The sequence below is a fragment of the Streptomyces sp. WMMB 714 genome (genome assembly GCF_900090125.1).
In the GTDB taxonomy this organism is placed as follows: Bacteria; Actinomycetota; Actinomycetes; order Streptomycetales; family Streptomycetaceae; genus Streptomyces; species Streptomyces daqingensis.
Genome location: NZ_FMHJ01000016.1, coordinates 112,244 through 169,914, shown reverse-complemented (window position 1 = coordinate 169,914; position 57,671 = coordinate 112,244). Strand labels below are relative to the sequence as shown.

At 71.6% G+C, this 57,671-nt stretch carries 40 protein-coding genes and 2 pseudogenes (2 of these 42 running past the window's edge); 21 read left to right on the top strand and 21 right to left on the bottom strand.

All coding sequences use genetic code 11. From position 1 onward, the window contains the following. The 6 genes and pseudogenes from H181DRAFT_RS25455 to iolC all read right to left on the bottom strand — a co-directional run. Positions 1–407: the 5' portion of a class I SAM-dependent DNA methyltransferase gene (locus H181DRAFT_RS25455; protein ID WP_045866760.1), read on the bottom strand. Its footprint begins 244 nt before the window's first position; 407 of the gene's 651 nt are visible here — the first part of the coding sequence; its start codon is at positions 405–407; its stop codon lies beyond the left edge, outside the window. 106 nt (positions 408–513) lie between these two features. Beyond that, positions 514–2,019, bottom strand: a pseudogene (locus H181DRAFT_RS25450) (CoA-acylating methylmalonate-semialdehyde dehydrogenase); the annotation flags it as partial. 88 nt (positions 2,020–2,107) lie between these two features. Beyond that, on the bottom strand, positions 2,108–4,027 hold the full coding sequence (iolD, locus tag H181DRAFT_RS25445) for a 3D-(3,5/4)-trihydroxycyclohexane-1,2-dione acylhydrolase (decyclizing) (protein ID WP_045866758.1): 1,920 nt from the start codon (positions 4,025–4,027) through the stop codon (positions 2,108–2,110). Further along, a complete protein-coding gene (gene iolB, locus H181DRAFT_RS25440; RefSeq protein ID WP_045866801.1) occupies positions 4,024–4,974 on the bottom strand; it encodes a 5-deoxy-glucuronate isomerase in 951 nt (316 codons plus the stop codon). Before iolB ends, iolD begins: the two co-directional genes overlap by 4 nt. A 114-nt stretch (positions 4,975–5,088) precedes the next feature. Further along, the gene (locus tag H181DRAFT_RS25435) at positions 5,089–5,970 is read right to left on the bottom strand and encodes a Cgl0159 family (beta/alpha)8-fold protein (RefSeq protein WP_045866757.1); all 882 of its coding nucleotides are present in this window, start codon (positions 5,968–5,970) and stop codon (positions 5,089–5,091) included. A 121-nt stretch (positions 5,971–6,091) separates the two neighbouring features. Then, entirely contained in the window at positions 6,092–7,114 is a 1,023-nt protein-coding gene (iolC, locus tag H181DRAFT_RS25430) for a 5-dehydro-2-deoxygluconokinase (RefSeq protein WP_045866800.1), read from the bottom strand. A gap of 295 nt (positions 7,115–7,409) precedes the next feature. On the opposite strand from iolC, the gene H181DRAFT_RS25425 reads away from it, so the two are divergent. From H181DRAFT_RS25425 to H181DRAFT_RS25410, 4 genes are all read left to right on the top strand, one after another. Then, positions 7,410–8,321 (top strand): sugar phosphate isomerase/epimerase family protein, encoded by a 912-nt coding sequence (locus H181DRAFT_RS25425; RefSeq protein WP_107068847.1) that lies wholly within the window; start codon positions 7,410–7,412, stop codon positions 8,319–8,321. Between the two features lie 223 nt (positions 8,322–8,544). Further along, the gene (locus tag H181DRAFT_RS25420; protein ID WP_028431906.1) at positions 8,545–8,739 is read left to right on the top strand and encodes a helix-turn-helix transcriptional regulator; all 195 of its coding nucleotides are present in this window, start codon (positions 8,545–8,547) and stop codon (positions 8,737–8,739) included. 238 nt (positions 8,740–8,977) lie between these two features. Further along, a complete protein-coding gene (locus tag H181DRAFT_RS25415; RefSeq protein WP_078895963.1) occupies positions 8,978–9,193 on the top strand; it encodes a heavy-metal-associated domain-containing protein in 216 nt (71 codons plus the stop codon). A gap of 19 nt (positions 9,194–9,212) precedes the next feature. Continuing rightward, positions 9,213–11,642, top strand: a complete 2,430-nt coding sequence (locus H181DRAFT_RS25410) for a heavy metal translocating P-type ATPase (protein WP_045866754.1) — start codon at positions 9,213–9,215, stop codon at positions 11,640–11,642. A 567-nt stretch (positions 11,643–12,209) separates the two neighbouring features. On the opposite strand, the gene H181DRAFT_RS25405 is transcribed toward H181DRAFT_RS25410, so the two are convergent. Beyond that, positions 12,210–13,499, bottom strand: coding sequence for a citrate synthase (locus tag H181DRAFT_RS25405; protein WP_045866753.1), 1,290 nt, complete (start codon positions 13,497–13,499; stop codon positions 12,210–12,212). A gap of 132 nt (positions 13,500–13,631) precedes the next feature. Then, positions 13,632–15,905, bottom strand: a complete 2,274-nt coding sequence (locus H181DRAFT_RS25400) for an SF1B family DNA helicase RecD2 (protein ID WP_107068846.1) — start codon at positions 15,903–15,905, stop codon at positions 13,632–13,634. Between the two features lie 244 nt (positions 15,906–16,149). On the opposite strand from H181DRAFT_RS25400, the gene H181DRAFT_RS25395 reads away from it, so the two are divergent. The 6 genes and pseudogenes from H181DRAFT_RS25395 (at position 16,150) to H181DRAFT_RS25365 (ending at position 26,766) form a co-directional block, all read left to right on the top strand. Beyond that, the gene (locus H181DRAFT_RS25395) at positions 16,150–17,157 is read left to right on the top strand and encodes a LacI family DNA-binding transcriptional regulator (RefSeq protein WP_045866751.1); all 1,008 of its coding nucleotides are present in this window, start codon (positions 16,150–16,152) and stop codon (positions 17,155–17,157) included. A gap of 38 nt (positions 17,158–17,195) precedes the next feature. Further along, on the top strand, positions 17,196–18,821 hold the full coding sequence (locus H181DRAFT_RS25390) for a sugar ABC transporter ATP-binding protein (RefSeq protein ID WP_045866799.1): 1,626 nt from the start codon (positions 17,196–17,198) through the stop codon (positions 18,819–18,821). Positions 18,822–18,921: 100 nt separating this feature from the next. Further along, positions 18,922–20,855 (top strand): annotated as a pseudogene (locus tag H181DRAFT_RS30085) (substrate-binding domain-containing protein). Between the two features lie 239 nt (positions 20,856–21,094). Next, positions 21,095–21,493, top strand: a complete 399-nt coding sequence (rbsD, locus tag H181DRAFT_RS25375; RefSeq protein WP_045866749.1) for a D-ribose pyranase — start codon at positions 21,095–21,097, stop codon at positions 21,491–21,493. Between the two features lie 456 nt (positions 21,494–21,949). Continuing rightward, positions 21,950–26,275, top strand: a complete 4,326-nt coding sequence (locus H181DRAFT_RS25370; RefSeq protein ID WP_052708728.1) for a DUF6531 domain-containing protein — start codon at positions 21,950–21,952, stop codon at positions 26,273–26,275. Then, complete coding sequence (locus tag H181DRAFT_RS25365; RefSeq protein WP_045866748.1) at positions 26,275–26,766, top strand: hypothetical protein; 492 nt, start codon at positions 26,275–26,277, stop codon at positions 26,764–26,766. Before H181DRAFT_RS25370 ends, H181DRAFT_RS25365 begins: the two co-directional genes overlap by 1 nt. Positions 26,767–26,896: 130 nt before the next feature. Here the strand turns inward: H181DRAFT_RS25365 and H181DRAFT_RS25360 are convergent, their stop codons facing one another. The 4 genes from H181DRAFT_RS25360 to H181DRAFT_RS25345 form a co-directional block, all read right to left on the bottom strand. Beyond that, a complete protein-coding gene (locus H181DRAFT_RS25360; RefSeq protein WP_045866747.1) occupies positions 26,897–27,325 on the bottom strand; it encodes a hypothetical protein in 429 nt (142 codons plus the stop codon). A 580-nt stretch (positions 27,326–27,905) separates the two neighbouring features. Beyond that, a complete protein-coding gene (locus tag H181DRAFT_RS25355) occupies positions 27,906–28,775 on the bottom strand; it encodes a sugar phosphate isomerase/epimerase family protein (RefSeq protein ID WP_045866746.1) in 870 nt (289 codons plus the stop codon). Next, entirely contained in the window at positions 28,772–29,935 is a 1,164-nt protein-coding gene (locus tag H181DRAFT_RS25350; protein WP_254666965.1) for a dihydrodipicolinate synthase family protein, read from the bottom strand. Before H181DRAFT_RS25350 ends, H181DRAFT_RS25355 begins: the two co-directional genes overlap by 4 nt. A gap of 69 nt (positions 29,936–30,004) precedes the next feature. Further along, complete coding sequence (locus H181DRAFT_RS25345) at positions 30,005–31,156, bottom strand: Gfo/Idh/MocA family protein (RefSeq protein ID WP_045866744.1); 1,152 nt, start codon at positions 31,154–31,156, stop codon at positions 30,005–30,007. An 836-nt stretch (positions 31,157–31,992) separates the two neighbouring features. On the opposite strand from H181DRAFT_RS25345, the gene H181DRAFT_RS25340 reads away from it, so the two are divergent. Continuing rightward, positions 31,993–33,126: a LacI family DNA-binding transcriptional regulator gene (locus tag H181DRAFT_RS25340; protein ID WP_045866743.1), complete on the top strand. Its 1,134-nt coding sequence runs from the start codon at positions 31,993–31,995 to the stop codon at positions 33,124–33,126. 269 nt (positions 33,127–33,395) lie between these two features. After that, on the top strand, positions 33,396–34,256 hold the full coding sequence (locus H181DRAFT_RS25335) for a sugar phosphate isomerase/epimerase family protein (protein ID WP_045866797.1): 861 nt from the start codon (positions 33,396–33,398) through the stop codon (positions 34,254–34,256). Between the two features lie 125 nt (positions 34,257–34,381). On the opposite strand, the gene H181DRAFT_RS25330 is transcribed toward H181DRAFT_RS25335, so the two are convergent. Then, positions 34,382–35,788 (bottom strand): S28 family serine protease, encoded by a 1,407-nt coding sequence (locus tag H181DRAFT_RS25330; RefSeq protein WP_045866742.1) that lies wholly within the window; start codon positions 35,786–35,788, stop codon positions 34,382–34,384. A gap of 235 nt (positions 35,789–36,023) precedes the next feature. Here H181DRAFT_RS25330 and H181DRAFT_RS25325 point away from each other — a divergent pair, with 235 nt between their 5' ends. Next, positions 36,024–36,533 carry an NUDIX hydrolase gene (locus tag H181DRAFT_RS25325; protein WP_052708726.1) on the top strand — a complete coding sequence of 170 codons (510 nt, stop codon included), beginning with the start codon at positions 36,024–36,026 and terminating at the stop codon, positions 36,531–36,533. 58 nt (positions 36,534–36,591) lie between these two features. Here the strand turns inward: H181DRAFT_RS25325 and H181DRAFT_RS25320 are convergent, their stop codons facing one another. The 3 genes from H181DRAFT_RS25320 to speB form a co-directional block, all read right to left on the bottom strand. Next, positions 36,592–36,909: a hypothetical protein gene (locus H181DRAFT_RS25320; RefSeq protein ID WP_199810847.1), complete on the bottom strand. Its 318-nt coding sequence runs from the start codon at positions 36,907–36,909 to the stop codon at positions 36,592–36,594. A 103-nt stretch (positions 36,910–37,012) separates the two neighbouring features. Next, entirely contained in the window at positions 37,013–41,020 is a 4,008-nt protein-coding gene (locus tag H181DRAFT_RS25315) for an ABC transporter ATP-binding protein (RefSeq protein ID WP_045866741.1), read from the bottom strand. Between the two features lie 639 nt (positions 41,021–41,659). Continuing rightward, entirely contained in the window at positions 41,660–42,688 is a 1,029-nt protein-coding gene (gene speB, locus H181DRAFT_RS25310; protein WP_045866740.1) for an agmatinase, read from the bottom strand. 154 nt (positions 42,689–42,842) lie between these two features. On the opposite strand from speB, the gene H181DRAFT_RS25305 reads away from it, so the two are divergent. The 3 genes from H181DRAFT_RS25305 (at position 42,843) to erm (ending at position 45,046) form a co-directional block, all read left to right on the top strand. After that, complete coding sequence (locus H181DRAFT_RS25305) at positions 42,843–43,643, top strand: phosphatase (RefSeq protein ID WP_045866739.1); 801 nt, start codon at positions 42,843–42,845, stop codon at positions 43,641–43,643. A 100-nt stretch (positions 43,644–43,743) separates the two neighbouring features. Next, complete coding sequence (locus tag H181DRAFT_RS29570; protein WP_158715465.1) at positions 43,744–43,920, top strand: hypothetical protein; 177 nt, start codon at positions 43,744–43,746, stop codon at positions 43,918–43,920. A gap of 361 nt (positions 43,921–44,281) precedes the next feature. Continuing rightward, a complete protein-coding gene (gene erm / locus H181DRAFT_RS25300; RefSeq protein WP_045866738.1) occupies positions 44,282–45,046 on the top strand; it encodes an ErmE/ErmH/ErmO/ErmR family 23S rRNA (adenine(2058)-N(6))-methyltransferase in 765 nt (254 codons plus the stop codon). Here erm and tesB read toward each other — a convergent pair. The 4 genes from tesB to H181DRAFT_RS25280 form a co-directional block, all read right to left on the bottom strand. Beyond that, positions 45,010–45,924, bottom strand: a complete 915-nt coding sequence (gene tesB, locus H181DRAFT_RS25295; protein WP_045866737.1) for an acyl-CoA thioesterase II — start codon at positions 45,922–45,924, stop codon at positions 45,010–45,012. The two genes, erm and tesB, sit on opposite strands and share 37 nt — an antisense overlap. 123 nt (positions 45,925–46,047) lie before the next feature. After that, positions 46,048–47,205 carry an acyl-CoA dehydrogenase family protein gene (locus H181DRAFT_RS25290; RefSeq protein ID WP_045866736.1) on the bottom strand — a complete coding sequence of 386 codons (1,158 nt, stop codon included), beginning with the start codon at positions 47,203–47,205 and terminating at the stop codon, positions 46,048–46,050. 290 nt (positions 47,206–47,495) lie between these two features. Further along, positions 47,496–48,455, bottom strand: a complete 960-nt coding sequence (locus H181DRAFT_RS25285) for an endonuclease/exonuclease/phosphatase family protein (protein ID WP_045866735.1) — start codon at positions 48,453–48,455, stop codon at positions 47,496–47,498. 495 nt (positions 48,456–48,950) lie between these two features. Then, positions 48,951–49,568: an SACE_7040 family transcriptional regulator gene (locus H181DRAFT_RS25280; RefSeq protein ID WP_045866734.1), complete on the bottom strand. Its 618-nt coding sequence runs from the start codon at positions 49,566–49,568 to the stop codon at positions 48,951–48,953. Positions 49,569–49,803: 235 nt separating this feature from the next. On the opposite strand from H181DRAFT_RS25280, the gene H181DRAFT_RS25270 reads away from it, so the two are divergent. The 5 genes from H181DRAFT_RS25270 to H181DRAFT_RS25250 are packed head-to-tail and all read left to right on the top strand — an operon-like array spanning position 49,804 to position 56,728. After that, positions 49,804–51,438, top strand: coding sequence for a carboxyl transferase domain-containing protein (locus H181DRAFT_RS25270; RefSeq protein ID WP_045866732.1), 1,635 nt, complete (start codon positions 49,804–49,806; stop codon positions 51,436–51,438). A gap of 32 nt (positions 51,439–51,470) precedes the next feature. Further along, positions 51,471–53,651, top strand: a complete 2,181-nt coding sequence (locus H181DRAFT_RS25265) for an acetyl/propionyl/methylcrotonyl-CoA carboxylase subunit alpha (protein ID WP_045866794.1) — start codon at positions 51,471–51,473, stop codon at positions 53,649–53,651. After that, a complete protein-coding gene (locus tag H181DRAFT_RS25260; RefSeq protein ID WP_045866731.1) occupies positions 53,648–54,628 on the top strand; it encodes a hydroxymethylglutaryl-CoA lyase in 981 nt (326 codons plus the stop codon). The genes H181DRAFT_RS25265 and H181DRAFT_RS25260 overlap by 4 nt, the downstream gene beginning before the upstream one ends. Before the next feature lie 5 nt (positions 54,629–54,633). Then, on the top strand, positions 54,634–55,797 hold the full coding sequence (locus H181DRAFT_RS25255; RefSeq protein ID WP_045866793.1) for an acyl-CoA dehydrogenase family protein: 1,164 nt from the start codon (positions 54,634–54,636) through the stop codon (positions 55,795–55,797). Positions 55,798–55,804: 7 nt separating this feature from the next. Continuing rightward, on the top strand, positions 55,805–56,728 hold the full coding sequence (locus H181DRAFT_RS25250) for a DUF4429 domain-containing protein (protein ID WP_045866730.1): 924 nt from the start codon (positions 55,805–55,807) through the stop codon (positions 56,726–56,728). Positions 56,729–56,813: 85 nt separating this feature from the next. On the opposite strand, the gene H181DRAFT_RS25245 is transcribed toward H181DRAFT_RS25250, so the two are convergent. Next, positions 56,814–57,671, bottom strand: partial view of a beta-N-acetylhexosaminidase gene (locus H181DRAFT_RS25245; RefSeq protein ID WP_045866729.1) — the 3' end only. Its footprint extends 873 nt past the window's final position; 858 of the gene's 1,731 nt are visible here — the last part of the coding sequence; the start codon falls outside the window, past its right edge — the gene reads right to left on this strand; the stop codon is at positions 56,814–56,816.

The window sequence follows — 57,671 nt, the reverse complement described above, 5'->3', positions numbered from 1 at the left end:
AACTCGGCGAAGAGCTCCGGCAGCAGCTCGTCCGGGGTGTGGATGATCGAGTGCCAGGTCACTATCCCGCCGAGCGTGCCGTCCGCCCGGTCCAGGTCCGTCATGGTGCCCTCCTCGAACCGGAGGCCGGGGTGCGTCCGCCGGGCCAGCGCGACCATCTCCGGCGACAGGTCGACCCCGTGCGTGCTCAGCCCGAGTCCGTGCAGGTGGGCGGTGACCCGGCCGGGACCGCAGCCGAGGTCGGCGACGGGGCCGCCGCCCGCGTTCCGCACGAGTTCCGCGAAGGCGGCGAGCATGGAGCGGTCCAGCGGCTTCGCGTCGAGTTCGTCGTGGAAGCGCGCGGCGTAGTCGACGGCCACGGCGTCGTAGAACGCCCGTATGCCGCTCAGGTGATCGGGCTGGGTCACAGCGGGGAAGATAACAGTCCCAACAGCTCTTCGTGCGCTCCGAGTTGAGCACAACGAGGCCCCGTCCGGACGATTCCGGACGGGGCCTCGCCCAGCGGCGTCCGGTCTACGACGAGGTCGGGAAGCCCAGGTTGATGCCGCCGCTCTCCGCCGGGTCCGGCCAGCGGGTCGTGATCACCTTCCCGCGCGTGTAGAAGGCGATGCCGTCGTTGCCGTAGATGTGCAGGTCCCCGAAGAGGGAGTCCTTCCAGCCGCCGAACGAGTGGTGGCCGACGGGCACCGGAATGGGCACGTTGACGCCCACCATCCCGGCCTCGACCTCCAGCTGGAAGCGGCGGGCGGCGCCGCCGTCGCGGGTGAAGATCGCGGTCCCGTTGCCCCAGCGGCTGCTGTTGATGAGGCGGAGGCCCTCCTCGTAGGTGTCCGCGCGGACGACGCACAGCACCGGGCCGAAGATCTCGTCCCGGTAGGCGTCCATGTCCGGGGAGACCTTGTCGAGGAGCGATACGCCGAGGAAGAAGCCGTCCGCGCACTCGGGGCGGCCTTCGACGGTGTAGCCGGTGCCGTCGACGACGACCTCGGCGCCCTGTCCGCGGGCCCCGTCCACGTAGGAGGCGACCTTGTCGCGGTGCTCGCGGGTGATCAGCGGGCCCATCTCGGAGGACGGGTCGTCGCCGGGGCCGATGCGCAGCTTCTTCGCACGGTCGGCGATCTTCGCCACGAGTTCGTCGCCCGTGTCGCCGACGGCGACCACGACGGACACGGCCATGCAGCGCTCCCCCGCGGAGCCGTACGCGGCGTTGATGGCGTTGTCGGCGGCGAAGTCCAGGTCGGCGTCGGGGAGTACGAGCATGTGGTTCTTGGCGCCGCCGAGCGCCTGCACCCGCTTGCCGTGCGCCACCGCCTCCGACTGGATGTACTTCGCGATCGGCGTCGAGCCGACGAAGCTGACGGCCGCGACGTCGGGGTGAGACAGCAGGCGGTCCACAGCGACCTTGTCGCCGTTGACGACGTTGAGGACGCCGTCGGGAAGCCCTGCCTCCGCGGCGAGTTCGGCCAGCCGGTACGGCGCGGACGGGTCCTTCTCGCTGGGCTTGAGCACGAAGGTGTTACCGCAGGCGATGGCGAGCGGGAACATCCACATCGGCACCATGGCGGGGAAGTTGAACGGCGTGATGCCCGCGACCACACCGACCGGCTGGCGGATGGACGCGACGTCCACGCGCGTGGAGACCTGCGTGGACAGCTCGCCCTTGAGCTTCTCCGGGATGCCGCAGGCCAGTTCGAGGATCTCCATGCCGCGCGCGACCTCGCCCAGCGCGTCGGAGTGCACCTTGCCGTGCTCGGACGTGATCAGCGCTGCGATCTCGTCGCGGTGCGCGTCGAGCAGTTCGCGGTACCTGAAGAGGAACGCGGTGCGCTTCGCCAGCGAGCTCTGCGACCATTCCCCGTACGCCCGCCGGGCGGCGTCCACGGCGGAGTCGACCTCCTCGGCGGAGGCGAGGGCCACGTGCGTGGGCTGGGTGCCGGTCGCCGGGTTGTAGACGGGGCCGACGTTGCCGGAGACGGACTCGACGCTCTTGCCGCCGATCCAGTGTCCGAGGGTCTTCATGGAGTGGGGCCTTTCTTCAGGGAGTTGCGAGTCTGCGGGGGTATGGGTGCGGGGCCGCGCGAGGACGGCGCCCGGGTGCCGCGGGCGTTCACAGGTGGCGGCGCCTCGCCGAGGCATGGCGTTCGTACTCCTCACGCGCCCTGCGCGCCGCCGGACGCCCGGAGGTCTCGGCGACGACGACGTCCCACCATGCCGTGGGTCCCGGGGCCGCCGGCGCGGCCGGGCCGGTCTCCGTCTCGACGTACACGCACGTCGGCCGGCTGGACGCCCGCGCCTGTGCGAGCCCGGTGCGCAGCTCGCCGAGGTTCTCCGCGCGGATGACGTCCATGCCCAGCGAGGCGGCGTTGGCGGCGAGATCGACGGGCAGCGGCTCGCCCGTGTAGCCGCCGTCCGCGGCGCGGTGGCGGTAGGCGGTGCCGAAGCGTTCGGCGCCCGTCTGCTCGGACAGGCCGCCGATCGACGCGTAGCCGTGGTTCTGCAGCAGCACCACGTTGATGTCGACGCCTTCCTGGACGGCCGTGACCAGCTCCGTCGGCAGCATCAGGTACGTCCCGTCGCCGACGAGGGCCCACACGGGCGCCTCCGGGGCGGCGAGCCGCACGCCGATGGAGCCGGGGATCTCGTAGCCCATGCAGGAGTAGCCGTACTCCAGGTGGTACTGCCGGGGGGAGCGGGCCCGCCACAGCTTGTGCAGGTCGCCGGGGAGGGAGCCCGCGGCGTTCACGACGACGTCGTCGTCGCCCACCACCGAGTCCAGGGCGCCCAGCACCTGCGCCTGCGTCGGCCGCACGCCCTCGTCCTTCGCTGCGTAAGCCGAGTCCACGACGCGCTCCCAGTCCGCCTTGGCCCGCGCGTACTCCTCCTCGTAGGCGGTGGCGACGCGGTGGCCGAGCAGCGCACCCGTCAGCGCCTCCAGTCCGGCCCGTGCGTCGGCGACGAGGGTCTGCCCCGCCATCTTGTGCGCGTCGAACGCGGCGACGTTGACGTTGAGGAAGCGGACGCCGGGTTCGGCGAAGAGCGTGTGGGAGGCGGTCGTGAAGTCGCTGTACCGGGTGCCGGCTCCGATGACGAGGTCGGCGGTGCGGGCCAGCTCGTTCGCGGCGGCCGTGCCGGTGTGGCCGACTCCGCCCACGTCGGCGGGGTGGTCGTGACGCAGGGAGCCCTTGCCCGCCTGGGTGCTGGCAACAGGGATGCCGGTGGCGTCCGCCAGCGCGCGCAGCGCGTCCTCGGCCTCGCTGTGGTGCACGCCGCCGCCGGCGATGATCAGCGGCCGCCGCGCGGCACGCACGGCCTCGGCGGCGGCGGCGACCTCGGCGGCCTCCGGGACATGGCGGCGTACGCGCCAGACGCGCTCGGCGAAGAACTCCGCAGGCCAGTCGTACGCCTCGGCCTGCACGTCCTGCGGCAGCGCGAGCGTGACGGCGCCGGTCTCCACCGGGTCGGACAGGACGCGCATCGCCTGGAGCGCCGCCGGGATCAGCGCCTCCGGACGGTGCACGCGGTCGAAGTAGCGGGAGACGGGACGCAGGGAGTCGTTGACGGACACGTCGCCCGCCCAGGGCACTTCGAGCTGCTGGAGCACGGGGTCGGCGGGGCGGGTGGCGAAGGTGTCGCCGGGCAGCAGCAGCACCGGGATGCGGTTGACGGTGGCGAGGGCCGCGCCGGTGACGAGGTTGGTGGCGCCGGGACCGATCGAGGTGGTGACGGCGTGTGCCGAGAGGCGGTTGCGCTGGCGGGCGTACCCGACCGCCGCGTGCACCATGGCCTGCTCGTTGCGGCCCTGGAGGAAGCGGAGCGGCGCGCCGTCCCCCTGGCCGCTCTCCACGAGCGCCTGCCCGAGGCCCGCGACGTTGCCGTGCCCGAAGATGCCCCAGCAGGCGTCGACGAGACGGTGCCGCTGCCCGTCGCGTTCCGTGTACTGCGCGGACAGGAAGCGGACGAGGGCCTGGGCGACGGTCAGCCGCAGCGTCGCGTCCCTGGCGCCGGTCCTGGTCTCCGCTGAGCTCACTTGCCGCCCTCCCCTTCCACTGTCGGCGCCTCGTAGAGCGGAAGCCTTGGATCGACAGGCTGGTGCTCCCAGCTGCCTCGGATCCAGGCGTGGTCTGGATGGTCGCAGATAAGCCACGCACGCTCCAGCCCCGGACCGGCCATCACGTTCAGGTAGTACATGTCGTGGCCCGGGGCGGCCATCGACGGCCCGTGCCAGCCGTCCGGGATCAGGACGGCGTCGCCGTGGCGCACCTCTGCGAGCACGTCCGTCGAGCTGCCCGGGCCGGAGGGCGAGACGCGCTGGTAGCCGAGGCCGGGAACCGCCTCCTCGCCGGTGCGGTGGGGGGCGATCTCGAAGTAGTAGATCTCCTCCAGTTCGCTCTCCACGCCCGGCCGGTGCTCGTCGTGCTTGTGCGGCGGGTACGAGGACCAGTTGCCGCCCGGCGTGAGCACCTCCACGGCGATGAGCTGGTCCGCCTCGAACACCCCGGCCGCGGCGAAGTTGTTGACCTGCCGGGAGCAGGTGCCGCTGCCGCGCAGCTCCACGGGCACGCCGGACGCCGGGCCGTACCGCGCGGGCAGGCGCCGGGTGCAGCGGGCGCCGGTGAGCGCGAAACGGCCGCCGGCCTCGCTCGTGACGGTGGCTCTCGCGTCACGCGGCACGTAGGCGAAGTCGCTGACGCCGTCGAAGACGCTGCGGCGTCCGTGCAGGGAGAACGCGGCCCCCTCGGTGGTGACGGCGCAGCCGCCGCTCAGCGGGAGGACGATCCATTCGCTGTCCCCGGCGTCGAACTCGTGCGAGCCGCCGGGTTCCAGCTCCAGCACGCGCAGCGAGGAGTACCCCCAGCCGGCGCGTGCGGGGTCCACGTCCAGGGCGTACGGCCCGGCGGCGGCGCTGCCCGCCCGCAGGTGCAGTCCGCCGCCCGTCCCCGGCGTCGCGGGCGTTCCTTCAGTGCTCCCAGTCATGTTCGTCATCCTCGACTCTCTGCCGCTCCGGAAACATCGGGTCGTGGCCGCCCGAGGGGCCGCGCAGCCTCGCGGGAGGCCGTCCGTCCCGCGGCGGGCACGCCGGGCCGCCGCTCAGAGGAGCCCCACGGCGGTGTCCACGGCGGCGGCCACGTCGCCGTCCGCGGGGTAGAGCAGGGACCGTCCGGCGACCAGCCCCCGGACCGTCGGCAGGCGCAGCGCCGTGCGCCACTTCTCGTACGCGCCGTCCTGGTCACCGTTCGTCTCGCCGCCGAGGAGGACGACCGGCAGCGTGGAGGTCTCGGCGACCCAGGCCATGTCGTCGGGGTTCTCGGCCACCGGCAGCTTCAGCCAGGTGTACGCGGACGTGCCTCCGAGCCCGGAGGCGATGGCGATGGAACGGGTGACGGCCTCGGCGCTCAGGTCGTTGGTCACGGCTCCGCCCACGCGGCGCGAGATGAAGGGCTCGACGAAGACGGGCAGCCGGTGGCCGGCCATCTCGTCGACCGCCCGTGCGGTGGCGACCATCGTGGACAGCGAGCCGGGGTCGTCGTAGTCGATGCGCAGCAGCGCCTTGCCCGCGTCGAAGCGGAGCCGCGCTATGTCCTGGGCCCGGTATCCCGTGAACCTGTCGTCCAGCTCGAAGCGTGCGCCGTAGAGGCCGCCGCGGTTCATGGAGCCCATGACGATCTTGTTCTCGAGGGCGCCGAGCAGCAGCAGGTCCTCCAGGATGTCGGCGGTCGCCAGCACGCCGTCCACGCCGGGCCGGGAGAGCGCCAGCGTCAGCCGCTCCAGCAGGCCGGCCCTGTTGGCCATGGCGAGCGGGCTGCCGCCCGTGCCGAGGGCGCCGCGCGCCGGATGGTCCGCGGCGACGATCATCAACCGGCCGGTGCCGCCCACCAGGGGGCGCCGGGCGCGTCTGGCGGCAGCCTCCGCGATCGCCTCCGGGTGGCCGGCCCGTACGGCGGAGAGGTCACGGATGCTGATGCTGCTCAAGGGGACTCACTTTCGTGGCCGGGTGTGCACGCGGGGGACGGCCGGGGCGTTCCGCCACGGGACGGGCCTCGGCGGGCGGCGAACCGGAGGGGCGGCAAGCCGGAGGGCGGACGGGCGGGGTTCAGCCGCGCATCAGGGCCTCGACCTCCGGGGCGGTGGGCATCGCGGTGGAGCAGGCGAGCCGCGAGGCGACGAGGGCACCGGCGGCGTTGGCGTAGCGCATGGCGTACTCGAGGTCCCAGCCGGAGAGCAGCGCGTGGCACAGCGAACCGCCGAAGGCGTCCCCCGCGCCCAGCCCGTTGACGACCTCGACCGGGTGGGGCGGCGCCTCGGCCCGGGTGCCGTCCCGGTGCGCCGCGAGCACCCCCTTCGGGCCCTGCTTGACGACGGCCAGCTCGACCCCGGCTTCCAGCAGGGCGTCGGCGCATGCCTGCGGTTCACGGGTGCCGGTGGCGACTTCGCACTCGTCGAGATTGCCGACGGCGACGGTGGCGTGGGCCAGCGCCTGGCGGTAGTACGGGCGGGCCTCGGCCATCGCCTCACCGGGCTCGCCGGCGTCCGCGTCCCCTTCCGCGCGGCCCCAGAACATGGGGCGCCAGTCCATGTCGAAGACCGTTGCGGTGCGCCGGTCTTCAGGGCCGGCGGCCTCCAGGCTCTCCGCCCGCGTCTCGAGCGCCGCCAGGGTGGTGGTGCGGCTGGGTTCGGCGCACAGGCCGGTGCCGGTCACCCAGAAGATGCCGGAGTTCTCGACGGCGTCCCTGTCCAGGTCCTCCGTGCGCAGTTCGAGGTCGGGCGCCTTGGGCTCGCGGTAGAAGTAGAGCGGGAAGTCGTCGGGCGGGAAGATCTCGCAGAAGGTGACGGGCGTCGGGTAGCGCTTCACCGGCGTCACCCAGCGGTCGTCGACGCCGAAGCCGCGCAGCGCCTGGTGGCAGTACTCGCCGAAGGGGTCGTCGCCGGTGCGGCTGATGACGGCGCTGGAGCGGCCGAGCCGTGCCGCGGCGACGGCCACGTTGGTGGCGGAGCCGCCGAGGAACTTCCCGAACGTCTCGACCTGCGGCAGCGGCACGCCCGTCTGCAGCGGGTAGATGTCGACGCCGATGCGGCCCATCGTGACGACGTCGTGCGGCTGTGCCGTGGCTGCCATGAACGCCCCTTCCCGTTCGGTCTTCCTCGCGCTCGGCGCTTCCCGGTCCGGTTCCTCATCGTCAGTGCTGCCCTCGACACCTGTCAATAGTTTGTCCTTACATACTGACGTCCTGCCCGGAGACGGCCACTACGGTGACCAGCGGGACCACCCGGCAGCCGTACGTCCGTATGAAACGTTGTCCTAACAAACTCTTGACAGTGCCGCCGCGCACCGAGTTGGCTCGCCCCCGTGCCCCGGACCCGCCCGGGGCCTGGCCCGCAGGCTCACCCGCACGTACCCGAGGAGCCCTTCCGTGAGTTCCGTGAATCCCTCCCTCGACCGCATCCGGGTCGGCTCGGCCCCCGACTCGTGGGGCGTCTGGTTCCCGGAGGACCCCCAGCAGGTGCCGTGGCAGCGCTTCCTCGACGAGGTCGCGCAAGCCGGCTACGAATGGATCGAACTGGGCCCCTACGGCTACCTCCCCACGGACCCGGCCCGCCTCGGCGACGAGGTCGCGTCACGGAACCTGAAGGTCTCCGCCGGCACCGTCTTCACCTCGCTGCACCGCGGACCCGAGGTGTGGGACGCCACGTGGGAGCACGTCAGCCAAGTCGCGGCCCTCACGCAGGCGATGGGCGCGGAGAACCTCGTCGTCATCCCCTCCTTCTGGCGCGACGACAAGACGGCCGAGCTCATCGAGGACAGCGAACTGACCCCCGAGCAGTGGCGGCACCTCGCGAGCGGCACGGAGCGGCTGGCCCGCGAAGTCCGGGAACGGTACGGGCTGGGGATCATGGTCCACCCCCACGCCGACACCCACATCGACACCGAGGAGCACGTCGAGCGCTTCCTCGACGCGACCGACCGCGACCTGGTCAACCTCTGCCTCGACACCGGTCATTACGCGTACTGCGGCGGTGACAGCGTCAAGCTGATCGAGACGTACGGGGAGCGGATCGGCTACCTGCACCTGAAGCAGGTCGACCCCCGGATCCTCGAGGACGTCGTCCGGAAGGGCACCCCCTTCGGGCCGGCCGTGCGGCAGGGCGTGATGTGCGAACCGCCGCTGGGCGTCCCCGCGATGGAGCCGGTGCTCACCGCCGCCCAGGGCCTCGGGGTGGACCTCTTCGCCATCGTCGAGCAGGACATGTACCCCTGCCCGCCCGACCAGCCGTTCCCGATCGCCGAGCGGACCCGCCGCTTCCTGCGGGGCTGCGGAGCCTGACTCCGCGGCGCCTCCGGGCAGTTGACGGCGGCCGCGGCCGCCGGACCGGCCGCTCCGTGACGCGCGCGATCCGCCGTGCCGCGCGCGTCACGGACGTCACCATTGCACGGGCGGTACGTCACAGATCCTCAACAGGCCCTCCCCGCTTGTCACTCAGTGTCGTTCACCGGACACAGCCTGACGATCGACAGCCACGACCGTGGCTCGTGTGGGAGGTGCCGAGTTGCCCGATCGACGACTCTGGTCGTACAAGGACATCGCCGCGCACATCGGAGTCCAGACGGACACGGTGCGCTCGTACCGCAAGCACGGCCTGCTGCCACCGCCCGATCTCGTCGAGCGGGGCAAGCCGTTCTGGTACGCGGACACCGTCCGGGCCTGGGTCGCTCGCCGCCCCGGCCACCGAGGAGGGCGCTGACGGCGGACCGCGGCCTGTCCGCACCGTTTCCAGAGGGCCCCGTGCGGCGTTCTCCCGGAGCAGTTCCGGGGGAACGCCGCACGGGGCCTCTCTCATGCCCTGCCGCACGCCGGAGCGGGCCCCGCGCACGCGCCGGGGACCCGCGCCGTGCAGGCTTCCGCCGACTCCGGGAATACCTAGGGGGGGTATAGTGTTGACCGGAAGGCCAAGGCCCGGAGACAAGGAACTGGAGCGAGGGATGAGCACTGTCACCACATACAAGGTCACCGGCATGACCTGCGGTCACTGCGAGGGAGCGGTCGTCGAGGAGCTCTCCGCGATCGAGGGGGTGACCTCGGTGAAGGCCACCGCCTCCACCGGCGAGGTGACCGTCACCTCCGCCGCCGAACTGGACGAGGAGACCGTCCGCGCCGCCGTGGACGAAGCGGGCTACGAACTGGCGGGACGCGCCTGACGGCGCGAAGGAGGCCACGATGACCAGCGTTACGGCACAGGGGGCCCCGGTCCCGCCTCCCGGCGGCAGCCGGGAGGACGTGGACGGGGCGGCGGCCACCCGGCGGGTGGAGCTGTCGATCGGCGGCATGACGTGCGCCTCGTGCGCGGCACGCGTCGAGAAGAAGCTGAACCGCATGGACGGCGTCAGCGCCAGCGTCAACTACGCGACGGAGAAGGCCAGGATCTCCTACGCGGACGCGGTCTCCGTCGACGACCTCGTCGCCACGGTCGAGCGCACCGGCTACACCGCCGAGGCGCCTCCCCCGCAGCCGCCCGCCGCCAAGGCGGAGGCGGAGGCGGAAGCGCGGGGCGCGGCCGGCGACGCCGGGACGGGCCGCGTGGCCCCCGGGGAGAACGGCGAGGAGGATGCCGCGGCCGGCGAACTGCGTGCGCTGCGGCAGCGGTTCCTCACCGCGCTCGCCCTGTCCCTTCCCGTCGTGCTGCTGGCGATGGTGCCCCCGCTGCAGTTCGACAACTGGCAATGGCTCTCGCTCACCCTCGCCGCCCCCGTCGTCGTGTGGGGCGGACTGCCGTTCCACCGCGCCGCCTGGACGAACCTGCGGCACGGCGCGGCCACCATGGACACCTTGATCAGCGTCGGCACGCTGGCCGCTTTCGGCTGGTCCCTGTGGGCGCTGTTCTTCGGGGACGCCGGAATGCCGGGGATGCGGCACGGCTTCGACTTCACGCTCTCCCGGCAGGGTGCGGAGGGAGCGTCGGCCCTCTACCTCGAAGTCGCCGCCGGCGTCACGACATTCCTCCTCCTGGGCCGCTACCTCGAAGCCCGCGCCAAGCGGAAGGCGGGCGCGGCCCTGCGGGCGCTGATGCGCCTCGGCGCCAGGGACGTCGGCGTACTGCGTAACGGCGTGGAGACGAGGGTCCCGGTCGCCGAACTCGCCGTGGGGGACCGCTTCGTCGTACGTCCCGGCGAGACCGTTGCCACGGACGGCACGGTCGAGGAGGGGAGTTCGGCCGTCGACGCCTCGATGCTGACGGGCGAGTCGGTACCCGTGGACGTCACGGCCGGGGACGCCGTCACCGGCGCCACGGTCAACGTCTCGGGACGGCTGGTCGTCACCGCCTCGCGGGTCGGCGCCGACACCCAGCTCGCGCGCATGGCCCGGAGGGTGGAGGAGGCGCAGAGCGGCAAGGCGGCCGTGCAGCGGCTCGCGGACCGGGTCTCGGCGGTCTTCGTCCCCGTGGTCCTCGTCCTCGCCCTGGCCACGCTCGCCGGCTGGCTGCTGGCCTCCGGCGACGTCACGGCCGCCTTCACGGCCGCCGTCGCGGTGCTCATCATCGCCTGCCCCTGCGCGCTGGGGCTGGCGACCCCGACGGCCCTGATGGTCGGCACCGGACGCGGGGCCCAGCTCGGCATCCTCATCCGCGGGCCGGAGGTCCTGGAGTCGACGCGGCGCGTCGACACCGTCGTCCTGGACAAGACGGGGACGGTCACGACGGGGCGCATGGCGCTGCGGGACGTGGTGCCCGGCGAGGGCGTCAGCGAGGCCGGACTCCTGAGGGTCGCGGGCGCACTGGAGGACGCCTCCGAACACCCCATCGCGCGGGCGATCGCGCAGGGCGCGCGGGAGCGCGCCGCGGAGGACGCGCCGCCGCTTCCGGTGCCGGAGGACTTCGAGAACCTCGCGGGCGTCGGCGTACAGGGCACGGTCGAGGGGCGGCACGTCCGCATCGGACGCCCCCCGTCCGGCCCGGCGGAGGGCCGGGACGGCGCCGGCGGCGGCCCCGCGGCCGAACGGGCCGTACTGCCGGACGGGTTGGCCCGCGCCAAGGCCGAGGCGGAGGCTGCGGGGCGTACCGCCGTGGCCGTCAGCTGGGACGGCGCCGTGCGGGGCGTGCTCACCGTCTCCGACACCGTGAAGGCGAGCAGCGCGCAGGCGGTCCGTGAACTCAGGCAGCTCGGGCTCACCCCGGTGCTGCTCACGGGCGACAACCGGACCGTGGCCGAGGCCGTCGCCCGCGAGGTCGGCATCGAGGGCGAGGGCGGCGTGATCGCGGAGGTGCTGCCGGAGGACAAGGCCGAGCAGGTGCGACGGCTGCAGTCCGAGGGGCGCACGGTGGCCATGGTCGGGGACGGCGTCAACGACGCGGCGGCCCTGGCGAGCGCGGACCTCGGCCTCGCGATGGGCACGGGGACCGACGCCGCCATCGAAGCCGGCGATCTCACCCTCGTGCGGGGGGATCTGCGGGTGGCGGCGGACGCGATCAGGCTGGCCCGCAGGACGCTGGGCACCATCAAGGGCAACCTGTGGTGGGCCTTCGGCTACAACGTCGCGGCACTGCCGCTCGCGGCCGCCGGGCTGCTCAACCCGATGATCGCCGGAGCCGCCATGGCCTTCTCGTCGGTCTTCGTCGTCACCAACAGCCTCCGGCTGCGCCGGTTCCGCTGACGGACCGGGCCGCGCGCTCTCGCGGCCACGCGGCCACAGGGCGTGAGGGAAACGTGAAGATGCTGTGACCGCCGGCCGTCAGCTCCCGGCACACCGCGACTCTTACGGAAGTCACCCGGAACATCCGACTCCGCAAGCTTTGGGAGGAGATTCCGGCCCGTCGCGGGACGAACGAAAAGCGCCCCGCCGAGCAGGTCCCCCCACGGGCCTGTCGACGGGGCGCTCCCGTTTCCCGGTCACGGATTCCCCCCACGGGATCCTGGCCGGGTGCTTACTGGCTGCACGTACGGACGGGAGGGCCGCTCAAGCTCCCCGGGCACGCTTGCCGATGGTGCCATCCGTGCGCGTCCCCCAAAGACGCACCCGGTGGGTGGCGGCGACTCCGCCGGGGGCCGCTGCCACCCGGTTAGACGTCCGACCCCGGGCAATGGTTACCCCCCAATTTCTGTGACCTACGTCTCGTCCGGGATCTGCACATGCGGAAGGCCCCAATCCGCCTGGATGGGGCCTTCCTTGAGCACTCCCCTGGGCGGTGTCACGGAGTGTACAGCCAGGGTCACCCGCGGGTCAGCGGGATTCGATGGGAACGTACTCGCGCTCGACGACACCGGTGTAGATCTGGCGCGGGCGGCCGATGCGGGAACCCGGCTCCTTGATCATCTCGTGCCACTGGGCGATCCAGCCGGGCAGCCGGCCCAGCGCGAACAGCACCGTGAACATGCTGGTCGGGAAGCCCATGGCCCGGTAGATCAGACCCGTGTAGAAGTCCACGTTGGGGTAGAGCTTCCGCGAGACGAAGTAGTCGTCGCTCAGGGCCCGTTCCTCGAGTTTCAGTGCGATGTCGAGGAGTTCGTCGCTCTTGCCCAGCGCGGAGAGGACGTCGTGCGCCGCGGCCTTGATGATCTGCGCCCGGGGGTCGAAGTTCTTGTAGACGCGGTGGCCGAAGCCCATCAGCTTTACGCCGTCCTCCTTGTCCTTCACCTTGCGGATGAAGGAATCAACATCGGAGCCGGACGCCTTGATGCCCTGCAGCATCTCCAGGACGCTCTGGTTCGCGCCGCCGTGCAGCGGCCCCCACAGCGCGTTGATGCCCGCCGAGATGGAGGCGAACATGTTCGCCTGCGAGGAGCCCACCAGCCGGACGGTGGAGGTCGAGCAGTTCTGCTCGTGGTCCGCGTGCAGGATCAGCAGCTTGTCCAGGGCGTTCACCACGACCGGGTCCAGCTCGTACTCCGCCGCGGGCACGGAGAAGGTCATGCGCAGGAAGTTCTCGACGTAGCCGAGGTCGTTGCGCGGGTAGACCACGGGGTGGCCGATGGCCTTCTTGTAGGCGTAGGCCGCGATCGTGGGCAGCTTGGCCAGCAGCCTTATGGTCGACAGGTGCCGCTGCTCCTGGTCGAACGGGTTGTGGCTGTCCTGGTAGAACGTCGACAGCGCGCTGACCACCGACGACAGCATCGCCATCGGGTGTGCGTCACGCGGGAACCCGTCGTAGAAACGCTTGACGTCCTCGTGCAGCAGGGTGTGGCGGGTGACCTCGTCCTTGAACGCGGCCTGCTGGTCGACGGTCGGCAACTCGCCGTTGATCAGCAGGTAGGCCGTCTCCAGGAACGTGCCCCGCTCCGCCAGCTGCTCGATCGGATATCCGCGGTAGCGCAGGATGCCCTGCTCACCGTCGAGATACGTGATGGCGGACTTGTACGCGGCGGTGTTGCCGTAGCCCGAATCCAGGGTCACCAGACCGGTCTCGGCGCGCAGCTTTCCGATGTCGAACCCACGGTCACCGACCGTGCTGTCGACGACGGGAAAGCTGTGTTCATCGTCCCCGTACCGAAGTACTACAGAGTTGTCGCTCACGTCTTCCCTCACCGACGTAGTGCCTCTTCTTCGAGGTGCCCTGACCAGTTCACTGTCCCCCACTCCGTGCGGTGCGGTGCACTCGGGGTCGGCCAATGGGCTCTGTGGTGGCACGCAGTGCCGTGGTCTTTCTCAACATCCTGCACCCTCGACACGGCGCCGGTCACCCCCCGGAACCGCTTGCTCTCCATCGCTCTGCACGGAACGGCCGAGCAGACGGTGGTCCAGTGCGGTGCAGCGCCGACCAGCCGAGACCGTGCGCACTGCCTGGCCGATCGCCCTGCGCGACCCCACCAGCACCACCAGTCGCTTTGCCCTGGTCACCGCCGTATAGAGCAAATTGCGCTGCAGCATCATCCAGGCACCCGTCGTGACGGGAATCACCACAGCCGGGTACTCGCTGCCCTGCGAGCGGTGGATGGTGACGGCGTACGCGTGGGCCAGTTCGTCCAGCTCGTCGAACTCGTAGTCCACCTCCTCGTCCTCGTCGGTGCGTACGGTCAGGCGCTGATCGTCGGGATGCAGGGCCGTGACCACACCGACCGTGCCGTTGAAGACGCCGCACGCACCCTTCTCGTAGTTGTTACGAATCTGGGTGACCTTGTCGCCCACGCGGAAAACCCTTCCGCCGAAACGCTTTTCCGCGAGGTCGGGACGGCCCGGGGTCAGCGCTTGCTGCAGCAGCCCGTTCAGCGCCCCCGCCCCGGCCGGGCCCCGGTGCATGGGGGCGAGGACCTGCACGTCCCGGCGGGGATCCAGTCCGAACTTCGCGGGGATGCGGCGGGCGACCACGTCGACGGTGAGCCGCCCGGCCTCCTCCGTGTCGTCCTCGGCGAAGAGGAAGAAATCACTCAATCCGTGGGTGACGGGCTGCACCCCCGAGTTGATGCGGTGTGCATTGGTCACCACACCGGACTGCTGGGCCTGGCGGAAGATCCGCTTCAGCCGCACCGCCGGCACGGGCCCCTCCTCGGCGAGCAGGTCCCGCAGCACCTCGCCGGCCCCCACGGACGGCAGCTGGTCCACGTCTCCGACCAGCAGCAGATGCGCACCCGGCGGCACGGCCTTGATCAGCTTGTTGGCGAGCAGCAGGTCGAGCATCGACGCCTCGTCCACGACGACGAGGTCGGCGTCCAGCGGACGCTCCCTGTCGTACGCCGCGTCGCCGCCGGGCTTCAGCTCCAGCAGCCGGTGCACCGTGGACGCCTCCGCCCCCGTCAGCTCGGCCAGGCGCTTCGCGGCGCGGCCCGTGGGCGCCGCCAGCACCACCTTCGCCCGCTTCGCCCGCGCGAGCTCCACGACGGAGCGGACCGTGAACGACTTGCCGCACCCCGGCCCGCCGGTCAGCACGGCGACCTTCTCGCTCAGCGCGAGCCGCACCGCCTGCCGCTGCTCGGGGGCCAGCTCCGCTCCGGTACGGGCGGCGAGCCAGGCCAGCGCCGCGTCCCAGTCGACGTCCCGGAACGCGGGAAGGCGGTCCTCGGACGCGCGCAGCAGGCGGTGCAGCTGCGAGGCCAGCGAGATCTCCGCCCTGTGGAAGGGCACCAGGTAGACCGCCGTGACGGGGCGGCCGTCCTCCCCCGGCACGCTCTCCCTGACGACTCCCTCCTCCTCGGCCGCCAGTTGGCCCAGGCAGTCGATGACGAGGCCGGTGTCGACCTGCAGGAGCTTCACGGCGTCCGAGATCAGCCGCTCCTCCGGCAGGTAGCAGTGGCCCTGGTCCGTGGACTGGGACAGCGCGTACTGGAGGCCGGCCTTGACCCGCTCGGGGCTGTCGTGCGGGATGCCGACGGACTGCGCGATGCGGTCGGCGGTGAGGAAGCCGATGCCCCACACGTCCGCGGCGAGGCGGTAGGGCTCGTTCCGCACCACGGAGATCGAGGCGTCGCCGTACTTCTTGTAGATGCGCACCGCGATCGACGTGGAGACGCCGACCCCCTGGAGGAAGATCATCACCTCCTTGATCGCCTTCTGCTCCTCCCAGGCCGCGGCGATCTTCTTCGTGCGCTTCGGGCCGAGTCCGGGCACCTCGATCAGCTTGCCGGGGTCGGCCTCGATCACCTCCAGCGTCGCCGTGCCGAAGTGGTCCACGATGCGCTCGGCGGTGCGGGGGCCGACGCCCTTGATCAGGCCGGAGCCGAGGTAGCGCCTGATGCCCTGCACCGTGGCGGGCAGGACCGTGGTGTAGTTCTCGACGGTGAACTGGCGGCCGTACTGCGGGTGGGAGCCCCAACTGCCCTCCATCCGCAGCGACTCGCCCACCTGCGCGCCGAGCAGCGAACCGACGACGGTGAGCAGTTCGCCGCCGCGGCCCGCGTCGACACGGGCCACCGTGTACCCGTTCTCCTCGTTGGCGTAAGTGATGCGCTCGAGCACGCCTTCGAGCACGGCGTTCCGGAAGGCCATGTGACAGACCGTAGCGCCGCCCGCCGACATCGCGGGGCGGACCGGTCACAGGACCGGCCGCAGGGCCCGGCACGCTCACCGGGCCGCGCCCTGCGGACAGTTGCCGGACTGCCGCCGGACGGCCGGACGGCGGCGGGGCAACGTCACGATCGCGCGCGAACCCCTTGCGCGAGGGCGGTGGAGTCCCGTTCCATGTCGCATGTAATCGTTACCATGTGACCGACTCCGAGAACGGGTCAGGAAGTTGACCAGCATCAAGGACGTGGCCTTCGCCGCGGGCGTCTCCGTCGCCACGGTCTCCCGGGTCCTCAACGACCACCCGGCCGTGCGCCCCGACACGCGCACGCGTGTGCTCTCCGCGGTCACCGACCTCGGCTACCGGCCCAACGCCGTCGCACGGTCCCTGAGGACCCATCAGACGCGCACGCTGGGCCTCGTCATCAGCGACGTCCTCAACCCGTTCTTCACGGAGCTGGCGCGCGCCGTCGAGGACGCCGCCCGCGGACACGGCTACAGCGTCGTCATCGGCAACGCCGACGAACGCGCCGCCCTGCAGGAGCACCACGTGCGCACCCTCCTGGAGCGGCGCATCGACGGCCTGCTGGTCTCGCCCACGGACGGCGGCACCTCGATGATCAGGGACGCCGTCGCGGCCGGCACCCCCATGGTCTTCGTCGACCGGTGGATACCGGGCCTGGACGTGCCCGTCGTCCACGCCGACGGCAGGCCCGCCGTCCACGACCTCGTCGCACACCTGCACGCGCTCGGCCACCGGCGCCTCGCCATCATCGGCGGGCCCAGCGAGACGACGACGGGCAACGAGCGCGTCGAGGCCTTCCGTGAGGCGCTGGAATCGCACGGCCTGCCCCTCCCCCACCGGTACATCGGCGAAGGCGACTTCCAGACCGAGAGCGGCAGGCGCGCGACCGAGGCGTTCCTCGACCTCGCCGAGCCGCCCGACGCCGTCTTCGCCACCGACAACCTGATGGCGCTCGGCGCGATGGACGAGCTGCGCCGCCGCGGCCTGCGGGTTCCACAGGACATGGCGCTCGCCGCCTTCGACGACATCCCGTGGTTCCTGCACACCGATCCCCCGATCACGGCCATCGCCCAGCCGACGGCCGAGCTGGGCCACCGCGCCGTCGGAGCGCTGATCGACCTCGTCGAGGGGCGGACGGCCTCGTCCGTCACCCTCACCGCCCGCCTTGTCACGCGCCGCTCCTGCGGCGAGAGCGAAGGGAGCCGCAGTTGAGCACCCCCGACCCCCCGCACACGCCTCGGCCGGGGGACCTGCCGCCGGAGCGGCGGCAGCCGCCGGCACGGGAGCTGCTGCGGACCCAGGGCATCCGCAAGACCTTCCCCAACGTCGTCGCCCTGGACGGCGTCGACTTCGAGCTCCGCTCGGGCGAAGTCCACGTGCTCCTGGGTGAGAACGGCGCCGGCAAGAGCACCTTGATCAAGATCCTCTCCGGTGTCCACAGGGCGGACGCCGGGCAGGTGTTCCGCGACGGCGGGCCGGCGCGCATCCACAGCGCCAACGACGCCGAGCGGTACGGAATCGCCACGATGCACCAGGAGTTCAACCTCGTGCCGCACCTCAGCGTGGCCGAGAACATCTTCCTGGGACGCCAGCCGCGGCGCTTCGGGCTGCTGGACCGCAAGCGCATGGAGTCGGACGCCGCCGAACTCCTGGCCCGCGTCGGCGTGGACATCTCCCCCCGGACGCCCGTGCACCGGCTGGGAATCGCCCGCTCGCAGATGGTCGAGATCGCCAAGGCCCTCAGCCTCGACGCCCGCATCCTCATCATGGACGAGCCGACGGCGGCCCTCACCGCGGACGAGGTGGAGAAGCTCTTCGCCCTCGTGCGCCGGCTGCGCGACGAGGGCGTCGGCATCGTCTTCATCACCCATCACCTGGAGGAGATCGCCGAGTTGGGCGACCGCGTCACCGTCCTGCGGGACGGGCGCAGCGTCGGGCAGGCGCCCGCCGGCACCCCGCGCGACGAGCTCGTCCGCATGATGGTCGGGCGCAGCATCGAGCAGCAGTACCCGCGTCAGGTGGGCCGCACCGGCGAGGCGACGCGGACGGCGCCGGGCACCGGCACGCCCCTGCTGAGGGTCTCCGGCCTGAGCCGGGCGGGCGCCTTCAGCGACATCGGATTCGAGCTGCGGGCGGGTGAAGTCGTGGGCCTCGCGGGGCTGGTGGGCGCCGGCCGTACGGAGGTGGCCCGCGCCGTCTTCGGGGCCGACCCGTACGACACGGGCACGGTGGAAGTGCAGGGCAGGAGGCTGCGCCGGCACGACATCAACGCCTCCCTGGCCGCGGGCGTCGGACTCGTCCCCGAGGACCGCAAGGGCCAGGGGCTGCTGCTGGACTCGTCCGTGCAGGACAACCTCGGCCTGGTCACGCTCGGCCGCGCGTCACGCGGCGGGATCGTCGACCTGGCGGGGCAGCAGGAGTCCGCCGCCCGGATCGCCGAGCGGCTGGGGGTGCGGATGGCCGGGCTGGGCCAGCGCATGGGCACGCTCTCCGGCGGCAACCAGCAGAAGGTCGTCATCGGCAAGTGGCTGCTGGCGCAGAGCCGGGTGCTGATCCTCGACGAGCCGACGCGCGGCATCGACGTCGGCGCGAAGGTCGAGATCTACGAGCTGATCAACGAGTTGACGGCCTCGGGCCACGCGGTGCTCATGATCTCCAGCGACCTTCCCGAGGTACTGGGCATGAGCGACCGCGTTCTCGTGATGGCCCAGGGCCGTATCGCGGGCGAACTCCCCGCGGGTGACGCCACGCAGGACGCCGTGATGGCGCTGGCCGTCGGCACCGCCCACCGGGACGGCGGGCCCGCGGCCGCCGGTCACGCCGCGACCGCGCCCGTGCACATGACGAAGAACAGGGAGGGCCTCCGTGGCCACTGACATCCACAACGGCAGCGGTACGGGGCACGGACAGGGGCACCGGCTGGGCAAAGGGCCTTCGGGAGGACGAGGGCCCGGGGGGTCGGGGGGCGCTCGGCCGGTGCTCCGCAAAGTGCTGCTGGAGAACGGCGCGCTGAGCGCGCTGGTCGTCCTCGTCGTGGCGATGACCGTCATGTCGACGGACTTCCTGAGCACGCAGAACCTGCTCAACGTCGGTGTCCAGGCGGCCGTCACGGCGATCCTCGCGTTCGGAGTCACCTTCGTCATCGTGGCGGGCGGCATCGACCTGTCGGTCGGTTCCGTCGCCGCGTTCTCCGCGATCATGCTCGGCTACCTGTCGACGACGGGCGGCCTCCCCGTCTGGCTGGCCGTCCTGCTCGCTCTCGGCACGGGACTGGCCTGCGGTCTCGTCAGCGGCGGCCTCGTCGCGTACGGGAAGCTCCCGCCGTTCATCGCCACCCTCGCGATGCTCTCGGTGGGACGGGGCCTCTCCCTCGTCTTCTCGGACGGCACCCCGATCGCGCTCCCGTCCTCCGTCGCCACGCTCGGCGAGACGCTCGGCGGCTGGCTCCCGGTGCCGCTGCTGGTGCTGCTGGCGATGGGCGGGATCACCTCGCTCGTACTGGCGCGCACCTACAGCGGGCGCTCGATGTACGCGATCGGGGGCAACGAGGAGGCCGCACGCCTGTCGGGCATCCGGGTGCGGAGGCAGAAGCTCGTCATCTACGCGCTCTCCGGGACGTTCGCCGCGGTCGCCGGGATCGTGCTGGCCTCACGCCTGGCGTCGGCCCAGCCCCAGGCGGCCATGGGGTACGAACTGGACGCCATCGCCGCGGTGGTCATCGGCGGGGCCAGCCTCTCGGGAGGTGTGGGCAAGGCGTCCGGGACTCTCATCGGGGCATTGATCCTGGCGGTGCTGCGCAACGGGCTCAATCTGCTCCAGGTCTCGATTTTCTGGCAGCAGGTGGTCATCGGGGCGGTGATCGCTCTGGCGGTACTGCTCGATACACTCCGTCGTCGCGCGTGAATTCCGCGCGTCGGAGGGCTGTTGCCGTCTGTGGTTACATCTGCTGTCGACTGCAAGGAAATGCAGCAATGAGCAAGAGAAAGAGCACATGCGCGGTACTCGCCGCAGTGGCGCTGATAGGCACCGTCACGGGATGCGGCAGCGACTCGGGGAAAGCGGGAGACAAGGGGTCCGTCAAACTCGGGCTCGCCCTCTCCACGCTGAACAATCCGTTCTTCGTCGAGATGAAAAAGGGCGCGGAAGCCGAAGCCAAATCCGCCGGCGCCGAGCTGAGCGTCCAGGACGCCCAGGACGACGCCTCCCAGCAGGCAAATCAGATCCAGAACTTCACCAGCCAGAACATGAAGTCGATCATCATCAATCCGGTCGACTCGGACGCCGCGGGCCCCTCCGTGAAGGCAGCGAACAACGCGGGGATCCCGGTCGTCGCCGTCGACCGTACGGTCAACAAGGCCGAGGTCGCGACGACTGTCGCCTCCGACAACGTCTCCGGCGGGCAGAAGGCCGCCCAGGCCCTCGCGAAGGAACTCGGCGAGCAGGGCAGCATCCTCGTGCTGCGCGGGCAGCCCGGCACCTCGGCCTCGCGCGAGCGCGGCAAGGGCTTCATGTCGGCCATCAAGAAGTACCCGGGCATCAAGATCGTCGGTAAGCAGGCCGCGAACTTCGACCGGGCCAAGGGCCTCGACGTGACCACCAACCTGCTCCAGTCCCACCCCGGCGTCACCGGCGTCTTCGCCGAGAACGACGAGATGGCGCTCGGCGCCATCAAGGCACTGGGCGGCAGGGCCGGCAAGGACGTCAAGGTCGTCGGCTTCGACGGCACGCCCGACGGCTTCAAGGCCGTCAAGAAGGGCACGATGCACACGTCGATCGCCCAGCAGCCAGCCGCCCTCGGCAAGATGGCCGTACGCAACGCGCTCCGCAAGGTCGAGGGTTCGGACCCGGAGGCGCAGATCAAGGTGCCGGTGGTGCCCGTCAACGCGCGGAACGTCGAGAAGTACTCCTGAGGCCGGGCACGGCCCGACGGCGAGCGGGGCGGCGGCCCTCCGGCCGCCGCCCGGCGCCCGTCCCGGCCCGGGGGCCGAAAGGGCGTCCGGCCCGGGCCCCGAGGGCTTCCGGCCCGGAGGGCGTGCCCACCGCGGGGGGCCGACGGGCCGCGGGTGAAGCAGGAGACCAGCAGAGGCGGCAGGCGCCGAGGTGAGGACGCCGACGCGTGGACGCCGAGGCGAGAAGGAGCTGTGCCGGAGTGAAGAAGACGGGCATCCTCAACCGTCATCTCGCGGGCGCCCTGGCGCGGTTGGGCCACACCGACCGGGTCGTCGTCTGCGACGCGGGACTCCCCGTACCCGAAGGACCCCACGGGCCTCACGTGGTCGACCTGGCGTTCCGCGCGGGCGTGCCCCGCTTCTCCGAGGTCCTCGACGGCCTGCTCGGCGAGCTGGAGATCGAAGGCGCCACGGCCGCCGCAGAGGTCAAGGACCGCAATCCCGAGACGTCCACCCTCCTGGAAGGGCTCTTCCCCGGACTCGTGCTCGTCCCCCACGAGGAGCTGAAGACCCTCACCCGCGAGGCCCGGCTCGTCGTCCGCACAGGCGAGGTCCGCCCGTACGCGAACGTCATCCTGCACTGCGGAGTGCCGTTCTGACGGCTACGCCCGGACCCCGTCGGCAGACCCCCGTCGACCTGCGGCCACGCTCCTCACCGCGGCCGAACTCACCCCGATGCGCGGGCTGTTGACGTTCATTATCCTGTGAAGTGATCACGAGTGAACGGCACGCGTCGCGGGGCGGCGTAGAGCGACGGGGGGGGGCGGGGATGGGCTACGTTCTGCCGGGCTGGCTCGATGAGATTCTGGATTTCATCGGCATCAACTGGCCCAACGTGGACGAGGACGACTACCGCGAAATGGCCGACGCCATGCGGGAGTTCGCTGACAAGTTCGAGGGTCACGGCGGAGATGCCCACGCTGCGGTGAACCGCATTCTGGCCTCCAGCGAGGGGTACGCGGTCGACGCGCTGAAAGGCCACTGGGGGAAGGTCAAGGGCTCACATCTCGACGAAGTACCAAAAGTGGCGCGCCTGTTCGCGAAGGCGGTGCGACGTGGTCGCGGACGTCATCTACGGCATGAAAGTCAAGGCCGAGATCGAACTCGGCGCGATGGCGGCCTCCGCGGGCATCGCGATCGGTGCCGCCATCTTCACCGGCGGCCTGTCCGCCCTGCTGGGCGCCGCCCAGGTGACCGCGATGCGGGAGCTGATCCGCCGCATCATCAAGGAGGCGCAGGAAGAGATTGTCGAACGGCTCCTGGCGGAGGTGACCGAGCCGGTCACGGCCAAGCTGGAGAAGATGACCGAGGACATGATCCTCGACCTCGCCGACGACGCGATCAGCCTCCCGCCCGGCGAGGGCGGCGGCGACAGCGCTGGCGGCGACTCCGGCGGCGGCCACGACGGCAAGGGAGGGATGAACCTCAACTCCGCGGGCGGAAACGGAGGTTCGAGCGGTGGGAGCGGCCAAGGGGGCGGCCGCGTGCGGATCGACCCGGACGAGTTCGACAACGGAGCGGCGAAGCTCTCCCGCCACGCCTCGGACATGCGGACCAACTCCCTTGCCCCGCTCGGCAGGGCGAAAGGCGCCTTCGGCCGCACCAAGGGACGCGATCCCTTCACGCAAGCCTTCGACAGCGTCCTCGACGGCGCGCTCAGCGGCTCCGAGAAAACCCTGAAGAAGGTCGCCAAGCACATCGGCGAAGGCGTCCCCGGCGGGGTGCGCTCGATGGCCAAGCGCCACCGCGACAACGAGAGTTCGGTCGCGGACTCGATGAAGGCCATCAACTCGCGAGGCGACGGCAAGGGCCCCGGCGGGCTGCCGGGCGGCCCGAACCCGGCGGGCAAGAACAACCCCGGCGGCAAGGGCAAGCCGCCCTCGCCGGAGCTGTCGGCCAAGGGACGCAACGCGAACGACAAATGCCTGGGCGGCGACCCCATCGACATGGCTACGGGCGAGGTCTTCCAGCACCAGACCGACCTCACCCTGCCGGGCGTCCTGCCTCTCGTGATCGAGCGCACCCACATATCCGGCTACCGCGACGGCCGCTTCTACGGCCCGTCCTGGGCCTCCACCCTGGACGAACGGCTCGAAGTCGCGGAAGGCACCACCGAGTTGTGGTGGCACCGGGTGGACGGCTCCTCGCTGCGCTACCACCACGCCCCCGACATGATCGGTGAGGCCGTCCACCCGTACGAAGGCAACCGCATCCCTCTGACGTGCGTGCAGGGCTCCAGTGGCTGGGACATGGCCGTCACCGATCCCCGCACGGGCCTGACCCGGCGCTTCCTGCCCCAGGAGGACGGCACGCAGGGCGTCTGGTGGCTGACGGAGGTCGAGGACCGCAAAGGCAACGGCATCAGCATCGACCGCGAAGCGGACGGCACGCCGACGGCGGTACGCCACGACGGCGGCTACCACGTGGAGGTCGCCACCGACGACGGACTGATCTCCGCCATCGCCCTGCGGACGTCCGACGGCCCGGTGCAGGTGAAGTCCTACGCCTACGACGACGCCCGGAACCTGACGCACATCGTCAACTCATCCGGGCTGCCGCTGGTGTTCGGTTACGACGGCGACCACCGCATCACGTCCTGGACCGACCGCAACGACTCCACCTACCAGTTCGTCTACGACGAACGCGGCCGCGTCACCCGCACCGTCGGCCCGGAGGGCTACCTCTCCTCGCAGCTGGAATACGACAAGGCCCGGCTCACCACGCGATACACCGACTCCCTCGGGGCGGTCACCACGTACCAGCTGAACCATCTCGGCCAAGTCATCGCTGAGACTGACCCGTTGGGCAACACGGTCCACAGCGAATGGGACCGCCATGACAACCTGCTCTCCCGCACGGACGCCCTGGGCCGCACGACCCGCTTCGAATGGGCGGACGATCACCTCGATCTGCTCTCTGTTCACCGCCCCGACGGCACCAGCACCTCGACGGCCTACAACCACCAGCACCTGCCCACGGAGATCACCCTCCCGGACGACACGGTCTGGCGGCAGGAGTTCAACGCCCGGGGAAACCGCACGGCCCTGATCGCACCCGACGGTGCCGTGACGCGCTACACCCACGACCCCACCGGAGCGGTGGCGACGGTCACGGACGCGCTCGGAGCCGTGACGACGATCAGAAACAGCGAGGCCGGCCTCCCTCTCACTCACACCAACCCTCTGGGCCCGGAAACCACCTGCATCCGCGATGCGTTCGGCCGCCCTGTCAGCTTCACGGACTCGCTGGGGGCTACGACACGCCTCGAATGGTCCGTTGAGGGCAAGCCGACCCGTCGCGTAGCACCGGACGGCACCGAGGAAACCTGGCGCTGGGACGGGGAGGGCAATTGCGTCAACCACACCGATCCCAACGGCGGGGAAACACGCAACGCGTACACCCATTTCGACCTGCTCTCATCCCGCACCGCGGCCGACGGTGCGCGCTACCGGTTCGCGTACGACACCGAACTGCGCCTCACCCAGGTCACCAACCCCCAGGGACTGACCTGGGACTACATCTACGACCGCGCGGGCCGCCTCGTCACGGAGTCCGACTTCGACGAGCGCGAGATCACCTACACCTACGACGCCGCAGGCCAACTCAGGGACCGCACCACACCGCTGGGGGACACGGTCACCTACCAGCGCGACTCCCTCGGACGCGTCGTGTCCAAGAACGCCTCAGGCGCACTGACCGACTACACCTACGACGACGCCGGCCGGCTGATACACGCCTCAGCACCCGGTACCAGCCTCGACCTCGAATACGACGTCGTCGGCCGGATGCTGGCCGAGACCGTCGACGGGCGCACCACCCGCTACGACTACGACGAACTCGGCCGCCGCACTACCCGCACCACGCCGACCGGTGCCGTCAGCACTTTCACCTACGACAGCGCTGGCAACCGCACGTCGCTCTCCGCCGACGGCCATCGGCTCGGCTTCACGCATGACGCCAACGGGCGCGAAATCGAGCGCACCATCGGTGAAGCGGTCACCCTCGCCTCGGCCTGGGACCCGTTGGGACGGCTCATCGGCCAGCACCTCGTCACCAACACCCGCACCCAGCGCGCCCGCTCGTACGCCTACCGCCCCGACAGCAATCTCACTTCGATCACCGAGGAGATCACCGGTCGCAACGAGCAGGTCGAACTCGACCCGGTCGGACGGCCGCTCACCGTGACCGCGGACGGCTGGTCAGAAACCTACGCCTACGACTCCGCAGGCAACCAGACCGCTGCCACATGGCCCGAGCAGGCAGGACGCGCCGTTGCTTGTGGTGAGCGGACATACACCGGCACACGTATCGACTCCGCGGGCGGCGTGCGCTACGAACACGATTCGGCAGGCCGCATGACGCTGCGGCAGCGGACCCGCCTGTCCCGCAAGCCCGACACCTGGCGCTACGAATGGGACGCCGAGGACCGACTCACGGCCTGTACCACCCCCGACGGCGCACGCTGGACCTACACCTACGACGCGCTGGGGCGACGCACCGGCAAGTACCGCCTCAACGCCGAGGGTTCACCCGTCGAGGCGACCTATTTCACCTGGGACGGCACCCGTCTCGCGGAACAGTCCGACACTGCTACCGGTGTCACCCTCACCTGGGACCACGAGGGTCATCGCCCCCTCGCCCAGTACGAGCGGAAAGCCCTCACCCAGGACCAGGTCGACTCGCGCTTCTTCGCCATCGTCACGGACCTCGTCGGCCGGCCGACCGAACTGGTCGACGAAACCGGCCACATCGTCTGGCACACCCGCACCAGCCTTTGGGGAAGCACTACCTGGAACCGTGACGCGACTGCTTACACTCCCCTCCGCTTCCCGGGACAGTACGCCGATCAAGAAACCGGCCTGCACTACAACTACTTCCGGCACTACGACCCGGAGACTGCCCGGTACAGCAGCCCCGACCCGCTGGGCCTCGCCCCTGCACCGAACCCCGTTGCCTATGTCGAAAACCCCTACACGACAGCAGACGCGCTGGGCCTGGCGCCGGAGTGCGGACCGAACACCGGAAAACTGGGCCCGGGCGAGAGATATCTCTATCGAGCTGTCAAAGACCCTGAGCTGCAGCAAATCCAAGCAACGAGGAGATTTGAGAACCCATACGGCGTAGAAACCAAGTACTTCAGCGGTACCGCGGAGGGCGCAGCGGCATATGGTCGTGAGATGCATGGCAGGTTCCCCGATGAGGGCCCGTACACGGTTGTCTACTCGTCGATCCCGGATCACGCAATCAAGGCGGAAAGCGAGATCGAACATCTTGCCGATGCGGGGGGTTCCGTGGACACCCCCGTGGCCCTCAGCCTCGAAGAGATGTCACAAATGGGTCGCGTACACATCATGCCCCACATGCCGATCCCGAGGAACTGATGAAGATTCACGTGGCAACCACCAATCAGGAAACTCTGGAAGTCTGGCGGTCCATCATCAGGATCCCAATAGTGGAATTCACATCCACCGTTCCACCTCAGCTCACGACTGACGCAATCCTGATGGCCGGGCAGTTCGCCTTCGACAGGTACGGTGGCCGACCACAGAGCAGTGACGCGCAGATCTTGCAGAACAAGAACGGCGACGGGATGCCGCCCTTCATCATTATTCCCCCCTATCGCCCCATGGTGAAAAACCCTGAAGGAGGACGCAGTGTTGCACCGGGGTGGGAGGACGTCAGTCCCGCTTATCACGCTGTGAGTCGCGCTCTCGAGGGAATCAAGAGCTGGAACCTGCAGGAGTTCGACACGCCTCACCACATCGAGAGCATCGTGATCGACCTGGCAATGCTCGGCATGAACAATTCTTCTGACACCCGGACTCCGGCCTCCGTCCACCGAGCTCTGGCAGAGTTCTACGAATCCCAGTGAACGAACTGCCAACCCCGCAGCCCCGCCCTCGCTCGCCCCGCGCCGGGACCGGTGCCGCCTCGCCCGGAACTCAGCGGGGTTCCGCCGGACCCTGTCGCGGTCGGCGCTTCGGGCCCGGCGGCGCTCGGGGCTACTCGCCCTGCTGGTAGTCGTAGCTGTAGCTGTACTCGTAGTCGTACGAGTAGCCGTCGCCCTGCTCGTGCTGCTCCCAGTGGGTGCGCCCGGGGCCCGGGGTGCCGTACTTCTCCCTCAGCCTCTCGGCGAACTCCCGCGCCCACTCCGCCTCGGAGACCCCGGGTATGGACGGTCCGGAGGTCGGCGTGTAGGAGGGTTCGGGCGCCGGTGTGCTCGGTGGGGGCGAGGTGGTCGTGGGGGCGGGCTTCGCCGGCGCTTCGCTCTTCGAGGGCTCGGGGGAGGCAGGTTCGGCGGTCTCCGTGGGTTCGCGCGGCAGGGCGGAGGCGGGGATCTTCTTGTTCGAGACGGGCTCCTCGTCCTCGCCGCCGGCGACCATCAGCCCCGCCGCGACGCCCGCGCCGAGGACCAGGGCCGCGCCGGTCATGGCGAGCCGTGCGCTTCCGGGTATGGCGCCGCCTATGGCGCGGAGGTTCAGCGGCGACGTCTGCGCGGCGTCGGGATACGAAAGGCGATAGAGACCGTGTCCGCACTCCCGGCACGATTCGGACGCGGCAGATGATCTCGTCCCACAACGTGGGCATGTGGTCGGCATGCGCACACTCCAGAGCTGTCTTACAGGGCACTCGTTCGGTGACACCCGTTCGGTGACACCGGTGCACCTGCGGAGACTAGCGGCCGACCCACCGGTAACCAGAGCGTTCGCACCACATCACGGATCGCAACCGTGCGAATCGGCCTCGGAACGCAACTTCCGTACACGAAACGGGTGTTGGTGCCAGGCGCGCGCCGCCGGTCGTCTCGGCCGCCGGTCGCCGGTCGCCGGTCGCCGGCCGACTCCCGCGCTGCGCCCCGGCGCCGGGCGCATGGGACAGGGGCCCGGCTGCCGTGCTCCAACGGCCGGGCCCCTCTGCCCCCTCGGCCTCTGCTGACCCCCCAGGAGGCCCGAGTACCAGCTAAGACCCCCGATCGGCCGGAACGGTTGCGCGCGATCCGGAATTTCTTCTTCAGGTTTCTCCGTGGCCTGCGACGTCCCTCTCCGGCAGGACGTGGCGCACGTACCGCTCCACGGTCTCCGCGAGCACTTCGGCACCGTCCCGTGCCCACAGGCCCGGGTTGAAGATCTCCACCTCGATGGGCCCGCCGTACCCCGCAGCGTCGACGAGTCCGCGGAAGCGCCGCAGGTCGACGGCGCCGTCCCCGAGCTGGCCCCGGCCCAGCAGTACGCCTTCGGGCAGCGGCGTCACCCAGTCCGCGAGCTGGAACGCGGCCAGCCGGCCGCCCGCTCCCGCCCGCGCGATCTCCTCGGGCGCGCGGTCGTCCCACCACACGTGGTACGTGTCGACGACGACGCCGACCTGCTCCGCCGGGAAGCGCTCCGCCAGGTCGAGCGCCTGCCCGAGCGTCGAGACGACGCACCGGTCGGAGGCGAACATCGGGTGCAGCGGCTCGATCGCCAGACGCACGCCCAGCTCCCCCGCGTACGGGGCGAGTTCGGCGAGCGCGTCCGCGATCCGCTCCCGTGCGCCCGCGAGGTCCCTGCTCCCCCGCGGCAGCCCTCCGCAGACGAGTACGAGCGTGCCCGTCCCCAGCGTCGCTGCCTCCTCGACCGCGGCGCGGTTGTCGTCGAGCGCGCGGCGCCGCGCGGCCGGGCCGGGATCCGTGAGGAAGCCGCCCCTGCAGAGCGACGTGACGACGAGCCCCGCGTCGCGCATCAGCCGGGCGGCCGCCTCCGGACCGTACGCCTGGACCGGCGCCCGCCACAGGCCCACCTGCCGGATGCCCGACCGGCCGCAGGCGTCGGCCAGTTGGGGGAGCGTGAGCTGCTTGACGGTCTCCTGGTTGATGGAGAAGCGGGCGAGGTCGTCCTGGGTCACCGCGCGACTCCGTGGAGGTCGAGGAGGCGGCGCATGCGCGTCTCCGCCAGGCCGGGGTCGGGGAAGAGGCCCAGCCCGTCGGCCAGTTCGTAGGCGCGGGCGAGGTGCGGGAGCGAGCGTGCCGACTGCATGCCCCCGACCATCACGAAGTGGTCCTGATGGCCGGCGAGCCATGCGAGGAGCACGACTCCCGTCTTGTAGAAGCGTGTCGGCGCCTCGAAGAGGTGCCGGGCGAGCGGGACCGTCGGGGCGAGCACGGCCTCGAATCCGTCGCGGTCGCCCGCGTCGAGGAGCCGGACCGCCTCGGCGGCGAGCGGTGCGAGCGGGTCGAAGACGCCGAGCAGGGCGTCGCTGTGGAACTCGCCGTCGCCCGCGATGAGTTCGGGATAGTTGAAGTCGTCGCCGGTGTAGCAGCGGACGCCTTCCGGGAGCCGGCGCCGCAGCTCCGCCTCGCGCCGGGCGTCGAGCAGGGACACCTTCACGCCGTCGACCTTCGTGGGACGCTCCTCGATGATCCGCAGGAACGTGCCGGTGGCGGCGTCCAGTTCGGCGCTCCCCCAGTAGCCTTCCAGCGCGGGGTCGAACATCGGCCCCAGCCAGTGGAGGATGACGGGTTCGGCGGCCTGCCGGAGCAGCTCTCCGTAGACGTCCAGGTAGTCCTCGGGGCCGCGGGCGGTCGCGGCGAGGGCCCGGGAGGCCATGACGACCGCCTGGGCCCCCGTCTTCTCCACCACCTCCAGCTGCTCCTCGTACGCTCTGCGCACGGCGCTCAAGTCGGCTTCGCCGTCCGGCAGTTGGTCCGTCCCGGCCCCGCAGGCGACCCGTCCGCCGACCGCCCGCGCCTCCGCCGCGGAGCGCACCGTCAGCTCCGCCGCCGCCGTCCAGTCGAGGCCCGCCCCGCGCTGGGCCGTGTCCATGGCCTCGGCGACGCACAGGCCGTGCGACCACAGGTGGCGGCGGAAGGCGAGGGTGGCGTCCCAGTCGAGGGCGGGGCTGCGGGAGGCCGGGTCGGCGAGGGGGTCGGCGACGACGTGCGCGGCGGCGAAGACCGTACGGGAGGCTGGCGGGGCACCGGACGGCGGCAGCAGCACCGGGCCGGCCGGTTCGGCCCTCGGCTCGTGGAGGCGCAGGACGCCGTTCTCGTCGGGCAGTCGGATCACAGGCTGTCTCCCTCTCCCTCGTAACATCCCTCGCAACAACCCTCGGAACGTCCCTCGCAACCCGGCGTGTCAGAGCGACAGTTCAGGGACCGGCAGGCGCCGTCCCTCCGCCGAGGACCGCAGGCCGAGTTCGGCGAGCTGCACGCCCCGGGCGCCTGCCAGCAGGTCCCACTCCCAGGGCGTCCCCAGCGCCACGTGCCGCAGGAACAGCTCCCACTGCGCCTTGAAGCCGTTGTCGAACTCCCCGTTGTCCGGGACCTCCTGCCACTGGTCGCGGAAGGTCTCCGTGGCGGGCAGGTCCGGGTTCCACACCGGCTTGGGCGTGTGCGCCCGGTGCTGCACGCGGCAGCGGCGCAGTCCCGCGACGGCGGAGCCCTCCGTGCCGTCGACCTGGAACTCGACGAGCTCGTCGCGGTTGACGCGCACCGCCCAGGAGGAGTTGATCTGTGCGACGACGCCTCCGTCGAGTTCGAAGATCCCGTAGGCGGCGTCGTCGGCCGTGGCGCCGTAGGGCTCGCCGCGCTCGTCCCAGCGCCGCGGGATGTGTGTGACCGCGTGCGCCTGGACCGAAGTGACCCTCCCGAACAGGCCGTTGAGCACGTACTCCCAGTGCGGGAACATGTCGACGACGATGCCGCCGCCGTCTTCCGAACGGTAGTTCCAGGAGGGCCGCTGCGCCTCCTGCCAGTCGCCCTCGAAGACCCAGTAGCCGAACTCGCCGCGCACGGAGAGGATCCGTCCGAAGAAGCCGCCGTCGACGAGGCGTTTGAGCTTCAGCAGTCCCGGCAGGAAGAGCTTGTCCTGTACGACGCCGTGCCTGACGCCGGCGGCCTGCGCCAGGCGCGCCAGGTCGAGTGCGCCGTCGAGCCCGGTGGCGGTGGGCTTCTCGGTGTAGATGTGCTTCCCGGCTGCGATCGCCTTGCGGAGCGCGTCCTCGCGGGCGCTGGTGAGCTGGGAGTCGAAGTAGACGTCGATGCTCGCGTCGGTGAGGACGGCGTCGAGGTCGGTCGTCCACTCGTCCAGGCCGTGCCGCTCGGCGATGGCCTTGAGCGCGAGGTCGCGACGGCCGACGAGCACGGGCTCGGGCCACAGCATGCTGCCGTCGCCGAGGTCCAGCCCGCCGTTCTCGCGGATGGCCAGTACGGAGCGGAGGAGGTGCTGGCGGTATCCCATCCGCCCGGTCACCCCGTTCATGGCGATGCGCACTGTCCTGCGTGTCACGTGGGTCTTCTCCTTACTGTCCGCCTGCCCGGCTCTGCCCGGTACTGCCGCGCCGTCACGCCGTCGTGCCGGAGTCGGGCCGCTGCGGCCGTCGGGGCGCCGAAGCCGGGGAAAGCGCTTTCCCCTGTGAGGAGTCTGCTGCCGCCCGCCCTCCCGGACAAGCCCGCCGTCCGCATCCGCGCCGCGCCCACTCGTCCAACGTCAGCCTGTCACCCGCGAGTTGGCCACGCCATCCGGCCGGGACCGCCGGGCCCCGGCCGGGAAGGGCGCTTCGGACGGCCCCGACGCCGACGTGGCGCGCGCGGACCGCATTCGGATGTACCGGATGAGTCATGGGATGTACGTAGTGCCAGTCCGAGTGTGTACTTGTCGGACCCGAAGAGCCAGACGGCGGCACGAGAAGTCGCCGCGGCGCCCCGCCTGCGGAGAGGAACGCGATGAGGACCGGCCCCCGCACCCGCCCGGCGCCGGGCACGCGGTCACGGAAAGCGCTTGCCGATCACGGGCGCGCGGGCCGCTCGCGCCACCGGGGCGGGAGCGTGTGCGGCGTACCGCGGCCCATCTGTCCGGCTCTGTCCCACTGCTGTCTCGTCACCGGTTGTGGTCACCGCGACCCGAACAGAGTGAGAACATGGGCCCGCCCGCCGCCCGCACGCACAGCTGTACGGCCGCGGCCGTGCGGCGCGCTCCTGTACGGCACCGCGGGCGGCGACTGCGGGTTCGGCTGCCCCGACGCGTGCGTCCCAGGGGCTCCGCAGCCGCCAACTGCACAGCGCTACGCAGGCACACAGTGGACCAGCCCGGACGGACGTGGGCAGCGGACAACGGAGGACTGAATGGCAGTGACCCTGGCCGATGTGGCGACGCGAGCGGGGGTCTCGGCGGCAACCGTCTCGCGCGTGCTGAGCGGCAACTACCCGGTGGCGGGCGCCACTCGGACGAGGGTGCTCCGCGCGGTCGAGGAGCTGCAGTACGTCGTCAACGGCCCGGCGAGCGCCCTCGCCGCGGCCACCTCCGACCTGGTGGGCATCCTCGTCAACGACATCGCCGACCCCTTCTTCGGCATCATCGCCGGCGCCGTGCAGAGCGAGATGGGCGAAGGCGCGGCGGGCGGCACGGGCGGCCAGAAACTGGCCGTCGTCTGCAACACCGGCGGCTCGCCGGAGAGCGAACTGACCTACCTGACGCATCTGCAGCGGCAGCGCGCCGCGGCCGTCGTCCTCACGGGCGGTGCCGTGGAGGACGAGGAGCACGGGGCGGCCGTCGCGGCGCGCCTGCGCCGCCTCGCCGCGGGAGGCACCCGCATCGTTCTGTGCGGACGTCCGCCCCTGACCGCCGCGGCGGGTGAAGAGGGCAAGGGGGCGCCGGAGGGCGGCGCGGGGGACGAGCGGGACGAGGGCGACGGCATCGTCACGGTCGCCTTCGACAACCGCGGCGGCAGCCGGCGGCTGACGGAGCACCTGCTGTCGCTGGGCCACCGGCGCATCGGCTACGTCGCGGGCCCCGCCCACAGCACCACCACCCGGCACCGGCTCGAAGGCCACCGGCTCGCCCTCGGCGAGCACTCCGCCGGCCTTCTCGCGCAGGCGGAGCACTTCACGGTGCACGGCGGCGACTACGACCGCTCCTCCGGCTACGACGGCGCCCTCGAACTGCTGCGCCGCGTCCCGGACCTGACCGCCGTCGTGGCCGCCAACGACACCGTCGCGCTGGGGATATGCGCCGCCCTGCGGGATCAGGGGAAGCGCATACCCGAGGACGTCTCCGTCGCGGGCTTCGACGACCTGCCCTTCAGCGCCGACGCCTCCCCCGCCCTCACCACCGTCCGCATACCCCTGCACGACGCGGGCGCGCGGGCCGGCCGCCTCGCCCTCGGCAGGGAGACGCCCCCGCCGGGCGGAGTCGCGACCGTACGCGTCGAACTCATGGTGCGGGCGTCGACGGGGGTTCCGGCCGGCCGCGCGGACTGAACGCGCTCCCGGCCGCCGGGCGCCGGGGAGCGGCTTTCACGCGGACGCGGGGCGGCCGCGCCGGACGACGGCCGGCCGCACGGTGCGACGTACGGCCGCTGCGCGGTACGCCACGTCTGCGACGCGGCCGTACGGGTACTCGGTACGGCATGCCCCGGACACACGGCCAGACGGACACACGGCCACACGGGCCCCTGTCGCGGGGCACGAGCGGGCAGTTCGTGCCCAGGAGCTTGTCCGACAGCACCGACATCTGATCCGCTGTGGCAATGCGACTCGCTTTCTCCACCCTTGGCATCCCAGGTCTGTCCGTGTCCGACGCAGTCCAGCTCGCCGCCGACAACGGCTACGAGGGCCTGGAGCTGCGCGCGCACCCCGAGGAGCCGGTGCACCCCGGACTGTCCCTCGACGACCGTGTCGACGTGGTCGAGGAGTTCAAGGCGGCGGGAGTGGAGATCCTCACCGTCGCCGGGTACGCGAAGGTCGCGGCCCCCGGTGACGACGAGGCGGTGTTCGGGGAGGTACGCGGGCTGCTGGAGCTGGCGCGGGATCTGGGGGCCTCGTACGTACGGGTGTTCCCCGGCGGCGGCGACAGCATCGAAGAGGCCGACGCGACCGCCGCACGCCGCCTCGCGGCGATGGCGCCGCCGGCCGCGGACCTGGGCGTGCGGCTGCTGCTGGAGACGCACGACTCGCACAGCACCGGCGAGGACGCGGCGCGCGTGCTCGCCGCGGTGGGCCACGCCTCGGCGGGTGCGCTGTGGGACGTCATGCACACGTGGCGGGCCGGCGAGGACCCGGTGGTCAGCCACCGCCTCCTCGCGCCCTTCCTCGGCTACGTGCAGGTCAAGGACATCGCATCCGTGGACGACACCACTCCGCTCCCTCCCGGCCAGGGCGTGCTCCCGCTGCACCGGATCCTCGGGCTGCTGACGCACGCGGGCGAGGCGGACGACCCCATCGGGGCCGTGGGATCAGGGGGCAGCCCGGCGCCCGCCGCCCGTGCGGACAGCGCCCGCGGATGGCTGTGCTGGGAGTACGAGAAGCGCTGGTACCCCGAGGTGCCGGACCTGCCCGCCCTCCTTCCCGGGGTGCGGGACCACCTGAAGGCGCTGCTCGCCGAGGTCTGAGCCCGCGGGGGCGCGCGACGAGCGGAGGGCCCGGCCCGGGGGATTTCGATCCCCCGGGCCGGGCCCTCGCGTGCGAACCGCGTGTGTGCACGGCAGGCGCTGACCGCCCGCCTCCTGTGCGGTCCTTACGGCCGGAGCATCCGCTCCCTCTCATCGGGGCGGTCCAGCTCGGCGTCGTACTTCGTGAGGCGCTTCGGCTGCGCGCCGTCGGCCTGCTTCACACCCGCCCACTTCAGCAGCGCGCTGGTGGCCTTCGCCTTGTCGTCCTTGTTCAGGCCGGCGATCTCCGCGCCGTGGTTGGCGCCGGGAGCCTCCAGGACGTACGACTCCTCGGTGCCCTTGCCGACGCTGAACGGCTCGGCGCTCCAGGGGTCCTTCTCGCCGTTGACGAAGAGCATCTGCGAGGCGTTCTTGCGCACCCAGCTGTCGACGTCCTTCATCGCCTTGCGGTCGAACTTCATCGGGATGTCCCGGGGCACGTACGTACGCGGCGTGTTGAGGCCCGGGTACTTGCGGACGTCGTCCAGGAGGGGCGACTCGTAGTCCGGCGAGCCCATCTGCGTACCGGCCTGGAAGTAGTACGGCGTGTAGTACTCCATGCCCTGGTCGGTGCCTGCCTCCCAGCCGCCGATCTCGTTGGCCCACTCCCACAGTTCGTCCGTCTTGGCGTCCTTGGTGGGAACGTCCGCGCACTCCTCCTCTTCGAGGTGGTACTGCCAGAAGCCCCACACCAGGTCCTGGGCGACCAGCTCGAACGCCTTGTCGGCGCTGCCCGCGAGCTTGAAGGTGTACTTGCCTTCCTTCGCCCACTTCTTCAGGCGGTCGACCATCTCGCCGCGACGGTCGAAGATCTCGTGCTGCGTGGAGTTGAGGCGGTCGCGGCACTCCTTGGAACCGACTTCCTCGAAGAAGTCGTAGTAGGCCGAGTCCTCCTTGTTGTCCACGTCGTTGGGCGCGACGTAGGCGACGGTGCCGTCCATGTCCTCGGGGTGGAAGCGGCGGTAGTACGTCGCCGTCATGCCGCCCTTGCTGCCGCCGGTGGAGATCCAGCGCTTGCCGTAGATGTCGTTCAGCGCCGTGAAGACACGGTGCTGGTCGTCGGCGGCCTGCTTGATGTCGAGCTTCGACCAGTCGGCCGGCTCGGGCCGCGACGGGGTGAAGTAGCGGTACTCCATCGAGACCTGGTTGCCGTCGATCATCTGCGTCGGCTCGCTGCGCCGGGGCTCCTCGTTGAGCCCGTAGCCGGAGGTGAAGAAGACGGTGGGGCTCTTCTCGCTCTTGTGGAGCAGGGAGAGGCGCTGCTTGAAGGTCCCCTTCTCGGGGTGGCGGTGGTCCACCGGCTGTTCGTAGTTGAGGAGGAAGAAGCGGTAGCCGTCGACCGGCTTCTCCTCGATGATGCTCATCCCCTTGATCGCGAGGATGCGGTCCTTGATGTCCGTGTCCGCCGCTGTGGCGTTGAACGATGCTCCGCCGACACCGGCGGCGCCTATGAGCACCGTCAACGACAGCAGCCATCTGGAGGTTCTTCGCATGCGCTCTCCCCTGGATCCGGCAAGTCGAGGTGAACTTACCGGTACGGATGCGGCACCGCCATAACTTCCGCTCCGGTGTGACGCAGCCCGGACGCCCGCCGCTCCTCGCCACGAAGCGGACGTGGGAGAGCGGACCGCCGGACGGGCCTCTCCGGCCAACCGTCCCCGCAGCGGCAGGCAGTGGCGGTTCCGGGCGGCGTCCCGTCGCGCAGCGCGAGGAATTACGCTGCTGTGCATGACGGACGCTCGGGAAGTACCGCTGGTCACCGGCCCGCGCCGGATGGCGCTGCTCTCGTTCGACGAGGCGGCCGAACTCCCGGAGAGCGCCGGCTACGAGGACGTCCCGACCGGATACGTGCTCGTCGTGCTCTGGCACGAGGGCCGGGTCCTGATGGTCTACGAGCGTGAGCGCGCATGCTGGGAGCTGCCCGGAGGCGGCATCGAGCCGCAGGAGACGCCCAGGGCTGCCGCCGTGCGGGAGTTGCGGGAGGAGACCGGTCAGCGGGTGGACGAGGCAGAGCTGCGCTTCGTCGGGCACACGCGTACGGCTGTCGGAGAGGCCCAACGGGTCCTGGGCGGTGCCGTGTTCGCGGCGGAAGTGCGGGAGCCGCACCCGTTCACGGCCAACGACGAGGTGTCGGCGGTGCACTGGCGCGCGGGCACGGAACCCCTGCCAGGTGGAGGGCTCGTCCAGACAGTCGACGAGTACATCGTGGAACTGTGCCGGGAGAAGCGGGCGCGCTGAACGGGCCGGGGACGGCCGGAGGGCGGAAGGCCCGTGGGGGCCTCGGCCGACCGGCGATTCACAGGTCGACGGGCTCGAACTGGGCGAACAGGTCCCTGGCTTCGGACAGTTCCGCCAGGGGAACGTAGTCGCAGACCGCTGCGTACCGGCCCCACATGGCCACCACGTCCGGATGCTCGTGCGCCGCCGTGATCGCACCGTCCCGCCACTCGAAGACCTCGACGATCACGCCGCTCTTCGCCCGCATCACGAGCGCGGGCCGGTCGGTCGCGAGGCCGAGCCGGCGGAGGAGGGGCACGTGCTCACGCGTCAGGGCGAGCAACTCGTCCGCACCGCCCGGCTTCGGCCGGTAGCCCACGATCACCATGTCACCCACGACGCTCCCCTTCCGGATACCTCACGTCTCGACGGCACTGTGAGACCGACGCTGCGACGATGCGCGAAGAACGGCCTCGTCCGGGCAACCGCCACCGCACCCCTCAAACCGCCGAACTCTCCGCAGCCGTCGGCACCGCCGCCGGCTCGGGGTCGCCCGAGAAAGTGCGCCACAGCTGCGCGTACTTGCCGTCCAGCGTGAGCAACTCCCCGTGCGTGCCGTCCTCGACGACCCGGCCGCGGTCGAGGACCACGACCCGGTCCGCGCGAGCCGCGGTCGTCAGCCTGTGCGCGACGACGAGGGTGGTGCGGGTCCCGGCGAGCCGGTCGGTGGCCTGGTTCACCATCGCCTCCGTCGCCAGGTCGAGCGCCGCTGTCGCCTCGTCGAGCAGCAGGATGTCCGGGTCGACGAGCTCCGCACGGGCGAGGGCGATGAGCTGCCGCTGCCCGGCGGAGAGGTTGCGGCCCCGTTCGGCGACGGTGTGCAGGTAGCCGTCCGACAGTGTCGCGATCATGTCGTGGGCGCCCACCGCCCGTGCCGCCGCCTCCACTTCGGCGTCGGTGGCGCCGGGCCGTCCGTAGGCGATGGCGTCGCGCACGGTGCTGGGGAAGAGGTACGGCTCCTGCGGCACGACTCCGAGCCGGTGCCGGTAGGCGGGGAGGTCGAGCGTGCGCAGGTCCTCCCCGTCGACGAGGACGGCGCCGGCGGTGGGGTCGTAGAAGCGGGCGACCAGCTTGACGAGCGTCGACTTGCCCGCGCCGGTCTCCCCGACGAAGGCGACGGTCTGCCCGGCCGGGATCGTCAGCCCGATGCCGGACAGTGCCTCCTCCTCGTGCCTCCCGCCCTCGGCGGTGGCGTAGCTGAAGTCGACGTTCTCGAAGGTGATCTCCCCGCGCAGGGCACCCACTTCGCGCGGCTGGTCCGGCGCCGGCGTCGTCGTCTCCTCGCCCAGCAGCTGCTGGATGCGCCCCAGCGCGACGGACGCCTGCTGGTAGCCGTCGAAGACCTGCGACAGCTGCTGCACGGGCGAGAAGAACAGCTCGATGTAGAGCAGGTAGGCCACCAGCCCGCCCGCCGTCAGCGTCCCCTCGCCGATCCGGCCGGCCCCCACGACCAGCACCGCTGCCGTCGCCAGCGAGGCGAGGAGCTGCACGAACGGGAAGTAGACCGAGATCAGCCACTGCCCGCGCACCCGCGCCTGGCGGTATCCGTCGCTGCGCTGCACGAAGCGGTCGGTGCCGCGCCGCTCCCGGCGGAAGGCCTGCACCATGCGCAGTCCCGCCACGGACTCCTGCAGGTCCGCGTTGACGACGCTGACCCGCTCGCGGGCGAGTTCGTACGCCTTGACGCTGTGCCGCCGGAAGTAGACCGTGCCGACGATCAGAACGGGCAGTGTCGCGAACACGACGAGCGCCAGCTGCGGATCGAGCACGAACAGCGCCACGAGGATGCCGAGGAAGGTGAAGACCGAGACGACCGCGGTGACGAGCCCGGTCTGCAGGAACGTCGACAGCGCGTCCACGTCGGTCGTCATCCGGGTCATGACGGCACCGGCCAGATGGCGCTCGTAGTAGTCGAGTCCGAGGCGCTGCAGATGGGAGAAGATCTTGAGCCTCAGTGCGTAGAGCACACGCTCGCCCGTACGGCCGGTGAGCCGCATGGCGACGAACTGCGCGCCCCACTGGCAGACCACCACGAGGAGGGCCAGCGCGGACGCCGTCCAGACGGCGCCGAGGGCGGCCTTCTCCACGCCGTCGTCGATCCCGTTGCGGATCAGTACGGGCAGGGCCAGCCCGAACGCCGCGTCCAGAGCGGCGAAGAGCAGGGCGACGAGCAGCGCGGCGCCGAAGCCGTGCAGCAGCCGGCGCAGCCCGTAGGACTTCTCCGCGCCCTCCGCACGCTCCTCGTCCACGTCGGGGACGTCGTCGGCGGGCGGCAGCGCGGCGACTCTGGCGAGGAGCTCGGGGCTGCCCGGCATGGACGCCAGCTCGGTGGCGAAGCCGCCGGGGCGCCCGGCCTGTGCGGAGCCGATGTCGGAACTCGCGCCGGAGGCCCCGTCCGCCGACTTCTCGTCGCGGCGGACCCACAGTTCCGGCGTGACGCCGTCCACCCGCGGAACGTCCTTGGTCGCCGCACCTCCCTCGGTGCCGTTCGCCAGGCCGGCCGTCAGCGGCACCGGCCGGGCCGTCGCGGCGGCGGGGGCGGCGAGGCCCGCCGGGTCCCGCTCGACCTCGCCCAGCTCGTCGGGGTCGGTGAGCAGGCGCCGGTAGAGCGCGCAGCGCTCCTCCAGCTCCTCGTGCGTCCCGACGTCGGCGAGGCGCCCGCCGTCCAGGACGGCGATCCTGTCGGCGAGTTGGAGTGTCGACCTCCGGTGCGCGATCAGCAGCGTCGTACGTCCCGCCATCACACTGCGCAGCGCCTCGTGGATCTCGTGCTCCACGTGCGCGTCGACCGCCGACGTCGCGTCGTCGAGGAGCAGCAGCCGCGGGTCGGTGAGGATGGCGCGGGCGAGCGCGATGCGCTGCCGCTGGCCGCCGGAGAGGGTCAGCCCCTGCTCGCCGACGGTGGTGTCGTAGCCGTCGGGCAGTTCACCGATGAAGCCGTCGGCCTGGGCGGCGCGGGCGGCGGCGCGGATCTGCTCGTCCGTGGCGTCGGGGGCGCCGTAGGCGATGTTCTCCCGGATGGTCTCCGAGAAGAGGAAGCTGTTCTCGGGTACGAGCCCGATCGCCGAGCGCAGCGAGCCGAGGGTCAGGTCCCGCACGTCGTGCCCGCCGACCCGTACGGCGCCCTCCGTCACGTCGTAGTAGCGGGGCAGCAGGAGGGCGAGGGTGGACTTGCCGCTGCCGCTCGATCCGACGACGGCCACGGTCTCCCCCGGCTCGACGCGCAGGCTGAACCCGTCCAGGACCATGCCGCGGCGGGCGGGCGCGGAGGACGCGGCCCCGGCCGGTTCCGGCGACGCGGCGGCCTCCCCCGCCTCGTCCTCCCGCGGCTCGTCCTCCCGGGCCTCGTCCTCCCGCGGCTCGTCCGGCTTCTCGTATCCGAAGCCGACGCCGTCGAACTCGACGGACGCCTCGGCGTCGGCGGGCAGTTCGCGCGCGTCGGGCCGCTCCTTCAGCTGCGGCTCGGTGTCGATCAGGTCGTAGACGCGTTCGACGCCGGCCCTCGCCTGCTGCCCGACCGTCAGCATCATGGCGAGCATCCGCACGGGGCCGACGAGCTGGGCGAGGTAGGTGGAGAAGGCGACGAACGTGCCCAGCGTGATCTGGCCCTCGGTCGCCATCCAGCCGCCCAGCGCGAGCATGCCGACCTGCCCCAGGGCGGGTACGGACTGCAGGGCGGGCGTGTAGCGGGAGTTGAGGCGCACCGTGCGCAGCCGGGCGGCGAACAGCTCGCGGCTGATGTCCCGCAGCTTCCGCTTCTCCTGGTACTCCTGGCCGAACCCCTTGACCACTCGGACGCCGGTGACCGATCCGTCCACGACGGAGGCGACCGCTCCGGCCTGCTGCTGCGCGTACCAGGTGGCGGGGAAGAGACGGGTGCGGCTGAGGTCGGCGATCCACCACAGGGCGGGGAAGACGGCGAGGGAGACGACGGTCAGCAGCGGGGAGAGGACGACCATCACCACGAGGGCGACGGCGAAGAGCAGCACGTTGCCGATCATCATGGGCAGCATGAACAGCAGGCTCTGCACCAGCTGCAGATCGCTGGTGCCCCGTCCGACGACCTGACCGGTCGACAGTTCGTCCTGGCTGCGGCCGTCGAGGCGGATGATCGCGCGGTACATCTCGGTACGCAGGTCGTGCTGGACGTCGAGGGCGAGACGGCCGCCGTAGTAGCGGCGCGCCCAGGTCAGGACGTAGATCACGACGGCCGCCGCGAGCAGCAGGCCGATCCACAGGACCATGCCGTCCCCGCCGCCGACGACCACGTCGTCGATGATCACCTTGGTGAGCAGCGGAACGAGTGCCATGACGCCCATGCCCGCGAGGGAGGCGCCGACGGCGAGCACCACGGCCCGCCTGTAGTGCCAGCAGTAGCCCGCCAGCCGCCGTGCCCAGCCCTGCGGTCCGCTCCCCCGCGTCCCGCTCTCCTGTTCCGTCCCCGTCACCCTGTCTCCTCGCTCTCCGGACGCTGCCGCGCCGCTCACGGCGTGGGAACCCCCGGGGTGTCCCCCGCTCCGATGCTGCCGAAGGCACCAACGCCGTGGTGAGCGGAATTCATCCCGCCGGTGCGGGGTGAGGTGAATTCGGGACCGGCGGTCTAGGACTTCGGGCGGAGCGCGGTGGGGACGGCGGCGGGGATTCCGTGGACGTGGGGGCGGGAGGCGCCGCATGTGCATCCGGGACGGTCCGGGAGAGCGGGGGGCTCTCCCGGACCGTCCCGGCGGGAACGTCCATGGAATTGCTGACAGGCAGGCACCCCCCACAGGGCCGACGCTGTCGCCGTCATGTGACGTCCCCTTTCCCGCGGGACCGCACTGCGGAGTCTGTCGGGAAGTTTCACGGAATGCACATCGACCGACCAGATTGAGTAACGTTTTGTATTAAATCAGTTTCGCACAGTTACCGCTTACTGTGTGTGGTCGTGATCACACGCACCGCTCCCACCAGCCATGATCGTCGACAGGTTTCGAGGGGGAATCGACACGTTGTGCGAGCAAGCGCATACAGTCAGTTTCCAAGACGGCTGGAAACCGCCCCGTGTGCGTGACTCGAACCGCCTGTCGACACCGCTCCCGTCCCACCGTTCACGCGTCCTCGCGCTCCCCCGCCACCTGGCGGGCCATCAGCGTCGTCAGCTCGTACGCCGTGTGCGAGGCCGCGACAGAGGTGATCTCCGCGTGGTCGTAGGCCGGCGCCACCTCCACGAGGTCCGCCGAGACGAGACGGCACGACGCGAGTCCGCGGATGATCTCCAGCAACTCGCGCGAGGTGAGGCCGCCCGCCTCCGGCGTCCCGGTGCCAGGCGCATGGGCCGGGTCCAGCACGTCGATGTCCACGGAGATGTACAGCGGCCTGTCGCCGATGCGCTGCCGGAGCTGGTCGGCGACCTCGTCGACGCCACGGCGCATCACGTCCGCCGAGGTGACGATGCCGAAGCCCATCTTCGCGTCGTCGTCCAGGTCCTTCTTGCCGTACAGCGGCCCCCGGGTGCCGACGTGCGAGACGGCGGAGGTGTCCAGCAGGCCCTCCTCGAAGGCGCGGCGGAACGGCGTGCCGTGGGTGTAGGCGGCGCCGAAGTAGGTGTCCCAGGTGTCGAGATGGGCGTCGAAGTGCAGCAGCGCCACGGGCCCGTGCTTCCTCGCGACCGAGCGCAGCAGCGGCAGCGCGATCGTGTGGTCCCCGCCGAGCGTCATCATCCGCGCGCCGGTGGCGAGGATGCCGTCGGCCGCCTCCTGGACCGTCTCGACGGCCTCACCGATGTCGAACGGGTTCGCCGCGATGTCCCCCGCGTCCGCGACCTGCGCGAGCGCGAAGGGCGAGGCGTCCTGGGCGGGGTTGTACGGACGCAGCAGACGGGACGCCTCGCGGATCGCGTTCCCGCCGAACCGTGCGCCCGGCCGGTAGGAGACGCCCGTGTCGAAGGGGACGCCGACCACCGCCACGTCCGCCCTGCCGCCGGTCTCGTCGAGACGGGGCAGCCGCGCGAAGGTGGCGGGCCCGGCGTAGCGCGGTACGCGCGAGGAGTCGACGGGGCCGAGCGGCTCGGCACGCGGCCGCGGAGCGGGGGACTCCGCGTGCTGCTGGGACTGTTCGGGCTGCTCACCTGTGTTCATGGTGGCGAGCGTAGGCGGCGGGACCGGCCCGCTCGTTGGACGTATCCGGGAGCGACGGGCCCGCTTTTGTCCGCCGCGTACAGAAGCGGGACGCCTGGCGACCGGTGACGGGTGCCGCCACAGAACGCGTACGGCAAGGGGCGACAATGACCGCATGCCCATATTCAGCGACGCCGCCCCCACCAGAACCGAGCTGATCGACCACCTCGTCCGCACCCGCATCGCGGGGGACGTGGCCACCCCCCGCGAGAACAACCTCTCCCACTACCGCCGCCTCGCGAACAACGACCGGCACTACTGGCTGGGGCTGGAGCTCGGCGACCGCTGGAGCGACGAGCAGGACGTGCTCGCGGTGATGGCGGAACGCTGCGGCGTCGTCGACGATCCCGGCCACCGCACCGGCCAGGACACCATCGACCCCGAACTGACCGTCGGTGCGCTGGACCGCGCCGCGGCGGAGCTGCGCAAGGCCGCCGAGGCGCAACGGCGCGTGCTGCTGGCGACGGGCCACCCCGGCGCCCTGCTCGACATGCACGGCGCCGTCGCCCAGGCCCTGCACGACGCCGGGTGCGACATCGTGCGCGTCCCGCTGGACACGTTCGCCGACGAGGGCGTCGTGGTGCAGTTCGGCGGCGTCGCGGCGTACGAGCGGGGCGCCTCCCTCTGGCACACGCACTCGCCGGCACCGATGGCGCAGGTGCTGAACTCCCTCCGGCAGGCCGGTGAGGCGCAGCCGGACCTCGTCGTCGCCGACCACGGCTGGGCGGGGTACGCCGCCCAGCAGGGCATCCACACCGTGGGGTTCGCCGACTGCAACGACCCGGCTCTCTTCCTCGGCGAGGCCGAGGGCACCCTCGCGGCCGCCGTGCCGCTGGACGACCACGTCGTACACCCCCGCTACTACGAGCCCATGACGGCCTATCTGCTGGCGGCGGCCCAGCTCCTCCCCGACTGAGCCCCGGGGTTCCGCCCGCCCGCGCAGCCGCCCGCCGACCGGATCCGCCGCGCGGGAAAACCCGTTGCGCGGCCGTCCCGCCCCGCATAGCGTCCCGGCCATGTCCGCAGCGTCCGCAGCGTTCCAGGCGATCATCAACGGCGTGAGCGCCGATGCGCCGGGTGCGTCCCTCACCACGCCCTCGGGGCTTGGAGGGAACAGCCGTCGGGCCGTCCTCAGGCCCGTCACCCGCCCGCGCTACCGGCGCCCGGTCCTGGCCGTCCGCCAGGACGCCTGAGGCGCTCAGGTCCACGCCCGCCACCCTTCACCCGCACACTCCACGCACGCGCAGCCGCTCCTCGCGCGTACCGCACCGCGCGTACGCGTCATGGGGTTCGCCGACGCGCGAGCGCGTCTCCGAGTGCCGGTTCCGGGTGCCGCGACCGCTCCGACCGCCCGGTCCCCGACCCGCCCGGCCCCGATCCTGACGGCCTGGCGAGGCGTCCCCGCACACGTGCCAGGGCCTCCGGTGTCCGACATCCACCGGACAGGCCCGGCCTCGGTGCGCCCGTACGACATCCATGCGGGCGCCCGCCCCCGACGCGGCGCATCACCGTCCAGGTCGCCGGGCCCGTCCTCGCGCGCAGAGGACCCTCGCCGTGGCGCACCGCCGCAAGACGCTCTCCCAGAACTTCCTCCACGATCCCGCGGTCGTACGCCGGATCGTGCGCCTGTCCGCCCTCCCCGACGACGCGCTGGTGTGGGAACCCGGCGCCGGAGAAGGGGCGTTGACCCGCTCGCTGGCCACCGGCCGGCGCCGCGTCGTCGCCTACGAGATCGACCCCCGGCTCGCCGCCCGGCTCTCCCGCGACATCGGCGGGCTGCCGGGCCTGCGGCTCGTGCACGGAGACTTCCTGCGTGCGCGCCCGCCGCGCGAGCGGTTCTGCGTGGTGGGCAACATCCCCTACTCCCGGACGACGGACATCGTCCGCTGGTGCCTGGCGGCGCCCCGGCTGACGTCGGCCACGCTGCTGACCCAGCTCGAGTTCGCCCGCAAGCACACGGGCGAGTTCGGGCGCTGGCCGCTGCTGACGGTGCGGACCTGGCCGGAGCACGCCTGGCGCCGCCTCGGCAGGGTGGACCGGCGCTCGTTCACGCCGGCCCCCCGCACGCACTCGGCGGTGCTGCGCCTCGAAACCCGTCCGCGGCCGCTGCTTCCGCGCGAACGGCTCCCCGCCTACCGGGACTTCGTCGAGCTCGGCTTCACGGGCCTCGGCGGATCGCTCGCGGCCACCCTTGCCGGGCGCCACGGCCGCAGGCGCGTACGTGCCGCCTTCCGCGCCGTGGACGTGGCGGAGTCACTCCCCGTCGGGCTCGTGGCACCCGCTCAATGGCTCGCGCTGTTCCGGGAGTTGGAGTGCTGACGCGGCACGCGGACGACGCCCTCCTGGATCACCGAGACGGCGAGCCGTCCGTCGCGCGTGTAGATCCGTCCCTGACCGAGCCCCCGTCCGCCCTGCGCGGTCGGGCTGACCTGGTCGTACAGGAGCCATTCGTCCGCGCGGAACGGGCGGTGGAACCACATCGCGTGGTCCAGGCTGGCGCCCACCACGTCCCCGACGGCCCAGCCGCCGCGCCCGTGCGCGAGCAGCACCGAGTCCAGCAGCGTCATGTCGGAGACGTACGTGGCGAGGCAGACGTGCAGCATCGGGTCGTCGAGGGCGCCGTCCAGCTTGCCGTTGGTACGGAACCAGACCTGCGAGCGCGGTTCGCGGGGCCGTCCCGCGCTGGCGAAGGGCGGCTCCCGCACGTAGCGCAGATCGACCGCGGCGCGTGCCTTCAGCAGCCGCTGCGGGACGTCGGAGCCGCGGAAGAGCTCCGCGTACCGGGGCAGCATCTCCTCGGCCGTCGGCAGCGTCTCCGGGTCCGGCGCCTCCGGCATCGGCTCCTGGTGTTCGAGCCCTTCCTCGTAGGTCTGGAAGGAACTGGACAGGTGGAAGATCGGCTGCCCGTGCTGGACGGCCACGACCCTGCGGGTGGTGAAGGAGCGGCCGTCCCGGATGCGGTCGACCGTGTAGACGATCGGGGCGCCCGGATCGCCCGGGCGCAGGAAGTACGCGTGCAGGGAGTGCGGAAGACGCCCCTCCGGGACGGTCCGGCAGGCGGCGACGAGGGCCTGCGCGGCCACCTGGCCGCCGAAGACCCTCGGTACGACGGCCTCCCGGCTGTCGCCCCGGTAGATGTCCTGCTCGACCCGCTCCAGATCGAGCAGGTCGAGCAGGGACGTCAGTTCATTGCTCATGCGGGCGATTGTGCCCTTCGGGTGCTACCGGCGGTCACGGCGCAGATCACACTGGAGGCGGAAGCGGCACGCATCACATCGCCGCTGCTCACAGCGCGGTTCACGGCACCGGTCACCTCCCGCTCACAGCCCCATCGACTTGGCCACGATCGAGCGCATGACCTCGCTGGTGCCGCCGTAGATGCGGGAGACCCGGGTGTCCGCGTACAGGCTGGCGATCGGGTACTCCAGCATGTAGCCGTAACCGCCGTGCAGTTGCAGGCACTTGTCGATGACCTTGGCCGCCAACTCCGTCGTGAACAGCTTCGCGGACGCGGCGTCGGCGGCCGTCAACTCGCCCGCGTCCAGCGCCTCCAGCGCGCGGTCGCAGACCGCCTGCATCGCGTCGACGTCGGACTTGCAGTCCGCCAGCACGAACTTGGTGTTCTGGAAGGAGGCGACCTCCCGCCCGAAGACGGTGCGCTCCTTGACGTACTCGTGCGCGAAGCGGAGCGCGGCCGCGGACATCGCGTACGCCCCGAAGGCGATGCCCAGCCGCTCCTGCGGCAGGTTGTGCGTCAGGTACTCGAATGCCTTGCCGGGCTCGCCCAGCATGTCCTCGACGGGGACCCTGACGTCGTTGAAGGAGAGTTCGGCGGTGTCGGAGGCGCGCAGGCCGAGCTTCTCCAGCTTCCGGCCCACCGCGTAGCCCTCGCTCCTGGCGTCGACGACGAGGATCGAGATGCCTCCGCGCCGGTCCTCCGGGTCGGGCGGCGACGTACGGCAGCACACCAGCACGCGGTCGGCCTGGACGCCGCCGGTGATGAACGTCTTGGCGCCGTTGAGCACGTAGTGCGTGCCGTCCTCGGAGAGCCGGGCCGTGGTCTTCATGCCCGCGAGGTCGGAACCCGTCCCGGGCTCGGTCATGGCGATGGCGGTCATCATGTCGCCGGAGACGAAGCCGGGCAGCCAGCGCTGCTTCTGCTCCTCCGACCCGTAGTTGAGGATGTAGGGCAGGCACAGCGCCGTGTGCACGCTGGAGCCGCCGAAGCTGACGCCCGCCCGCGCGCACTCCTCGGTGATGACGGCGTTGAACTTGAAGCTGGCCTCCCCCGCGCCGCCGTACTCCTCCGGCACCTCGATGCCGAAGACGCCCAGCTCGCCGAGCTTCTTGTAGAAGTCTCTGGGGACGTAGCCCTGCTCCGCCCACTCCGGGTAGTGGGGGACGACTTCGGCCTGGATGAACTCCCGAATCGTCTGACGGAACGCCTCGTGGTCCTCGTCGAACACCGTGCGACGCACTGGCACGCCTCCTCAAGTCCCGCTGTCGCGCGCCAGCCGCCCCGGCCTGCCGCTCACGGTGCTGTACGGACGCTGCGCTGTACGGATCCGCTCGCCTGGCCGCCGCCTTGGCTAAGCGCTTGCTCAGCCAACAAGCTACCCAGGGGTCAGCTCGCCTGTCCAGAGGTGGGGCTCCAGGAGCAGCGCCTCCCGCCCCGGCGACCGGTACCGGTGGGCCGGTACCGGTGGGGGCGGGAGGCGCCGAGCGGGAACGGGCCCGGATGCCGCGGAGCAGCGGCAGGCCCGGGCGGTCAGTAGCCGATGTGCGCGGTGACCGCGCGGTGACCGGAGTACTTGCCGCCGACCATGTCGTCGGTGAGGGTCGCGACGTCGCTGAACCCGGTGGCGCCCTTCGCGAGCAGGAAGTCGATCCGGTAGTTCTTGGTCGTGTTGTGCTCGGGCGGGCACTCCGGTCCGCCGCACTTCTCGGCGATCGGGTCGCGGTAGCCGTAGGAGTTGCCCTTGTCCCACCAGTCGGCGTCGTCGGTGACCGCGTTGGTGTCGCCGCCCACGATCTTCAGTGCGCCGCCGAGCCTGCCGACGGCCTCGTCGGCCTCCTTGATGTTCTCGTCCGCACACTCGGGACCGTGCCATTTGCCTGTCGGCCAGTGGACCGAGGCCACCGTGACGTCCTTGCCGGTGACGTTGTCCCTGAGGCGGACGGCGATGTTGTGCACGCGGTCCTGACTGGTCTTCGTGGGCTCGAGGTTCCGGCAGGGGCCGCTGCCCTCCTCCGGCTTCTCCGGCGCGTCGGACCGCCAGTCGGTCTCCTGCTGCGGGGCCAGCCGCTCGGTGCGGAAGATCACGGCGTTCGTCTGCTGGTTCTTCAGCTTGCCGCAGGGGCTGTCGTAGCCCATCGAACCGGGTTCGGGCACCGCGATCCTGCCCGCGTACGTGCCGGGCAGCTCGTCGGAGAGCCGCCTGATCAGCGCCTCCAGCTGTTCGGCGTCGGATATCTGCTGGACGGTGAGGACGTCCGGGCTCTCGGGCTGCTTCTTGAGGTAGGCGATGAGCCGGTCGAACTCGTAGCCGTCGGCGCACTCGGTCGGCAGCATGTTCTCGATGTTGTTGTCGTAGACCACGAGGGCGTCGGCCTGGGCGTCCACGCCGGCTTCCGCCGCCGGGGCTCCCACGGTCACCGCGGTCGCCGCCGCGGCGGCGGTCAGGACGGCGAGAGCGCAGTGGACGATGTTGCGTCTGCGGTCGGGCATGGCAACTCCTTCAGGTAGCGACGGAACGTCGTCGCGGGCCGCCCGCGCGGGAGGGAGGCGCGGCCGGGCGGCGACCGGTTCGGATCAGGCGTTCGTGCGGACCTTGCCTTGCTCGTCGGGTCGCCGGCGCGGGCGAGAGGCGCGTCCGGGGCGCCGCATCCCTCCAGGCACAGGGCGGCCGCACCGCCCCCGCGCCCGCGACTTCGTCCGGGTATGACGAACCCGTGCGGCCGTCCGCGCCGCCCGACGACGCCAGATCATCGCGTACGACGGTGGGCCTTGTAAGCGGGTGCCGGAATCCCGTGGAGATGTCGTGCGAGCGCGCCCCCGCCACTTGACAGTGGGACCAAGTCACCCGCAGCGGGGCGCCGTTGATGCCCGGCGGCACTCCGCGACGGCGCCGAAGCGATGTCCGGCGGACGCGGCCTCCGCCTGACGGCGGGCACGCGTGCCGGACGTCGCCGGCGAGGCGAAACCGCCAGACAGCCACCAGGGCTACGGCGCGGCGGCGCCGGCGGGGGCCGCCGAGAGGGCGCCGCGGGCGAGGCGGTGCAGCAGCGCCGCCGTCGTCTCGCGGTCCGGGAGCGCGGACGAACCGCTCAGGTGCGGCGTGGAGTTGAGCAGCCCGAAGACGGTGTGCACGGCGACCCGGGCCTCCAGCTGCGTCAGCTCGGGGTAGATCGCCTGGACGGCGCCCACCCACAGCTCCACGTACTGCCGCTGCAGCTTCCGCACCTGCTTGCGGTCGCTCTCGCGGAGCCTGTCCAGCTCGCGGTCGTGCAGGGTGATCAGCGGGCGGTCGTCCAGGGCGAATTCGATATGGCCGTCGATGAGGGCGTCGAGCGCCGCCTCCGGCGGAAGGCCCGCCGCGGCGGCCTCCTCCATCCGCGCCCGGCCCCCGTCGTGCAGCCGCTCGCTGATGCCGACCAGCAGCTCGGCGAGCATCGCGTCCTTGCCCGCGAAGTGGCGGTACAGGCCGGGGCCGCTGATACCGACCGCGGCCCCTATCTCGTCGACGCCGACGCCGTGGAAGCCGCGCTCGGCGAAGAGACGGGCAGCCTCCCGCAGGATCTGCTCGCGGCGGGTGGGGGCGGAGGCCGGCTGGGAGCTCATGAGCCCATTCTAGACAGGCGGGTTAGCGAGCGTTAACCTGAAGGAGCCGGTTAATGGACGTTAACCGCTCGCGTGAGCAGAGGGTCGCGATCACAGCGTTCGCGAGGAGAGGGTGAGGGGGCGCGACGTGAGGGACGAGCAGCCGCAGCCGGTGACGGCGGGCGCCTCGGAGGCGGCACCGCCGCACTGGCCGGTTCCGGAGGCCACATCGGCGGGGGCGGCGGCCCCGGCCGCGGTGTCGGCGTCGGCTCCGCCGCTGACCAGCGGCATCGATCCGGCGTCCGAATCCTGCCGCGCCAACGAGGCGGCGCACCGCGAACTGGCCGCCGGGCTGCGCGAGAAGCTGGCGGCGGCCCGTCTGGGCGGCGGCGAGCGCGCCCGCGAGCGGCACGTCGCCCGGGGCAAGCTCCTTCCGCGCGACCGGGTCGACTCGCTGCTCGATCCCGGCTCCCCGTTCCTGGAGCTGGCGCCGCTGGCCGCGGAGGGGTTGTACGGCGGGGCGGCGCCGGCGGCCGGGGTGATCGCCGGCATCGGCAGGGTAGCGGGCCGCGAGGCCGTGATCGTCGCCAACGACGCCACGGTCAAGGGCGGCACCTACTACCCGATGACGGTGAAGAAGCATCTGCGCGCCCAGGAGGTCGCGCTGGAGAACCGCCTGCCGTGCATCTACCTCGTCGACTCGGGCGGCGCGTTCCTCCCCATGCAGGACGACGTCTTCCCCGACCGCGAGCACTTCGGCCGCATCTTCTACAACCAGGCCCGCATGTCCGGCGCGGGCATCCCGCAGATCGCCGCGGTGCTCGGCTCGTGCACGGCCGGCGGCGCGTACGTCCCCGCCATGAGCGACGAGGCCGTGATCGTGCGCGGCCAGGGCACGATCTTCCTGGGCGGGCCGCCGCTGGTGAAGGCCGCCACCGGCGAGGTCGTCACCGCGGAGGAGCTCGGCGGCGGCGAGGTCCACAGCAGGGTCTCGGGCGTCACCGACCATCTCGCGGAGGACGACGCCCACGCCCTGCGCATCGTCCGGCACATCGCCGGCACCCTGCCCGAGCGCGGCCCGCTGCCCTGGGCGGTCAGGCCCGCCGAGCCGCCCGCGGTGGACCCGGCGGGGCTCTACTCCGCGGTCCCCGTCGACTCGCGTACGCCGTACGACGTGCGGGAAGTGATCGCCCGCGTCGTGGACGGCTCCCGCTTCCAGGAGTTCAAGGCCGAGTACGGCACGACGCTCGTCACGGGCTTCGCCCGTATCCACGGGCACCCGGTCGGCATCGTGGCGAACAACGGCATCCTCTTTTCCGAATCGGCCCAGAAGGGCGCCCACTTCATCGAGCTGTGCGACCAGCGCGGCATCCCTCTGCTCTTCCTCCAGAACATCTCCGGCTTCATGGTCGGGCGGGACTACGAGGCGGGCGGCATCGCCAAGCACGGCGCGAAGATGGTGACGGCGGTCGCGTGCACCAGGGTGCCGAAGCTGACCGTCGTCGTCGGCGGCTCGTACGGCGCGGGCAACTACTCGATGTGCGGCCGCGCCTACAGCCCCCGGTTCCTGTGGATGTGGCCGAACGCCAAGATCTCCGTGATGGGCGGCGAACAGGCCGCCGCCGTGCTCGCGACCGTCAAGCGCGACCAGATGGAGGCGCGCGGCGAGGAGTGGAGCGCGGAGGAGGAGGCCGACTTCCGCGCCCCGGTGCGCGCCCAGTACGAGGAGCAGGGCAGCGCCTACTACGCGACGGCGCGGCTCTGGGACGACGGCGTGATCGATCCGCTGGAGACGCGGACGGTGCTGGGCCTCGCGCTCACCGCCTGCGCCAACGCGCCACTGCCACGCAAGGATTCCGCGGAGCCGGGCTTCGGCGTCTTCCGGATGTGAGGGGCTGCATCGTGAGGATGGGGACTGTGACCATGTTCGACACCGTGCTGGTGGCCAACCGCGGCGAGATCGCGGTACGGGTGATCCGTACCCTGCGGCAGCTGGGCGTCACCTCGGTCGCCGTCCACAGCGACGCGGACGCCGGCGCCCGGCATGTGCGGGAGGCGGACAGGGCGGTGCGCATCGGGCCCGCCGCCGCGGCCGAGAGCTACCTCTCCGCGACGCGGCTGCTCAAGGCCGCTGCCCGCGGCGGCGCGCAGGCCGTGCACCCGGGGTACGGCTTCCTCGCGGAGAACGCCGCGTTCGCGCGGGCCTGTTCCGAGGCGGGCCTGGTCTTCGTGGGCCCGCCCGCCGAGGCGGTCGAGCTGATGGGCGACAAGATCCGCGCCAAGGAGACGGTGCGGCAGGCGGGCGTCCCCGTCGTGCCCGGCTCGTCGGGCTCCGGCCTGAGCGACGCCCAACTGGCCGACGCCGCACGGGAGATCGGCATGCCGGTGCTGCTGAAGCCCTCAGCGGGCGGTGGCGGCAAGGGCATGCGGCTCGTGCGCGACGAGTCGGCCCTGCCGGAGGAGATCGCGGCGGCACGCCGGGAGGCCCTCGGCTCGTTCGGCGACGACACCCTGCTCGTGGAGCGCTGGATCGACCGGCCTCGCCACATCGAGATCCAGGTCCTCGCCGACGCCCACGGCAACGTCGTGCACCTCGGTGAGCGCGAGTGCTCCCTGCAGCGCCGCCACCAGAAGATCATCGAGGAGGCTCCGAGCCCCCTGCTCGACGAGGCGACCCGCGAGGCGATGGGCAGGGCCGCCGTGGACGCCGCCCGCTCGTGCGGCTACCGCGGCGCGGGGACCGTGGAGTTCATCGTGCCCGGCGAGGCCCCCGCCGCATCGGGAGAGGGCACTCCGCGTCCGTACTACTTCATGGAGATGAACACCCGCCTCCAGGTCGAGCATCCCGTGACGGAGATGATCACCGGCCTCGATCTCGTCGAGTGGCAGCTGCGGGTGGCGGCGGGTGAGCGGCTGCCGTTCACCCAGGCCGACATCTCCCTGGACGGGCACGCGGTCGAGGCACGCATCTGCGCGGAGACGGCACGCCTGTCCGGCCAGGAGGGCAGGGTGGACTTCCTCCCCTCCGCCGGCACCGTGCTCAAGCTGCGGGAGCCGGGCGGCGGGCAGGACGGCGCACCGGCGGACCGCTCCGTGCGCACCGACTCCGGTCTGCTGACCGGGAGCGAGGTCGGCACGACGTACGACCCGATGCTCGCCAAGGTCATCGCCCACGGCCCGGACCGTCCCACCGCGCTGCGTCGGCTGCGCGGAGCGCTGGCGGGAACGGTGGTGCTCGGCGTCGAGACCAACACCGGCTTCCTCCGGCGGCTGCTGGCGCACGACGACGTGGCCGCGGGCGACCTCGACACGGGGCTCGTCGACCGTGACGCCGCCTCGCTCGTGCCGCGTGAGGTGCCCGACGAGGTGTACGCCGCGGCCGCTCTGCTCCGCCAGTCGGCGCTCGAACCGGCCGAGCCGGCCGCCGCGGCGGGCGCCACCGACGCCGGATGGACGGACCCCTTCTCCCTCCCCTCGGGCTGGCGGCTCGGCGGCGAACCGGCCTGGACGGTGCACCATGTGCGCGTGCCCGGGCACGAGCCCGTCGCCTTGCGCGTACGGGGGCGCTCCCCCCTGCCCCGCCGGGGGGACGCTCTCGAGGCGCAGGTCCGCGTCGGCTCGTCGGAGCAGCGGACTGCCCGGCTGACCGCGGACGCCGCCACGGACAGGCTGCTGCTCGACTGGGACGGGCTGACGGTCTCGCTGGACCACGCGCCCGCGGGCAGCGGCCACTGGCTGGGCCTCGACGGCGACAGCTGGCACATACAGGACCACGACCCCGTGGCGGCCGCCCTGCGCGGCGGCGCGGGCGCGCACGGCGCGGACGCGCTGACGGCACCCATGCCGGGCACCGTCACGGTGGTCAAGGCCGCCGCGGGTGACGAGGTCACGGCCGGTCAGAGCCTGCTCGTCGTCGAGGCGATGAAGATGGAGCACGTCATCACCGCGCCCCACGACGGGACCGTCACGGAGCTGGACGTCACCGCGGGCAGCACCGTCGCCATGGACCAGGTGCTCGCCGTCGTCGAGCCCCGCGAGTCCGGGACGGCCGAGTCCGGGACGTCCGGCGAGTCCGGGACGCGGGAGAAGGAGGCGGAGGCATGATCGAGGGTCTGCCGATGCGGTTCCCCGACGGCGGCCTGCCGTCCGAGGTGCGGATCTACGAAGTGGGCCCGCGGGACGGCCTGCAGAACGAGAAGGCGACCGTCCCCGTCGAGGTGAAGGCCGAGTTCGTCCACCGGCTGCGCGCCGCGGGGCTCGGAACGATCGAGGCGACGAGCTTCGTGCACCCCAAGTGGGTGCCCCAACTCGCCGACGCCGAACAGCTCATGCCGCTGCTGAGCGACCTCCCGCCCGGCCTGCGGCTGCCGGTCCTCGTCCCCAACTCGCGGGGGCTGGAGAGGGCGCTGGCCCACGGCTGCCGCGACGTCGCGGTCTTCGCCAGCGCCACCGAGTCCTTCGCCGAGGCCAACCTGAACCGCACGCTGCAGGAGTCACTGGCGATGTTCGAGCCGGTGGTCTCCCGCGCCAAGGCGGAGCGGCAGTGGGTTCGGGGGTACGTCTCGATGTGCTTCGGCGACCCGTGGGAGGGGGCGGTGGCGCCGGCCCAGGTCGTGCGCGTGTGCCGCGCCCTGCTGGACATGGGCTGCGACGAGCTGAGCCTCGGCGACACCATCGGTGTGGCGACCCCCGGGCACGTCTCGGCGCTCCTGACCGAGCTGGACGGCGCGGAGGTACCCGTCAGCCGGGTCGCGGTCCACTTCCACGACACCTACGGCCAGGCCCTCTCCAACACCCTCACCGCGCTCCGGCACGGCGTGACGACCGTCGACGCCTCCGCGGGCGGCCTCGGCGGCTGCCCGTACGCCAAGAGCGCCACCGGCAATCTCGCCACCGAGGACCTCGTGTGGATGCTCCAGGGCCTCGGCATCACCACCGGGGTCGACCTCGCCCGTCTCGCGGCCGTCAGCGGCTGGATGGCGGACCGGCTCGGCCGTCCCAGCCCCTCCCGCACCGTGCGCGCGCTCACCGGCGCCGACGACCGCGGGGGATCTCACCAGCACTCCCACAAGGAGCAGTGACCATCATGTCCCTCGATCACCGTCTCTCCGCAGAGCACGAGGAACTCCGCCGCACCGTCGAGGAGTTCGCGCAGAAGGTCGTCGCGCCGAAGATCGGCGAGTTCTACGAGCGGCACGAGTTCCCGTACGAGATCGTGCGGCAGATGGGCGAGATGGGCCTTTTCGGGCTCCCGTTCCCCGAGGAGTACGGCGGCATGGGCGGGGACTACCTCGCCCTCTGCCTCGCCCTGGAGGAGCTGGCGCGCGTGGACTCCTCCGTGGCCATCACGCTGGAGGCCGGCGTCTCGCTCGGCGCGATGCCCGTCTTCCGGTTCGGCACGGAGGAGCAGAAGCGCGAGTGGCTGCCGAAGCTGTGCTCCGGCGAGATGCTGGGCGCCTTCGGCCTGACCGAGCCCGAATGCGGCTCCGACGCGGGCGGCACGCGTACGACCGCCGTGCGGGACGAGAAGACCGGAGAGTGGGTGATCAACGGCAGCAAGTGCTTCATCACCAACTCCGGCACGGACATCACGGGTCTGGTCACCGTCACGGCCGTCACCGGCCGCAAGGACGACGGCTCGCCGCGGATCTCCACGATCATCGTCCCCTCCGGGACTCCCGGCTTCACCGTCGCCGCCCCCTACTCGAAGGTCGGCTGGAACGCGTCCGACACCCGGGAGCTGTCCTTCAGCGACGTCCGGGTCCCCGAGGCGAACCTGCTGGGTGAAGAGGGCCGCGGCTACGCGCAGTTCCTCCGCATCCTCGACGAGGGCCGCATCGCGATCTCGGCCCTGGCGACGGGTCTCGCCCAGGGCTGCGTCGACGAGTCGGTCGCCTACGCGAACACGCGGAAGGCGTTCGGCAAGCCGATCGGCGCGAACCAGGCCATCCAGTTCAAGCTGGCGGACATGGAGATGCGGGCGCACACCGCGCGGATCGCGTGGCGCGACGCCGCCTCCCGGCTGCTGCTGGGCGAGCGCTTCAAGAAGGAGGCCGCGCTCGCGAAGCTGTACTCGTCGGAGATCGCGGTGACCAACGCCCGCGAGGCCACGCAGATCCACGGGGGCTACGGCTTCATGAACGAGTACCCGGTGGCCCGTATGTGGCGCGACTCGAAGATCCTCGAGATCGGCGAGGGGACGAGCGAGGTCCAGCGGATGCTGGTGGCCAGGGAGCTCGGCGTCGGATAATCGCCTCATGGCGGAAATCATCCAGCGCGCGGGCACGTGGACGTTCGACGGTGAGACCGTCCGCATCGTGCCCGCGGCGGAGAAGCAGGTGCACCCGCTGCGCAAGGCTCTCGGCGAAGTGGCGGTCCCCCTCGAGGCGGTCTCCGGCGTCGCGTACGAACCGGGCCGCAAGGCAGGCCGGTTGCGGCTGCGCCTCCGCGAGGGGGCCGACCCGCTCTCCCAAGTGGCGAGCGGGCGGCTGCCGGACGCCTCCGACCCGTACCAGCTGCCGGTGGAGCGCGACCGCACGGGCGTGGCCGAGTACTTCGCGGAGGAGCTGCGCCACGCCCTGCTGCTGGAGGAGGTCCCGGCCACGCCCTGCGACCGCTACCTGCTGCCCGGCCCGTCCGTCCCGCTGACGGCTTCGGGCACGGACGGGGTCGCCTCCTTCGACGGGGAGCGTGTCCAGCTCGACTGGAACTGGATGGCCGGCGAGGGCAAGTCGCACGCGGGGCCGCGCGTCCTGGCCGTCGGCGAGCTGGAGGGAGTGGAGTGGACTCCCGCGATCGGCTGGGAGAACGGCTCCCTGCGCTTCCGCCCGAAGGGCAGGCACGCGGTACTCAAACCCGAGCACGACCCGAACTGCCTGCTGCTGTGGGGCGTCCGGCAGGCCCGCGAGACGGGCGGCTCGGTGCTGCTGGCGGCGGCGGTGACGGCCCGCCTCCCCCACCCCGCCGCGTCGCGGACGCTCCCGGAGGAGGACCGGGAAGCCCTTCCCCCCTCGCTCGACAAGACCTCGGGCGAGGACGCGGGCGGCCCGGCCGGAGGCGGGGCCGCCGACCACGACAGCCTGCTGCGGCGCCTGCGCGAACTGGGCGAGCTGCACCGCGAAGGGGTGCTGACGGACGAGGAGTTCGTCGTCGCCAAGAAAGCGGTCCTCTCCCGCTTCTGACCGCTCACCGGACGCTGCGGCAGGCCCGTCCGCCCCCCGGCGGACGGGGAGCGGACGGCGCGACCAGGGCCCTCGCCGGTTCTCGTCAGCCCTCGTCAGCGGGCCACGGCACCTGCGGCGAGCGCCAGAAGCCGATGCCCAACTCCTCCCAGCGCGGCGCCTGCTGGGCCAGCCGCACCCGGTAGGCGTCCCAGTCGAGCGACGCCGCGGACGACCAGCCCAGCTCGGCGATCCCCGGGAGCCGGGGGAACGCCATGAACTCGATGTGGTCGCTGTTCTCCAGCGTCTCCGACCACAGCGGTGCCTCGACCCCCATGACCGCGTCCTCGGGCGCGCCCTCGATGTAGCTGCCGGGGTCCCAGTCGTAGGACTGCTGCGCCTCGACGTAGCCGGCCCAGTGCAGCCCCAGCGGCGTGTCCTCGTTGTACTGCATGTCGAGGTAGGCGCGGTTCGCGGGCGAGAGGATCAGCGGCGTCCCCTTCCTGGCGGCCTCCACGACCTCGGGTTCGTCCGCGGCGCCGCTCGTCCCCCAGTACTGGACGACGGCTCCCTCCGCCGGTTCCGCCTCGGCGAGCTGGTGCCAGCCGATGACCTTCTTGCCGTACCGGGCGACCGTCTTCTGCGCCCGCTCCATGAAGGCCGCGTAGTCCTCGGGGCTTGTCTCGTGTGCTTCGTCCCCGCCGATGTGCAGGTAGGGGCCGGGCGTCATCTCCGCCAGCTCACGCACCACGTCGTCGACGAAGTCGTAGGTCCGCTCCAGCGGCACGCACAGCGAGCTGAATCCGACCTCGATGCCGGTGTAGCGGGGCGGGGCCACGCCGTCGCAGTTGAGTTCGGCGTACGAGGCGAGCGCGGCGTTCGTGTGCCCCGGCATGTCGATCTCCGGGACGACGGTCAGCTCCCGCTCACCGGCGTAGCGCACGATCTCCCGGTAGTCGGCCTT

Bases quoted from the DNA above. Each gene is read 5' to 3' on its own strand.
- H181DRAFT_RS25285 (WP_045866735.1), bottom strand. From the start codon at position 48,455: ATGCCCGACCGCAGACGCAACATCGTCCACTGCGCTCTCGCCGTCCTG.
- H181DRAFT_RS25330 (WP_045866742.1), bottom strand. From the start codon at position 35,788: ATGCGAAGAACCTCCAGATGGCTGCTGTCGTTGACGGTGCTCATAGGC.
- iolC (WP_045866800.1), bottom strand. From the start codon at position 7,114: ATGGCAGCCACGGCACAGCCGCACGACGTCGTCACGATGGGCCGCATC.
- H181DRAFT_RS25360 (WP_045866747.1), bottom strand. From the start codon at position 27,325: ATGACCGGCGCGGCCCTGGTCCTCGGCGCGGGCGTCGCGGCGGGGCTG.
- H181DRAFT_RS25335 (WP_045866797.1), top strand. From the start codon at position 33,396: ATGCGACTCGCTTTCTCCACCCTTGGCATCCCAGGTCTGTCCGTGTCC.
- iolB (WP_045866801.1), bottom strand. From the start codon at position 4,974: ATGACTGGGAGCACTGAAGGAACGCCCGCGACGCCGGGGACGGGCGGC.
- H181DRAFT_RS25265 (WP_045866794.1), top strand. From the start codon at position 51,471: ATGTTCGACACCGTGCTGGTGGCCAACCGCGGCGAGATCGCGGTACGG.
- H181DRAFT_RS25340 (WP_045866743.1), top strand. From the start codon at position 31,993: ATGGCAGTGACCCTGGCCGATGTGGCGACGCGAGCGGGGGTCTCGGCG.
- speB (WP_045866740.1), bottom strand. From the start codon at position 42,688: ATGAACACAGGTGAGCAGCCCGAACAGTCCCAGCAGCACGCGGAGTCC.
- H181DRAFT_RS25305 (WP_045866739.1), top strand. From the start codon at position 42,843: ATGCCCATATTCAGCGACGCCGCCCCCACCAGAACCGAGCTGATCGAC.
- H181DRAFT_RS25255 (WP_045866793.1), top strand. From the start codon at position 54,634: ATGTCCCTCGATCACCGTCTCTCCGCAGAGCACGAGGAACTCCGCCGC.
- tesB (WP_045866737.1), bottom strand. From the start codon at position 45,924: ATGAGCAATGAACTGACGTCCCTGCTCGACCTGCTCGATCTGGAGCGG.
- H181DRAFT_RS25325 (WP_052708726.1), top strand. From the start codon at position 36,024: ATGACGGACGCTCGGGAAGTACCGCTGGTCACCGGCCCGCGCCGGATG.
- H181DRAFT_RS25410 (WP_045866754.1), top strand. From the start codon at position 9,213: ATGACCAGCGTTACGGCACAGGGGGCCCCGGTCCCGCCTCCCGGCGGC.
- H181DRAFT_RS25280 (WP_045866734.1), bottom strand. From the start codon at position 49,568: ATGAGCTCCCAGCCGGCCTCCGCCCCCACCCGCCGCGAGCAGATCCTG.
- H181DRAFT_RS29570 (WP_158715465.1), top strand. From the start codon at position 43,744: ATGTCCGCAGCGTCCGCAGCGTTCCAGGCGATCATCAACGGCGTGAGC.
- H181DRAFT_RS25415 (WP_078895963.1), top strand. From the start codon at position 8,978: ATGAGCACTGTCACCACATACAAGGTCACCGGCATGACCTGCGGTCAC.
- H181DRAFT_RS25260 (WP_045866731.1), top strand. From the start codon at position 53,648: ATGATCGAGGGTCTGCCGATGCGGTTCCCCGACGGCGGCCTGCCGTCC.
- H181DRAFT_RS25365 (WP_045866748.1), top strand. From the start codon at position 26,275: ATGAAGATTCACGTGGCAACCACCAATCAGGAAACTCTGGAAGTCTGG.
- H181DRAFT_RS25250 (WP_045866730.1), top strand. From the start codon at position 55,805: ATGGCGGAAATCATCCAGCGCGCGGGCACGTGGACGTTCGACGGTGAG.
- H181DRAFT_RS25400 (WP_107068846.1), bottom strand. From the start codon at position 15,905: ATGGCCTTCCGGAACGCCGTGCTCGAAGGCGTGCTCGAGCGCATCACT.